Raw genomic sequence first — 57,671 nt, forward strand, 5'->3', positions numbered from 1 at the left:
CAACGCTGACGCCACCTTCCCGCTTACTTTCAATCCCACCAGAACCGCTTATGTTTTCTGGGAGTTGGAAGCTGATAGCAAACAGCAGATTGCCAGCGCCTATGCCTACGATCCTGAAGATTGGGACTACGATGAAGTGGTTGATACAGAAATCCCCGTCGCCGATCGCGAATACACCTTCCCCGCAAACATCGTCCAAGACCATGGTGCGGATTCTGAATTTGAACTGGAAATCACCCAAATGAACCACAAATATGTGGATAACGTTTTGGTTGCCACCACCCAATTCCAGTCCATGGCATACGGTGACAGCAAATTGAACCGCTACACCCCCCAACGTTTGGCAAAATATGCCCGCCGCATGTCAAGGATTGCCCTGAAATAAAAGCGGTTTAACGTTTTAAAGAAAAGCCGGAGTCCCTTGATTCCGGCTTTTTTTTGTCTGTAACGTTGCTTTATATTTTCGAAGCGTCTGGATAATCCGGTCGATCTAAGATTGGGCCTTAGCCCAAAAGGATTTTATCCTCGCTTCGGCTATTTCGAAATCTTCACGGCTCTTTACCCAAATTTCCTGTCCATAATTGGCTTTGAGCGTGGAAAAAGGTTTGGGAACGCGCAATCTATCCCAGGTGTTCAGTATCCACTGCTTTGTCGCGCAGGCTGATACAGGTATGATGGGAATTTTCGCCAGATACGCGAGCTGCAAAACTCCGGGGCTCACGCTTCCCGCCGGGCCTTTGGGACCGTCCGGAGTGATGGCGAGACTGTTTGTTTTGGCGAGTTTTATCAATTGTCGCAAAGCTTCGGCTCCACCGCTGGAAGAAGACCCACGCACCGTTAAAAAACCAAGCCGGGCCAGCGGACGCGCAATCAGCTCGCCGTCTTTGGATTTGGAGCTCATCACCGCGATTCCGGAATCCGTTCTTTGAATTGCCAAAAGCAGAAGATCCCTGTGCTGAAAAGCGTAAACGCAGGGATAGTGGTCTGGAGGTTGGGAAAAGGCTTCAATCCGCAAACTGCAGCGCAAAGCCCTCAAAAACCAAGCTCCCAGCAAGCCTTCCAATCGAAACAGGAATTCAGGCATAATGAGCTAAAAGTTGTTTGACCACGCGCAGCATTTCCTGGCTCGTCTTTGGCTCAGAAAGGCTTTCCCGCAAGGTCAAAAGATTTTCACGTATCATTTTCATGCGCTCAGGGTCGTCCAGCAGCGCCAATGCTTCCCGCGTGATGGTTTTTGCCTGGCAATCGTTTTGGACAAGCTCTGGAAGCAGGTCTTTCTCCAAAATGATGTTTGGCAATCCGATGCGCTCAATCCGCACAAAGTGACGTCCAATCCAATATGAAATTCTTGAAGTTTTATAGCAAATCAGAAGCGGTGTTCCAATAAAACCAGCCTCCAGGGTGGCGGTCCCGGAAGTGCAAACCAATAGTTCGCAATATTTCATCATTTCATGGCGGTAGCCATCGATAACCGCGAGCCCTTCAAAACCGTGTTTTTCCATGAGTTCCACAAAAAGCTGGTGTGAAACACTGTTGGCTTTTGAAATCAGGATTTGGAATCCCTGTGAAGCAAGTTCCCGCGCCGCGTCCAGATATATGGGCAACATTTTTTGAACCTCATTGTCGCGACTGCCGGGGAAAAATCCCAGCCAGCAAGATTTCGGTACCAGGTCAAAAAACCGCGCGAAACCTTCCCGGTCCAGTTCATAAGATATTTCTTCCGCGATGGGGTGTCCCACATAGCTGGAGGTGACATTATGGATGTCTAAAAGCTCTTTTTCGAAGGGAAGAATACAGGCCACATGGCGCACGCTTCCGCGCAATTTGCGCACCCGGCCATGTTTCCAAGCCCAAAATTGAGGACAGATGAAATATAAAACCGGAATCCGCAATTCATCGGCGATTTTGGCAATACGCAGATTGAATCCTGGATAGTCCACCAAAATGGCGAGGTCAGGCTTTTCCTTTTTCAAAAAAGATTTGATTTCCCTCTCCGCTTTCAGGAAAAACCCCAAATGCTCCGCCACTTCCAAAAAACCCATCACGTTAAAACGCGTGAACGGCATCAGAGGTTTCATTCCCAACGCCTGCATTCTGGCACCGCCAATCCCGCTGTGACGTAGGTTTGGCATATCCTTGTTCAAGGTTTCCATCACCAGACTGGCATGCAAATCGCCGGAGTTTTCCCCCGCCAGCCAAAAGATGTGGAAATCAGCCTTGGACATGATTAAAGACCAAACACCCAGGGCACAAAAAGGCAGATGAGAGTCACTGCCACCGCCGCCAAGAGCACTCCAATGAAGACGCAAAGCAGAGATTTCCAAAAGGAAAGCCCAAAAACCTTGGCTGCCAGCGAGCCTGTCCAGCCACCTGTTCCTGGAAGCGGAATTCCCACAAACACTATGAGTCCCAGCTCTTTATAGCGTTCCACAATCTTGCCTTTGTTGCGTCCACGCGTCCAAAGCCAATCGGTGAGTTTTTTTCCCCATTTGAACCGGGAAATGAGCTGCAGAAACCATTCCAAGAGCAACAGAATGAACGGAATGGGCAGCATATTTCCCAAGATGGACAACAAAGCTGCCTTTTGCCAGCTCATGCCCAAGGCAAAAATCGCCACAGGGATGGCGCCACGCAGTTCTACAACGGGCAACATTGAAATCAAAATCACAATCATCCAAGGGTTCACGCCTCTGGCTTCCAAGGCTTTGGCAGTGCGTTCTCCAAAAGATTCAGCCGCCAGTGGACTCAGGCAAAAAAGCAGAATGGCGATTAGCGCCAAAACAGAGATCTTAGGTTTCAAAATCTCTCCCAAACTTAATATATTTCATTGAAAAACCACTTTTTGAAACGCGGCACTTTTTGACAAGGGAAATCCTCAGTCTCGGCTCTCACAGAAATAATCTGCATTCTGTCGGTTCCGGGTTATAGTATCAGGAAAAGTAATTATAATTAAAGGATGTTAACAATGAAGACAGATATGCTCGAAGCGATTAGAAAAGCGATGCAAGGCGAAAAAGACAGCGTGACCCTGTATGAAAAAGCCGCCGCCCATGCCGACGAAACTGATGTCAAGGAGTTTTTCCTTTCCCGTGCCCAGGAAGAACGTGGCCACTTCAACTACCTTTTGAAATACCATCAGGAAATCTCCGCAAAACAGCCACTTTCTGATCCAGACCCGGAACTTGGCGAAGTGAGAGACGATGACTCCTTCTTTTCCGAAGATTTTGTGCGCCGCATTGGTGAAGACCAATTCTTGTTTTCAGCGATTTCCACCGCGTTGCTTTTGGAAAAAGACGCTTTCGACCACTACAATGAAAACGCCGCCAACGCTCAGGAACCACAGTTGAAAAAGTTCTTTGAACTCCTGGCAAAGTGGGAAATGCTTCATTACGATGAGCTTTTGCGTGTTCAGCAGGAAGCCGAACGCTTCTATTGGTCACTGAACGCCTTTGAACCTTTTTAAGGATTTGACAAAGTTTTGATTAACTGGCTCCTGCTTGCCGCCTTATGTATGCCTTAACTTTATTAAGCAACCCAATGCGACACAATGGATTACGAAACACAGGAATGAATAAGGTTATTAGGAAAGATATTTAAAGCATTACAAAATAAAGGGATGCCCAAATAGTCTGAAGCAGGTTTTCCCGGCTTCAGCCGTAAAATTGTTCCAAAACTCCCAGTGATTTCAGCCGCAAGTTTTTGTGGAAATGAGCCTGATAATGTTGGGAAAATATGCTGTTGAGCTGGGCAACGCTTTCCCCATCAGGTTTCAGCTCGTCCAAATGCAGGCCGATTCTGGGCAGAAGAGCCATTATTTGCGCTGCCTTGGGACTGAGTTTTTCATAACGGGCGGGATTTTGCGCGAAGCCCAAACATTCGCCACACAGAATTGAAGCGCTGGCTTTATCCCAAAACATCGTGTCTGAACCAACAGTTTGGCAAAGTGTGCAAACCCCAGGCTCCAGCGGCGTTCCCAACATTTTGAAAACCCTCAACAGAAAGCGCCACCAGATGAGGATTGCCCTGCCTCCGGTTTTTTCCAGATAATCAAGATATTCGCTCAAAAGCGAGAACCAGGCTGGGTTTTCGTCCATGGGCATGATTAACTGGGAATATAGCTCCGTGGCGCACAGAGCCGCCGTCCAAGCCTCAATTTTATGCGAAAGCTGGGTTTCCCTGAGCAGGGAAATATCCGTCAGCAGGCAGAGCTCAGATTCGCCGGGACCGTAAAAGTTAAATTCATAAATGTTTAGCGGGCTGAGAAGGCTGCCCTCTGCCTTTTTCCTGATACCCTTCGTTAAAAGTGAAATCAGCCCCTGCTGGCGCGCGAAAGCCTTTAGAATCAAGCTGTTATCGCTGTAGGGAATTATCCTCAAAAGGATGGCTTCGTCTTTCAGGCGTGCTTTCACAAATCCAACAGCTTCCGCGCCGAACGCAGATCCATGGGGTCGGAAAAAATCGTTTTGTGGTCAGTGTAAATCACATATCCAGGCGCGCTTTTGCGGGGTTTGCGCACAAAGCGAATCTGAGTGTAATCCACCGGCACATTTTGGGAAAAGCGGGCTTTGGAATACCATGCCGCCAAGGCACAACAAACTCTGATTAATTCTTCGTTTGGGCTTTTTTTTCGGAAACAGCGCAACAGGATGTGGGAACCGCGGTAAATCCGGGTGTGAAACCACCAATCATGAGGTCTACCCAGTTGGGTAGTGATAAAATCATTTTCGCTGGCTTTGCGCCCAATCACAATCTCAAAATCCTCATCGATGCGCAGACGCAAAAGTTTGTCCAACATATCCGGAACCCGCTCCGGGCGTGATTTTGCGCCTCGGGAGGGGAGAGGTATCTCCTCGCCAGAATCGATGCGGGAAATCACATTTTCCAGTCTTTCAATCTGGTTTTTGGTAGCGGCAATATTATTGGCGATTAACTGCCTGCCCCGCTTGGCTTTGCCATATTTTTTCAGATACCATTCCAGATTTTGCCGGGCTGAAAGTTCCGCTTGCAGTGGAATCTCAATCTCTGCCAGTTCTGGATCAAAATAATTGATGGCTCTCAGGCTCTTTTGCCCGCGGGAAATCTTATCCAGATTGCTTTTCAGGGTTTCCGCGCAGATTTTCCAGTGTTCAACCCGTTCGGCGTCTGCTGCTTCATTTTCCTGCCGTTTAAGCTTTGCCCGCACCTTTTTCAATTCCCTTTCCCATCCTGAACGCAGGGAGTTACGTCGTTGAGTATCTTCTTTAGCTTGAACAATATGTAGATAATAAGCAGCCAGATAATCGTTTACAGTGTCAAAAGACAGGGTTTCACCCGTTTGCAAAGATTTGAGTTCCAAAGGAAATGATAGCTCCTCAATCACTGGCTTGAAGGAGGTTTGGGGCGCTTGGTAGGGCAGTTTTGGCAAGATTTGACGTCGTGGATTGTCTGCGTAGCTGTATTTGCGCAGGGCATCAATGACCATGGTTTCCTGCGCGTCCCGGGCCAAAATGAGATTTGGCTTTGGCGGCGTGAATTCCGCGATGAGCAAAAGCGCGGTTTTTTCCTGATAGATATCCGTGACCTCAAAACGGAAGCGGATTACGCGGTCATTGGGGTCAATTTCAGTGCCAATCCACAGGGCTTTGGTCAAAATATCCCAGATTTTATGCTCCCCGTGTTCGGGCTGTAAGCTTTTGCTGTGAAAGGCGAAAGCCTCTCCGCCCGCGAGGAGGGTGAGCTGGCTTTTATCAGAAAACACCAGTCTGATTTGAGTTGAGCTCTGCCAGGCGCTCTCAACCTTCAGATTTGGAGCGTTGAATTCTTTGGTCCAAGCAGATAAAATGGAATAATTCATCGATATTTAAGCTTTGTGCTTGACAGCAAAACCGCCTTTCAAAATAATGTGCCAACATATTAAACAGCCATGAGGAGTCAAGCATGAAAGCGACATCTTGGATAATAGCGGCTATATTGGCCATTTTGGCCATCATCTTTGGAGTGATGTGGAATGGTGCAGCCAAAAAAACCAAAGGCTTGGAAGCGTCGCAAGCGGAATTGGAGAAACTGTATCAGGAATCCACTGCCGCTTATGACGATATTCGAAGCAGTTTGGATAAATTCGATCAAGAACTAATGGACGAAATCGGCACCCTGAGTGAAATCCCAGGAGCCACACCCGCGGAGAGGCTTGCAAACGCCCGCTCCAGAATTGAAGAATACAAGAGCAAAATCAGGGATTTGGAATCCAAATTGGCTTCCAGCAAAGGTCAGGTCGCCGGAATTCAGGCGATGGTTGACAGGCTCAAAAAATCTGTCGCAGACAAGGAAAAAATCGTTGCCGAACTCGAAAAGCGCGTTGGGAATCTTTCCAGCACCTTGGACGAAGAGCGTCTTACCGCCCAGGCTGAAATCAGCCAGCGAGACGCCAGCATCAAGGATAGAGAAGCCCAAATCGCCGAACAAAACATCGAAAGCAACCGCATGTATTTCGCCGTTGGAACCCGCAAACAACTGATGGAAAGTGGAATCATCAACCGTAAAGGTGGAATTTTGGGAATCGGAAAAGTGAGCACAGTGAAAGACGCTGACCTTTCCCGCTTCACCCAATTCAACCTGCTGGACACCCAGGAACTTAATTTCCCCGTCACCAAAAAAGGTTATTCCGTGCTCTCCAGCCACGTTGCTGCTTCCTATGAAGTTCAAAAAGCAGGTGACCAATACATCCTGCGCGTGACAGACCCCAATTCCTTCAGAAAACAAAAACTTCTGGTGATTGAACTGAAGTAAAACAACCCATTATAATGTCTTTTGGCCTTCCCCAGACGGGAGGGCCATTTTTTGTGCCAGAAACAGCAGCCAGTTTAGATCCCATCTTGCTTCGCTCTTGACTCCAGCTCAGGAGTAATACTGGATTATCCCGTTATCAACCCGATTCTTTTTCGGGATGGTCAGGAGGCATGGATGAGTTACTCTGGGGTCAGAGCCAAGAAGGAAGCAAGAGCGGATTAGATGTCCAGATATTTTGCCGCTTCAAAAAGGGCGCGGCCACCCACGAAACCAACAACACCCTGTACGATATTTACCCCGAGATCAGCAATGGCAACAGCTTTCCCCAGTTGGGGCAAAGCCCATTCTCCCAAAAAATATCCTCCCACCATGAGCGCGACGCCAGCCAAGGGAAAAAGGAAACGTCCGAGGCCGGAACTTTTGTGTCCCAAACCGCAGAGCAAGCCTTCCAAGCCTTTTACAATCAGTGTGATGGGCGCGAACAGGGGAAAAAGAAGCAAATCCGCGATGGCGCTGCCGATTCCTCCCGCCAAAGCGCCAGCTTTGCTGCCAGCATGCAGAGCGATGAAGACAATCATCACGTCCCCGAAATTAAAAAAACCGCCGCCTGGAATGGGAATCGGGATAATCATCGTCGCCACGGTAACCAATACGATAAAACCCAGATTCTGATACCATTGTCCAGTGCCAACACTTGTGCCACGATGGCAGGCAGTAATGCGATTATCAATTTGCGAGCCTTGAACCCGTGATTCCCGTGAAAGGGTGAGAAGCAACGCCAAAACCGCTGAGAGCCGGGCTTTGAAGCGCTGCGGGAAACTCTGTTTCAAGCGCTGTTGGCTGGGGATGAGGCTTTGGTGGAAAGTGATGTCCCCAAATGAATTGAAGGCGTTTGAAAAGAGGATTTTCCCCAGAATCACATATTTCATCAAGCCTATTTTGAGCGGCAGATTCAGAAGTTCATCAAAGCTGATGAGGCTGAAAAACAGTTGGAAAGCCAAAACTGAATTCACGAAAAGCAGGACGCGACCCAGTCCAAACTGAAGCCAGTAGGCTATGGAGCCGGGATTGCCATCCTGGGTGTTGATTCTCAGGATTCCAAAAAGCAGATAGACCAGGCTGAGGGAGATGAGAAAGGGCAAAATCAGACGGTGACTGGAAAGCCAGCGCTTGAAACCACGCAGCGCCAAAAGTGAAAGAGTCAGCGCTCCAAAAAATGCCAACTGTATGACCAATGAATCCATGAAGACCACCAAAGCCAGAGCCAATATGGTCAAAAGGAGCAGAAGCGAGAGAGAAAGTTTAATCTGTGACGACATCTACCAGACTCAAAGATGGTGAAATGGGTTTAAAAACAATGGCGTTCGCCTCAGGAAAAAGCTGGCTGTGAGCGGAAAAGACGAGACAGTAGTTGGGGATGTTTTTGTCCAAAAAATCCCTAACTCGTTCCGCGTGTAGCGATTCATCCATCAGGATAAAGCTGGGACGCGGTTCGGCGCTGTGGACGCGGAGCAAATCCTGCAAGAGATAATCAACCGCGTCGGCTTCGCTTTCGATGCGCATACGGGGTTTCATCAAACTGGCGTAAGCCTTGACGGCTGTGATTTGCAGTTGCATCTGCTGTTCAAAATAGAGGCTGTAAAAATCGGGATTGTTTTGGAGGCGGGGGAGAAGGATTTGGGTTAAAAAAGAGCTTTTTCCAGCGCCATTGGGACCTTTGAGGTGGATTAATCCTTCGCCGAAATTGAGATTGGACACGACCTGAAGCGAAAAATCCTGCCAGATTTTGTGGGTGCCGGCTTCAATTATCATGCTTATCCTCGCTGTAGGTTATCTGTCTCCCCGTTCCCAAACGGGAAATCAGGTTTTTAACCAAGTTTCGGTTTGTGGGGTCCAGCGAATGCCAGAGATTCACAAAATGGATGGCGGAAGCGGGAGAGAGCAGCGCGCAAAGACACATCACCAGTACCTTTTGGCCGCCTGAGAGGATGTCCAAATCGCTTTTGGGGTTCAGGGTTTTATCTGTGATGGAGGCAAATTCCTCAATAAAAACACTGCGCTGGGTGGAATCCAGATTGTAAAGGATGAATTCCTCAAGCAAGCTGCCGCCTCCGGTGATGGGCAGGGCTGAATCGCAAAAAAGGATTGGGTTTTTCATGAGACAATAAAATGGCGGAGAGTCAGGGATTCGAACCCTGGGTACCCGCAAGGATACAACGGTTTTCGAGACCGTCCCGTTCAACCGCTCCGGCAACTCTCCGCTTCATAATCTGCGCTTTTGAAAAAAACTTTTGAGCAGGCCGCCACATTCGGCTTCTAAAACGCCCCTCACAACGCTGGGGCGGTGGTTTAAGCTTTTGTCGGCCAACACGTTATAGATGGAGCCAACCGCTCCGGACTTGGGATCCGAGGCTCCAAACACAAGACAGCCCAAGCGGCTGAGGATAATGGTTCCAGCACACATCAGGCAGGGCTCCAAGGTCACGTATAATCTATAGTTCTGGAGATACTTGATTTTTGAACGCAGGATTTTGTCAATGAGCAATTTCTCTGCGTGAGCGAGGGGGTCAGAAAGCTGGCGCGTGCGGTTATGTTCCACAGCGATGAGTTCATCATCCTTCACCAAAACTGCTCCGACGGGAATTTCGTCTTCCTCGAAAGCTTTCCTGGCCTCATCCAGAGCCAGATTCATCCAATAAATATGGTTTTGAAGTTCCATCAGAAATGCGCTCCCAGGCTCACGGAACAGCGCCAATCCAAGTCGTTCAAATTGCTGCCAACCGGGTTTAGTGAAAATTCCAGTAGTGAACTTTCGTTGAACTGCCAAGCAAGCCCGAACAGGACGCCATATTCGGTCCAGGTTCCCCAACTGTAGCGAGGTTGAATGATGTAGTAGAGGCTGTTTATATCGTGTTTGAAGCTCAATCCGGCGGTGTAGCGGTCGTTTTTGAAATTGATTGCGTAGGCGTCTTGGTCAAAATCCGCATATTCATTGTGTTCGAAACCGAAGCTAAGGTCTGCCACGAACGCGGAGCCGTCACCGCTCCTGTAAGGCAATAGCAGCCAGCGTCTATCCTGAGAACGGGCTGCGTAAGGAAAGCTGTCGAAAACGAGTTTATATTCAACTTCAAGCTGGCGGTAAAAGGTTTGTGGTGCAGTTCCGAAGCGGTATTGGGTGTAATCCGCCCGAACCTGATAGTGTTGGTTGAAAAGCAGTCTGTCGCCCACCAATAGGGCAATTTCGGGGGTCAAAACATAAGTGGAGGTTTGTTTGCAGTTCGCGGAAAGAAGGCTGTCCAGATAAACATCGTCGGTGAGATTCCAAAAAGCGTGGACTCCCAGCTTGAGGCGGTCCTTCCAATAGTGGGCGTTTCCCAGGCTCAAACGTGTGTGCCGCAGGTCGTTGTCCCAGCGGTTTCCATCATCGGGGAAAGTGTTGCGCTGAAGGTCGAGATTGAAGCCAGCCGAGAGGGTGTCTCCATCGATGTATTCCCATTTCAAAATGGAATTTAAGGTTCGGTTTTCGGAGTGACGTGTGTTTTGACCGCTGCTGAAACGCTTTAATCCGTAATAATGGGCGAACGAATTCTCCCAGGCGAGGCTGTTAATAGGCTCCAGCTTCAGGGATAGCGAACTTTGGTTGTTGAGGTCGCTGCTGTTTCTCGCTGTGCTTTGGCTGAGTTCAACATTGCGTTTGCCAAAGCTTTCCTGAAGTTCCAGGGTCAGAAATGCCCAGGGAAGATATTCCAAGATTGCGTTGTAGGTGAGGTTTCCGCGTTTTTGGGAGTCCTTGAATTCGTAAAAACCCCTGCCGCCATCGCCGGATAAAAGTTCGTAAATATCATCTTCCTGGCTGCCCAGACTGAAGTTGTTGTTGATGACCAGCTTGGGGCTGTGATGGTTAAAAAAGAGGTTCAGACCGGCGTTTTGCTGGCTTTCCCAATCCATTTTTTTGCGTTCGTAGCTCAGATTCACTCCGGTCCAACTGTTCCACAATTCCATCGAAGCCTGAGCGCGCGCGTGTCCCTGCCAGCCATCGCTGTTAAGCTTGGCGTCCTGGATGTAGCGGTCTTCTTCAGAGCGGATTAAACCTTTGGCACCAAATTCGAAACTGAGGCTGTCCAAGGGTGAAAATTCCAGCCAGTAGCCCAAATATCCGGTTTTGCTGCGGTATGGGTTGAGGTCGGCTTCCAGTTGGCTGGAATCCTGTAGATAGTCAAAGCCAGAAGTCAAGCCGTGAAGCAGCCAGCCGCGTTGGAGGGCAAAATCCAAACCCAAGAGGGCTTGCCGGCTGTTTTGGGAAAAATTGAGCCGTTTTTCACTGTGGTTTTGCGCTTTGATTTGAAGCTGAGACTCCGCGAAGGGCTGCATTTGATACAAAAAATTGCTGTCCGTTTCGCGCGAACTTCTCCCGCTGGAAAGACCAAATTCCAGAAGATTGGTCTGCGCCATTAAAAGCCCGGGCAAAATGCTAAAGAAGATCAGCCAGAGCGATGAATTCTTCTTCATCAAGTGTCTCCGCGCGACGGGAAAGATTGATGCCGCTTTGAAGCTCCAGGTTTTGGACGGCTTCTTTGCCATGGATGGGTAACAGGTTGTTGCGCAAGGTTTTGCGACGGTGTGAAAAAGCTGCGTCGATGAGCCTGAGATACTTTTCCACATCCTTAATCTGCGGTTTTGAGGCTCTGGTTCGCAAATTGATGACGGCTGAATCGACCTTGGGGACGGGTTCGAAGTTCTCGCGTCCCAGTTCAAAAAGAAGTTCGGCATCGAAGATGCGTTTCAGGCGCAGGGTCATCACTCCGTAGGCTTTGCTTCCCGGCTTGGCACAGATGCGTTGTGCCAGCTCTTTTTGCAGCATGAGAGTGATGGAATCAAAAGCCTGGTGGTTTTCCTCCAGTTTCTTCAAGAGGGGAGAGCTGATGTGGTAGGGTATATTCGCCACCAGTTTGAGGGAAGCTCCGGCTTTCTCGATTTCCCGCTTCCAATCCAGCTTCAGGATATCCGCAAAAATAAAGCTGACCTTATCTCCGAATTCTTTTCGCAAAGGCTGCTCTAATCTGCTGTCAAGCTCGATGGCGCGAACGAAAACCCCGGTTTTTAAAAGCGCCCGGGTGAGAATGCCCTGTCCCGGTCCAATCTCCCAAACCAAGTCACCTGCCTGAACTCCAGACATTTCCACAATCTTTTCCGCGATGGTGGGTTCTATCAGGAAGTTTTGACCGAGTGCTTTTAGTGGTCTCATATTTTGGGATAAAAAAACAGATCACCCAAAGAACCATCCCAGGGCGATCTGAAGTGTTTTGAAAGGGCTGGAAGCCTTAGGCGCCCAGACGTGTGGCGGCAATGTGGCGACAGTTTTTGCAAACCTTCACGGTTTGTTCGCCCACTTTGACCTCGTTGAGCAGCTTAATCCCGCTGCGATTGCAAACCGGGCACTCACCGCGACCGCGGTTGGGAAGGTTTTTTACGCCTTTTCCACGACGGTTGTCTTTGGACATATCTATTCTCCTTGCTTCATTTTCATCGTAAAATTCAGTTGTTCAAACCATAAAAACACAGGCGGCTCTCGCGTCAACTTTTATTTGATAAAAAAGGCGGGTCCATCCGCAAAGACAGACCCGCTTCATCCAAAAAGGCTTAACAGTTGTCCGCGGATTCGTCCGCGAAGGGATTGGCAGATTTCTTTGGTGCCGACTGTTCGTGGGGTATAATGCAGAGGAATTTTAAGAGTTCGTCACCGGTGTTTTTGAAGGAATGACGCATGCCGGGATCCACAAAAATGGCGTCGCCTTCGGCAAAGGGCTTGTCTCCTTCATCTGTTTGCAGCGTGCCTTTTCCGCTGACCACGAAGGCTTCATGTTCCCAATCGTGGATGTGGAAAGGTGTGTGACCGTTGGGTTCGACCTCGAAGATGCGCAGGGCAAAATTAGGCGCGCCGTCTTTTTGGGCAATCAACCAACGCATTTTTGTGTTTCTGGCGCCTTCTGCGTTCACGGGCACCAAATCTTCCTGAGTGTAGTGGACAATCTTCATTGATGTCTCCTTATTTTCATTTAATCATTTTAAGATAATAATAATCGAAAAACAGCCTTGTCCAAAGGAAAAGGCCAGGTTTTATTCCCAAATAATATGCTCAAGAGAAATCAGGATAGGCGATGATTTCGATATCCTCACCGCTTTTTCGGGTGGAGAGCTTGCGCAAGGAAATGGCTTGGGAGATGTTCGGTAAATCCAGTTCGGAGAGTATGCCTCTTTCACCACCAATCAGCTTGGGCGCAAGAAAGATGTGGATTTTATCAACCAGACCCTGGGCGAAAAATGAGGACGCCAAATTGCTGCCGGATTCCAATAAAACCTGGCTGTGTCCGAGTTCGAAAAGCTGTTTTAAGACCTGGTTTAAATCCAAACCAACGTCTCCGACCGTGACAGGGAAGACTTTCAATCCCAGCTTTTTCAAGGTCAAGGCTTTTTCTGTGTTTTCCATCCCGTTTATACAGAAAACGGAAGTGGGGATATTCTGGGCAGTTTTTGCCAGTTTTGAATCCAGAGGCAATCTCAAACCCGGGTCCAGAACACAGCGCAGCGGCTGGTGGCGTGATTTTGGGAGGCGAACATTGAGCATCGGGTCATCCGCCAAAACGGTTCCAATCCCGGTTAGAACCACATCCGAAGCCTCTCTCAAACGATGGACTCTTTTGCGGGAAATCTCTCCGCTAATCCAGCGGGATGAGCCATCCTGAGCGGCGTATTTTCCATCCAGAGAAAGCGCCGCCTTCCAGATTACAAAAGGCCTTTTCTTTAAAACCCGACAAAGGTAGGATTCGAACTGAGTTTCGATTTTCGGCGCCATAAACCCTGTCACAACTTCGATTCCAGCCTCCCGGAGCCGCGAAACACCCCGTCCGTTGACAAGCGGATTGGGGTCCAAAATGCCGATGAAAACACGCTTGATTCCCGCCGCGATGATGGCTTTGGTGCAGGGTGGCGTTTTTCCCTGATGTGAACAGGGTTCCAGGGTGACATACATCTCGGCGCCACGGGCGTTTTTACCCGCCATTTTGAGAGCCTGAATTTCCGCGTGGTCGCTTCCATATTCCTGGGTCCAGCCTTCACCAATCACCTTGCCGTTTTTCACCAACACCGCGCCCACAAAAGGATTCGGCGAACAAAGCCCTCTGGCGTTTTCTGCCAGACGCAAGGCTCGTTTCATGAACCCCAAAGCTTCAGCCGGGATAGCGTTCAAGGTTTTTTTGGGCGGCTTCATAGGTTGGTGCCGTTTTCAGGATATCCAGCCAGATTTGACGGGCTTTTTCCACATTACCCAGTCCCGCTTCGCAGGCTGCCAGGTTGTTTTTCACATTCAGGTCGTTGGGGCGTTCTTCATGGAGCCAGGTGAGCAAATCCTTGGCTGGCTGAAGTTTGCGTTCGGTGAGATAGAGCGCGGAAAGCGACAGTCCCGCCGCGTAAAAATGGTTATCCAGCGCCAGGGCGTCTAAAAAATCTTCACGAGCTTTGTTGAAATCCTTTTCAAACTGCCAGGAAAGAGCGCGATAATAGTAAAGGTCTGCACAGTCGGGATATAAATCCATATTTTGCCTTAAAAGCTCCCTCGTCTGCTCAGTTTTGCCATTTGCCAAAAGCTCTGCCAGGTCTTGAAAAAGCTTGTTTTGCTCATAGAAAAGGTGGGGACCGCCGTTATAGCTCTGGCGGATTTTCCACTCTCCACTTGCGGCGGAAAGCAGGATAGCCCAGAGTTTTTTACGATTCAACTCCAAAACCACCATCGCGCTGATGCCATCGTCTGCCGCGCCGGCGTGTAAAACCTGATAACTGCGCAGTTTTTTGAGATCAGTTATTTTACTGATGATGGTTTGGTAACGCTTTGCCAGCTCCGGATTATCAACGTCATTATGCGTCATCGAGCGCAGTTTTTCCAAGTCATACGCGATGACCGCGTCCAAGAAATCAAAACTGACCGTTTCCGGGCTGGCCGGTTCATCAATAGGCTCGTGAGGCAAGCCAAGTTTTTCCAAAAGATAAGCCATGGGAAAGTTTGCCGGAAAGCTATATTTCGCCAGCCAAGCCATGACTCTATCTTTATCCTGAGCTGCGAGTTCCGCGGGGTTTTGGCCATCCAATTCCTCTTGGTTTTTATATATCCAAAGGTCGATGTATCTGGTGACAGTCTGCATGAATTCTGTGTTTGAATCCGCTCGAAAAGTGGGGAAGGGGCTGTCTCCATCCGCTTTTACGGCATAGGGACAATCTTGAGGACAGCGCGAATCCACCCTCAGTTCCAGACAGCATTTCCAGCCAATCACCTTGTTTTTAAACCGTGGACATTGGCGCACACCGCGCTCTGCCCGACATTTGAAGCAGCGTTGATGTCCCAAAAGCATTATTTCATCTCCAAGGAAGGTGGCAAAACGCGTTTGAACGCCGTGGCTTTCACCATTTTAGCCACAGTTTCATATATTTGGCGGGGAAACTTCAAGTTCTCATCAGGGGTATTTTCCAAAACTGAAGTCTCCAAAAAATCCAAAACCTCGTCCAAAACAGGATAAGTGAAACCCAGGTCTTCTTCGTCGGATTGACCTTCCCAGAGGTCTGCGCTGGGCGCTTTGTTAATAATTTGCTGCGGGATTCTCAAAAGCTCAGCAAGTTTCGCCACCTCTGTTTTATAAAGATGCGCGATGGGCTCGAAAGCACAGGCGGCGTCGCCAAACAAGGTGAAATAGCCAACCATGATTTCGCTGCGATTTCCCGTTCCCATCACCAGCGCCCGGTGTTTGGCGCTGAGGTCAAAAAGAACACACATCCTCATGCGTGCCAGCCAGTTACCCTTGCGAGCGCGGTCAGCCTGAGGCTCATGAAGCTCGAAATAGGCGTCTGTCATGGCGGTGAGGTCGATGTTATAGCTTTGAATGCCAAGTGTTTGCACCATCAGGTCTGCGTGTTCCAAGGAAGCCGAGGCGCTGTTTTTATAGGGTAAAATCGCCGCTATCACGTTCTCCGCGCCCAGGGCTTCAACCGCCAAAGCTCCAGCCACAGCGGAATCCAAGCCTCCGGAAAGCCCAAACACTATTTTGTTGAATCCAGCTTCTTTGAGGTAGGAGCGGATGAATTCAACGCTTCTTTTTCTTTCTATATTCAAATCCAATTTACGCATGTATGTCTCCTAAAATATTATCGTTTCCGGTGGCTGTGTCTGTCCATCAAACTAATCCAAAGGCAGCCAACGAAAGGCTAAACGCAAGCCAAGTCCAGACTCTGGAAGAACACCCGGGGCTGGGTATTTTGTGTCGAAAAGGTTTTCCAGACTCACGCTGAGGCGAAGGTCGGGAAGAAGTGGCCAGGTGAAGCCAAAACTGAGGTCAAACACATTGGGAAGTGACTGTCCGCTTTCGTCTTGGCTCAGCCAGCGCTGGTTCAAGGACGTCCAAATATCCAGCTCTTTCAGCGCATAGGAAGCCTGGGTTTTCGCTTTCAAGCGTGGAGAATATGGCCTGACACCCCAAGTATCGGTTTTGAGCCATTGAAGGTCAAGGGCTAAATCTTGGTCGAGACGACAGCCTTTAATGTTCAAACCTGCTTCACCGCTCAATTTCCAGCCAAAAACTCTGGCTTGGCGCAAAAAAGCCTGAGACTCGGAAGCGTAAACATCAGGCTGGTTATAGGAAAAACGAAGGTTTTGACCCAAACCAGCGTGGCGGAGTAAGGTTCCATTCCCGATTTTCCAAGCCTGCAGATACAAATCCAGAGGCTTCATTTCGAGCCGGGGTCGCGAAGGAAGATAGACCCAGGGCAAAGTTTCGGAAACTTCATGCCGGGAAAAGGCTTTAATCTCGGTTTTATTCCCCATTTCCAGATACTTGCCGCCGGGGAAAATCAACCTTTTGTGAACATCCAAAGCGGGTAGAATATGGTGAAAATCTGTCATCAAACCCAGGTCAAATCTGGGAAGCCAGTCTTGAAGCCAAGGCGCGCGATATTGAAGCGCCAATCCCAATTCCCTTTCCTGAAAAACAATACGATTGGCGAAGCTCTGTCCCTCAAAACGCTGAATGTGCGAATGATTTAAGCCGAGGTTAAAACTGGAAAAGCTTTCTTCATAAAGGTTTTGGGATGTTTTTTCCAAACTCAAACGGGAACGGACATCATTAAAATCCACAGTGCCCAAATCGATGGATTCGAAGTTCTTTTGGGTGGAATAGGAATATGTTTCCCCCGTGAAGGCAGCGGTTTGGCTCTTTTGAAAGCTAAATTGATGCTGGGAAGGCAGGATTTCACCGCTGCGGGTGTTGATGCCCAAAGCAAGCGCTGAACGATAATAATCTGTGGCGGGTACAGAAAAATCCCCATCCAGCCTCCAGAAGCTAAGGAAGTGATTTTTTGGACGCTGGCTGAAGCTAAGCGATGTCCGCACAGAGGTATCCATATCCAGTTCCAGACGGTAGGGATGCCGGGTTCCCGCTTGAGGTTTGGGTGGGTTGTGACGCAGGGAATAAACCGCCGGGATTTGGGGTAAAAGACTGTCTGGAACTGCTTTCTGGGGGAAAGACACGGGTTTTTTGGGAAATGGCGCCAAAAGCGAGCCTTCGGAGCGGATTTCCAAGGATGGCAAAACATAAGTCTGAGCCACAAGCGACAGGCAGGCAAACAAGAATAGCGGAAATAATAAAATCTTACGCATAATCTGCCTTTAGTTTTCCTGAAGCAGGGTTTCGAGATGCGAAAGCTGTTCGGAATCCAGCAGTGGACTGTATTCTGCCAAAGCCAGACGGGCTTCCTGGAGTTCATCCAAAGCGATGAGGCTCAAAACGCTGTAATAACAAGCCTGGGCGTGGACATCCGGAAATTCCTGCCAAAGCAGCCGGATTCTTTGAAAGGCTCTGCGAGCCGCGGCGGCTTCGCCTTTTTCCAAGAGAGCTTTACCCAGCCAGATTTCCGCGTGGGCGCGAATCCAGGGGTTGCTTTGGCTGTCCAAAAGTGAATCCGCCAAAGCGCTGGCTTCGTCCAGGTTTCCCGTTTCAAACAGATAACCCAACCGCTGAAGATGTGACTGAGGATGAAGCTCCTGCCATTCCGCTCCCAACTCCCACAGATTGGGGAAATCCAACCAATGGTTTTGGGCTGAAAGGTCAAGCAAACTAAGCCAGATACCAGCCTCAGGAGCCATCTGGAAGGCCTTCAAATAGCGTTCCTGCGCCAATTCGGTATCTCCAGCCATCTCTGCCAGTTCCGCCCATTGTATCATCAATTCCTGGCTGGGAGCGCGTTCATGGATTTCGATGGCCAGGCTGTCCGCTTCCTCAAGTCGGTTCAAACGCATGAGTGATTCCAAAAGCAGGCGGTCGAATTCATTTTGTCTTTGCGATGGCAGGTCCAAGCTTTGGCGGAATTGAGAAGCTTCCCGCAGAAGCTCCGCCCAAAGTTCGGCATTGGCATAAAGCTTCACCAGGATATATTCCAGCTCAAACTTGATATAATCGCTTTTGAAGCTGTCGATGAGTTGCGAGATTTCCTCGATGTGGTCATATCCCGTCAATTTGCGGGAACTGGTCTCGATTCCGGTGAAAACCTCAGCCAAGAGAGGCATATCTTCATCCGCCACAAAGGTGTTGGAAGTGAAGCGTCTGAGGATATTCAACCAGCCGGAAAGCGATTCGCCATAGCGCCCCAGGTTAAAATTCGTCACCGCGATATCCGCCAAAACATTCAGGAACAGCTCGGAATCCGGAAATTCATCCAGCCAACGGTCATAGATTTCCAAAGCGCGAAGCCACTGCTTCCCCTGAGCGGCGGATTTTGCTGCCTGATAGAGGTAGATATCGGCGTTCTCTCCGCTGTCTGCCAGTTCCAAAAACACCTGCGAGGCCTCACCGTGTCTGCCCATGTGATATAATGTATAGGCCTCATAAGACCTGGCCTCAGTATTTTGCTGCGGAGTTGATGAAATTGAGCGCGCCTCGGAAAAGAGTTTCAACGCCTGCTCGAAATCCTTTTTGGAAAAAGCTATTCCAGCCCTGAGGAGAGCCGTTTCAAAATCCTCATCAAGCTCCGGATTCTCTTCCAAAATCGCCTCAGCGCCAGCGATATCCCTGTCAAAATAATGCGCCTGAGCCAAGCGCAAGCTCAGAACAGCCTGATTCTCCTCGCTGGGAACCACATCCTGATAAAGCTCGATGGCCCTCTTGTATTCCGAGGCGTAAAAATGGATTTCCGCCAGGGCGAAGCGAGCCTGGTTTGCAAACGGCGAATCCGGATAATCCCTTAAAAGCCTTTGATAGTTCAGTTTGGCAAGCTCCGGCTCCTCAGGTGAGTTTTTCGCCAGATAATAAAAAGCTTGGTCACGGTAGATTCCCTGGGGATGGCTGTTCAGATAGCGGTTGGAGGTCTCAACGCAAAGCTTTGTTTGTCCCAAAGCGTCATAACAGCGGGCGCCAAGAATCTGGTTTTTCTCCGCAATGGCGACGGGTAAAATATGGTTTGACGCCTCGATAAAGGCTTTCAGCGCGCCCAGATAATCCCCAGCGTTAAAACGGAATTGCCCCAAAATATGCAGCGCTTCACCCCGTTTATCCTGTCTTTTATCCAGATAATCCTGAAGCTGATGGATGGCAGATTCCGGGTTTTTCTCATAGATGATTTTAAGCCGCTCAAAATAGGAAAGAACAGCCAAATCCGGGTCGGAAGAAATTTGGATAAAGCGGAAAATGGAATCCGCAGCGCCCAGATTTCCGTCCTGTTCCAAAAGCAAAGCGTGATAGAAAAGCCCGATTTCACCAGAGTCCTCCAGATTATCCATCACCAGCCTGGCGCTGTCATAATCATGGATTAAAAGCGCTTTACGCGTCCTCAACAAGCCAAAAACCGGGGTGTTTGTGAACAATGCATCCAAAGAATCCAGATGAGTTTCAAAATCCTCATAGCGACCCTCGGTAAGAAGCCGGTCCAGCCAGGCTCCGTGATAATCTTCCCAATCCGGGTCCCCGGTGGAAAGCGAATCCAGAATCGCCGTGGCGGTTTCATCCCGTCCCAAAGCCAAAAGAACCTTGTAATAATCGAACCTCGCTTCCTCCGCGTCGATGGCGAGGGCTTTTTGATATTCCTCAGCGGCGCTGAACCATAGTTCCTGCATGGCTTTCACGCGCCCACGCCACAGTTTTGCCTGATATTCATACCAAGGGTGGGGCGCCAAAGTCTCCAAATCGTCCAAAAGCTCCAACGCCGTGGGGAAGAGGCTTTGATGATATTTCACGATGGCGAAGTTTAACAAGATATCGGGCAAAATTGCGGGATGAACATCCCGGGAAAGCAATTCCTCATAAATCAGCCCACTTTGGTCGATATCGCCCTTGCGCAGAGCCATATTCGCTTTCATATAGCTGATAAACTCGTCATACGGCGAATCCGGCCAGCGGTTTGAAAAAGCCTCAATTTCCTCCCAAAGCTCCTCGGAATCCGCGTCGGGACTATAGAAAAGCTCCGTGATATAGTTAAATTCATCGGTTTCGCGAATGGACTGACCCCAAAGACCGCCAAAGATAAACAGCGCGAAAACCAGCGTCAAAACAGCGGGGAACAGATTCCCCAGCCTGCGGTGGGGTTTGTGGGTGAAAAACTTCGAACTGCCCAAGCCTCATCCTCCTTTTTTGTTTGGCAAAATCATGAACACAGATGTGCCCTCATTTTCCTTGCTTTGAATCTCAATGCGACCACCATGGAGCTCGGCGATGCGTTTGGAAACCGCCAATCCCAATCCCAGTCCGCTGCTGCGATAGGACACCAGGCCGCTTTTGTGGGCGTAAATATCCCCAAGTTCATAGTATTTTTGAAAAACCTCACGGATACGGCGTTGTGAAATGCCGATGCCGTTGTCTTTCACAAAGATAACCAGGGTCTCCTGGCCATCAATCGTTTCCTGTGGTAAGGCCGAGCGGCGCGCGCCAATCGTGATAATCCCGTTGTCGTTTGTAAAGCGGACAGCGTTGAGAACGATGTTGTAAATCATCAGATGCAGGTCAGACCAACTGGACCAAAGCAGAGGCAAATCCTTTTCCAGTTCCACCCGGATGTGAAGCCTGCGCTCGCGGGTGAGGATTTCAATCTGTTGGTGAACCTGTCTCAAAATCTCTTCCAGGTCAATCTGCTTTTTGGGCAGCTTTTCCGTGAGGTTATAGCGGTTCATGGTTTGGATGTCCGCCACCGTGATGGAAAGCTTTCTAACCGCGTCCTCAAGCTGTGTCCAGGGTTTTCCCTTGGCTTCCGGTTCCTGTTGTTTCAGGCGGTTGAGCGCCGCTTGCAACATAAAGAGCGGGGTGTTGAATTCATGGCTCACGATATGGGTAAAATAATCCTTGGCTTGTTCCAGATTGCTCAATTCCGCGCTTTTTTGGATGAGTTCAGAATATTGCAGGGAATTTTGGATGGCGTTTTGGAAAAGCCGGATGAAAAGCCGTGTGAATTCCTCGTTCAAATACATCTCGCGATTGCTTTCCCCGGCGTTGTCCAGATAGAGATAGCCGCTGTAATCCTGCTCAAGAATGGGCGTGCAAAAGATGGTTTGAATCCCATAATCCTGAACGCTGAAGGAATCCTCAAACCGTTTATCCATGGGCGCGTTGGTGGATTTCAGCTCACTTTGCGTGCTCTGACAGATTCCCAACGCGGTTTTGCTGACCCCAAACGCGGTGCTCATAATCTGGCCATTCATATCCAGTTGAACCTGGAAAAAGTTGTTTCCCTCGGCGTCTTTTTTAATCAGGAAGCCTCTGGTGGCGCCGGTGAGTTCAATGGCGGCGGAAACCATGCCCTGTTCCAGTTCACTCAAATTTTTGGTGTTCACCAGCTCGTTTGAAAGCTCGATGAGCCGGTTCATCTTTTCCATGCGCAGATAAAGCTCGGAATAGTCCCAGGCTCTCACCAACATGGCGGTCAGCGGCGCTCTCATGTTGTCCAAAAGCTCCAATTCACCCGGAGTGTATTCCAGTTCGCCGCCGTCGCTCAAAACCAGATGGCCAACCCTGCGGCTGGATGTGCCCAAAGGCAGGACAACAATATGTTTCCCTTGATGTTCAAAACTTTGCAGGCTCTGAGTTTGGAACGCTTCCTCGATATGCTCGCCAAATTCTCCGGGAAGCGGAAGCTGGGCGTTTTGGCTGAGGAAATCCTGGTAGGCGCCCAGTTTTTCCGACCACGCCATCAGGACAAAGCTCCAAGGCCCAATGAGCTGGCTGATTCCCTTGCCGATGAGGAATTTAACCCTCTGGAGGCTGTTCACATTCGAGGTGTCGAACAATATCTCATTCAGTCTCAGCCTGTTGCTGCTTTGGCGGGAAGCCATGGGCATTGTTTTGAAAAGAGCGGGGTCTGCGCAGTGATATTGGCTCACCTCCAAAAAGTTCAGTCGGTCCTGAGGGTCGATGTCCCGCGTGATGGTTTCCAGGTGTTGGCGATACTGGCGAAATTCCTCCCGCGCCGCCTGGCTCGCTCCGATTTTGGAAAGAAGCTGGATTTTCATCTGTCTAAGCTGAACTTCCAATTGGTAATACTTCAAGCTCTGACAGCGTGCCAGACAATCGTTTAGCTGGCGTAAAAGCTCCCGCAAGCCCTGGGAAGGGTCAGTCAGCTTCAGTTTCAATTCCAAAATCTGGAGGCTCAACTGCCAATACAGATAGTTCCGCTGCTCGATTTCCGGCTTGGCTTTGCGCAGAATCTCCGCGGCGCGGTCAAGCTGTCCCAAGCCATAGTGACAGGTCGCCTGTAACACGCTCAAAACCGCCATGGCATAATGATTGTTAATCTGTCCGGCAAAGCGCAGCGCCAATTTAAGCTGTTTCAGCGCGGTGTCGTGGTCGCCCTCCGACATCGCCAAAAGGCTCAGCGCGTTGTGATAAAACTCCTGTTCATGGATTTGGACATAATCAATCTGCGTGTTTCCCAAAATCAGGTTGCTCAGCTTCTTGGGGTTATTGATTTCGTTCAAATAGTAAAAATAAGTTTTCACCAGGGGGTTGATTTGGGAAATATTGCCTTGAACCAGCTTCGGTTCACGCTGCGCGATGAAGTTATAATAATGTCCGAAACCGATAATTTTGCTCTTGGCCAGCGCCAGGTTGCGTTCGATGGAAACGAGATATTTTTCCGCTTTCAGCTCTTTGATAAGCTCCTGGGCTTCCAAGAGGAGGGTTTCCGCTTCCTCAAACGCGCCCATCTTGATTTTCGCCTCACCCTGGTTCAAAAGCGCTCTGCCCATCGCCAGGCGGTTTCCACGGTCTTTGGCGTAGGCGAAGGCTTTCTCAGCGTGAGCCAGTCCAGTGGCGGTGAAGCCCTGTTTGAGGTCCAAATCCGCCAGATTATTATGAATCCAAGCCAGATGGCGCCGGATATTATAGCTGTTCCAGATATTCAGCGCGATGCCAAAGTGTTCACCCGCCTCAGCCAAATCCTTTTGAATGCTGTAAATTTCGCCCAGAGCGTTATGTAGCGAAGCCAGCTCAATCATGGCGTCCGTTTCCTGGCTGGGGCTTTGCTGAGCCAGAAATTCCTCGAGCCTTTTTGCGGCGAGGTCGTGGCCATCTTCATACACATCATAGGCAGACATCAGCGTTGCCACCTTGATCTGACAGGCAAAGGAAACGCTTTCCAGCTCCAAACCGGCGAGGCTTTTTTTCAATCTCGGAGGGTTCAGCCGGGCGTGGATTTGTCCCTGCCAGAGCCGCGCCCGTGCCTTTTGACCCGGGGTTGCCGCCAGTTTCTCCGCTCTCTCATAATGTTTCAAAGCCGTTTTCGTGTCCCCTTGAAACAAGACCAGGGTTCCCAAAAGCCCAAATTTCTCAAAGCAGTTGGGCAGTTTATCCTGGTTATGCAAAAGCAAATCCGTCTCCGTCAGGCTGGCGGTGAATTCCAACATCCGGTGGAATTTGCCCAAATCGCTCGCCAATTCTGCGGGGGAAAGCTCCAACCCTCGATCCAGATGGAGCCTCAAAACCTCCGCGATGGAATTGAAAGCTTCCTGTTGCAGATGGTCCTGACAGAAAAGCTCGTAAAGCCTCAAGAGCCAGCGTCTTTCGCTTGCCATATCCTCGGCGATTCTGGCTCCCTCAATCAAGCCCCGACAGGTGGCAAGGTCTTCCACCTTGGTGGCTTCAAAATATTGTAACACCCTCAGTGAAACCAACTTCCGCATCCGGGGCAAACACTGTTCAAAGAATTTTTCCTTGGTTTCCACAAAGGTGAAATAGTGTTGTTTTCCTTCCTTTTGGAGAATCTCGTTGAATTTCGCTTCGCTGAGAAGCCCGTAAAGCTCACTGTCGCCAAGCTTACAGATATGGCGAATCAGTCCGCTGGAAATGGGTGTCTGCACGATGGACAGTTTTTGAAGGTTCAGATATGCCCCCGGGCTCAAGCGGCTCATGCTGGCGTAGATGGATTCCAGCGGTTCAGCGGGCAGTTCAAAGCCTTCCAGCGCCTGGGCTGCGGGGCTTTTACCGGGGCTGAAATCTCCCTTTTCCGCCAAAGAAGCCAAAATTTCCCGAATCATCCAGGGGTTTCCGCCCGAACGCCGGTGTAGCCATTGCGAAAAACCCTCCTCCAGTTCCCAGCCCGCCAGGCTTTTGGCATACGCCGCGCTTTGGGAAACGCTGAACATGTGAAGCTGGATTAACACCGGATGGCGGATAAGCTTCACCTGTCTCAAATCGCTGCTGCTCATCAGGATTAAAATGGGCTGTTGAGCCACCCAGGGCGCAAGGAAGTTGATGAAATCTATACTGTGGGGGTGGAGGTGTTCGATGTCTCGAATAACGAAAACAACGGGTTTAATCCGCGCCAATTCACCAATCATCCTCTTGGCAAAATCAAAATCCGCCATCAAGGGTGGATGGGCTTCGACGGAAAGTTTGCTCACTTTCGCTGGAGACAAGCTCTGAAAATCGTCATCCGGGAATCCAGGCTCCATCCCACCTTTTTCCTGCTCATTTTCGGCAAAGAGATAGGCACGCATCCGGGGCGAAATCCCCTCGGTCTTTTGATATTTCTCCAGCTCTTCCGCCGACAGCGACCCCAGATATTCCTTAATCAGCGCGAAAAAGGCGTCACGTTGGCTGGGACTGCAATGGTAGTCGAAAATATGTTGTTCCCCGCCCAAAATCTCATAACGGAACAGGCTGAGCAATTCGCTGGCGCCCATTCCCTCCCCGCCCAGGATACACACGGTTTTTCCCGCGCCCACATCCTGTCTGGGAAGCTGGTCCATAAGCCTGCCCAGCTCGTCGCCACGGGTCACGCTGCCTCCATGGCGGATGGAATTTGCCAAGCCTCCTCCCGCTGAAGGAGAAAACTCTCGTCCGCTGGCGCGCTCGATTTGGGAAAGAACCTCCGCCGCGCTTTGGACGTGGTTTTCAGCCTCCGGCGCCAAAAGCCTGAGACATAGATTTTGCAAAGCCATGGGAATCCCCGGGTCCAATTCCCTGGGATAAAGCGGCGAAAACCAGCGCCGACCCTGTCCTCGCATCGCTTCAATCTGGCGTGAACTGAAAGGGTCCCTACCCGTGAGCATGCGATAGATTACCGCGCCCAGGGAAAACAGGTCGTCCTGCGGGGAAAAGCTTCCGGAACGCAGGCTAAGATTCCCGCTCTCATCGCCTTGACGGAGGGGCAGATTCCAGGGCGCCGTGCTGGGAGCGCCAAAACCGTGGTCAGCCAGCTTTACTTCGAGGCCTTGCCTCGTTTTCAGAAAAAGGATATTTTCCGCTTTCAGGGCGCCATGCGTCATTCCCTGGCGGTGAAGTGCGTCCAAACCCAGACAAACCCGCGCCAAAAGCTCCCAAACCTCCGCCTCACGTCCCGCCGCGAAGCCTCCTTCGCTCAGGGTTAATGCGTTCTGAAAATATTCCCCCACCATGTAGAGGCCGTCGTCCTGCCGTCCAAAATCGTAAACACTCAGCAGGTTCGGATGGCGCAAACAGCGGCGACGCCACATTCCAAAGGCGCTGAAAATCCCGCTGGATTCCTCTCCCCAAAGGTCTTGGAACAGCTTCAAACGCAAAATGGCTCCGCTTCGAAGGTCCATGGCGCGCCAAACGCTGCCAAGCGGTCCGGAGCCCATGTTTTCCAAAAGGCGGTAGCGGCGGTCTATTATCATTTTCATCTCCCTTGTATTTGGGTGCAAAATAAAAAAGTAAAGCTGCTTGTCAAGCCGGGAATGAAAGAAAATCGCCAAAAACGCGGAAAATATTTCAAAACACACCCTTCCAAAGAGTTCTGACAAAGATTTGACGCCCCTGTGTGTGGGCGTTATTCCGGCTTTGTCCCTGAATGTTCCTTATTTTTGTCTTCATTTTACTCCTCCCTGTTTTTTTCTTGTCTCGAGAAAAGGATTTCACCTAAACATCGGTTCCCATCCCATTAAGCTCCCTTGATTCCAGCTCCGAAGTAACCCGATACTATCCCGGGAACATCCTTTGTGCCGTTAAGGATGTTTCCGGGGCATGTATGAGGCATTCATGAGCCACGCTAAAGAGCCCCTCTATATATAGTGGGTAACAAAATGGGGGTTCTCGCGGATTTTTTTTGATAGATTAGGGATACACAGGATGATGAGGATGAAAAGGGGATTTGGGTTCATGCAGATTTCGCCTATAACGCTAATTTATATATAGTTTACGAAAGCGCCGGAACACCGGATTCATCCAGCTGTTGGTGCCAGATTCATCTGGCACAATGGGGAAAACCCGCCGCCTTTTTCCACCGGATAAATCCGGCGGCTCCTACCGGTTGAAACCGGTGTTCCAACAGTCTCCACTTCACCACTCAAACCAGCGCCAGACCGTCATTCCGAACGCACGTGAGGAATCCAGTCCTTGTGGGAGCACCGGATTCATCCGGTCGTTGGTGCCAGATTCATCTGGCACAATAAACAAACCGCCACACTTTTCCACCAGATTCATCTGGGACAATGAGGTGACCACGCTTCCCTTTTCCACCGGATAAATCCGGCGGTACGACCGGTTGAAACCGGTGTTCCAACAGTCGCCACTTCACCCCCCAAACCCGTGCCAGACCGTCATTCCGACCGCAGGGAGGAATCCAGGATTCGGCAATAAAGAATGTGCCTCCGACCACCCAACTCCGCCCACTACCACCCAAACCCTGCAAACCACCACCCAGCCCGAATTTCAAAATCCACGTCCCAAAGCCTCACCCTTCAAAAACCCCCGGATTTACAAAAAAACAAGGCTAATCAGTTATAAGACTGATTTTTGGTTGACAGATTAGCTCAATGCAGATTTATGAAATTATTAAAATATCAATAAATTTGGAGCCTCTAATGATAGACTTGAAAGAGCCAAGCCAAGACATATTTATTTCGCTATATTCAAGAACGGGCTGGCAATAATGGCGGTCCAATCTCATTCCCAAATCGCGTCTTTCATCTGGAGCATCTGCAATCTTCTGCGCGGTCCCTACAAGCGCAATGAATACCGCAAGGTAATCCTCCCCTTTACGGTGCTCCGGCGCTTTGATTGCGTTCTTGCGCCCACCAAGGACAAGGTTCTGGAAGAGCTGCCGCACCTTTATGGCAAATCCGACAGCATCATCTACGAAAGCCTAAAAAAGATTACAGGCGTTCCCTTTTACAACAAATCCAGGCTGGACATGAAGAAACTCCTGGATGACCCCGAAAACATCGCCATCAACCTGCAATCCTACATCAACGACTTTTCCCCCAATGTGCGCAAGATTATTGAAAACTTCGCCTTTTCTGTGCAAATAGAGCGCCTGCATGAGGCAAACCTGCTCTATCTCGTGCTGCAGCGCTTTGTAAATGATGAACTTGACCTCAGCCCCGAGGCTGTGGATAATATGCAGATGGGCCTTGTGTTTGAAGAGCTCATCCGCGTGGGCGCCGAGCAATCCAATGAAGAAGCCGGAGAGCATTTCACACCCCGCGAAGTCATCAAACTGATGGTGAATTTGCTCCTCAGTCCGGAAGCAGACCTGGCAAAAAGCCATGTGGTGAAAACCATCTTTGACCCCGCCTGCGGAACCGGAGGCATGCTCACTGCCGCGGAAACCCACATCAAAGAGCTTAACCGCGATGCCCAGCCCCACCTCTTTGGTCAGGACTGGAACAAGGAATCCTATGCCGTCTGCCGTTCAGACATGCTCATCAAAGACGAAAAAGGGGATATCCGTTTTGGCTGCTCCTTCGAGCAGGATGGCTTTCCCGCCCACAAATTCGACTATATGCTTGCCAATCCGCCCTTCGGCGTGGAATGGAAAAAACAGCAGCTTTCCATCACCAAAGAACATGAAAACATGGGCTACGATGGCAGGTTTGGAGCCGGGCTTCCCCGCATCAATGACGGCTCCCTGCTTTTTTTGATGCACATGATTTCCAAAATGCGCGCTGTGGAGGATGGCGGCAGCAGGATAGGCATCGTTTTCAATGGCTCCCCGCTTTTCACAGGCGACGCCGGCAGCGGTGAGAGCAATATCCGCAGATGGATAATCGAAAACGACTGGCTGGAAGCCATCATCGCCCTGCCCGACCAGCTTTTCTACAACACCGGCATCAGCACCTACATCTGGATTATAACAAACAAAAAAGAAGCGCACCGCCAAGGCAAAATCCAGCTTATCGACGCCCGCCAATTCTATCACAAAATGCGCAAAAGCCTGGGTAACAAACGCAACATCATCGGTGACGGCGAAGATGGCCGCTTCGACCACATCAGCCTGATAACCCGCATCCACAGCGATTTCATCCCCAACCAGAAGCTTGAATCCCCCGGCAATGGGGAGCCTCAAACGCTTATCGTCAGCAAAATCTTTGACAACGCGGATTTCGGCTACCAAAAAATCACCGTGGAACGCCCCCTGCGCCTGAATTTCCAAGCCTCTGCCCAGCGCATAGCCAAGCTGGACGACATTTCCGCCTTTGCCAAACTTGCCCAAAGCAAAAAGAAGGACCCATTCGAGCGCCAGCTTGAAATCGAAGCCGGCAAAGCCATGCAGGAGCAGATAAAATCAGTACTGAGCGCCATGGATGTGGAAGCCGTTCACAAAAACCGGGAGCAATTTCTAAAAACGCTCAAGCAAACCCTTTCCCAACACAATTTGTCTTTGCCCGCTCCCCTGCTCAAAGCCATTCTGGATGCGCTTTCCGAGCGCGACGAAACCGCAGACATCTGCCACGACAGCAAAGGCAGACCGGAACCTGACCCCGAATTGCGGGACACGGAAAGCGTCCCCCTCAAAGAGGATATCGCTTCATACTTCCAAAGGGAAGTGCTGCCCCATGTATCCGATGCCTGGATAGACCACTCCAAAACCAAAACAGGCTATGAAATCCCACTCAACCGTCATTTCTATGTATATCAGCCGCCCCGCCCGCTGGCAGAAATTGAAGCGGAAATGATGGCGTTGGAAGATGAGATAGCCAAGATGCTCAGCAGCAATAAAATATAAGTATAGGGATTGATGGATATGAAAAAACAAACAACAAAAGAAAACCCCGTTGAGATTGCATTTTACTCTGACCCGGAAGGAACCCAGCGTATCGAGGTATTTTATGAGGACGAATCTCTTTGGTTGAGCCAAAAAAGGATGGCAGAATTATACGGCGTGGAGGTTAATACCATAAACTACCATCTCAAGGAAATTTTCCTAAGTGGTGAACTGGATGAGACTTCAGTTATTCGAAAAATTCGAATAACTGCAGATGACGGCAAAAAATACCTTACAGGATTATATAGCTTGGATGCCATCATCGCCGTGGGTTATAGAGTAAATTCCTACCAAGCCACCAGATTCAGGATTTGGGCAACAAAAGTCGTCAAAGAATATATGATAAAAGGCTTTGCCTTGGATGACAAAAGATTGAAACAGGGTTTGAATTGGGGTAAGGACTATTTTGAAGAACTGCTGGAACGGATAAGAGAAATTCGTGCCTCAGAACGCAGGTTCTATCAAAAAATAACTGATATCTACGCTCAATGTTCAATTGATTACGACCCAAAATCTCCAGTTACTCAAGGGTTTTATGCCTCGGTGCAAAATAAACTGCATTGGGCGATAGCCAAAAAGACGGCAGCGGAAATTATTGCTGAAAGAGCAGACAGCACAAAACCAAACATGGGTTTGAGCACCTGGAATAATGCACCACATGGAAAAATACTGAAATCCGATGTTTTGGTTGCAAAAAATTACCTAAGCGAAGAAGAGATCAGGGAACTTAACAGGCTAGTATCCATGTATCTTGATTTGGCAGAATTGCAAGCGGAAAGACGCATCACCATGACCATGAAGGATTGGGCTGAGCGGCTGAACAAATTTCTTGAATTCAATGAATATGATATCCTTGAAGGAGCTGGAAAAATATCGGCGCAAATCTCAAAAGAAATTGCGGGAAAAGAATATCAGAAATTTCGTATCATACAAGACAAGAAATATGTGAGCGACTTTGATAAAAGAATCAAAACACTAAAAAAGAAAAAGGATTGAGTCCACTTGAATCACGGAGATGCTTTGGAAGTAGCAACCATGAAAGAAAATAACTACACTTATAAAGACAGCGGAATTGAGTGGCTGGGAGAGGTGCCGGAGCATTGGGATATTGTGAGGATAGATTCTATTAGCAAATATGAAAAAACCCAGATAAATCCTGAAGACATAGAAACAGATATAGTTTTTCATTATTCAATACCAGCTGTTCAAGAGACAGGTGGTGGTATTTATGAACAAACAGACACGCTAAATAGTGCCAAACAAGTAGTCACCAAAAAGATAATATTGATATCTAAATTAAACCCCCGCAAAGCAACTATCTGCATTGCTGAGCCACAAGACATAATAACTGTATGTTCAACTGAATTTATAGCTCTTGAACCAGTGAACTGCGATATGAGATTCCTGTATTACTTGCTAAACAGTGAAATGAACAGGCAAAGGCTTGATGCAAGAGTCCAATCCGTTACGAGAAGCCATCAACGAGTTAATCCTTCTGATATACATAAGTTTTGGGTTAACCTACCATCAAAGTCAGAACAACAATCCATCGCTGCTTTCCTTGACCATGAAACAGCCCGAATAGATGCTTTAATCCAAAAGCAAGAGCGGATGATTGAACTGCTGAAAGAAAAGCGCACCGCTCTCATCACCCAAGCTGTCACCAAGGGTTTGGACCCCACTGTAAAGATGAAAGACTCCGGGATTGAGTGGTTGGGAGAGGTGCCAGAACATTGGGAAGTAATGAAAATAAAACACGTGGCTTTATTTTTGGTAAGCAATGTAGATAAAAAAACCAAAGATGGGGAAGCAGTAGTTCGCTTAATCAACTACACTGATGTATATAATAACGAGTTTCTCACAAATAAAATGAACTTAATGCAATCAACTGCTCCTGAATATCAAATAGATAAATTCGGTGTTTTAAAAGACGATATCATAATTACGAAAGATTCTGAAGACTGGACAGACATTGCAAAACCAGCATTAGTTAAATCGACAGCATCAGATATTGTGTGCGGTTATCACCTTGCAATAATAAGATCTCAAAAGAGTAAAGCTTATGGTTGTTATGTGTTTAGAGCACTGCAATCTACTGTAATAAACCACCAATTTCAAATAAAATCAAATGGAATTACGAGATTTGGATTACCCAAATCTGGAATTGGAGACTCAATAATCTTAATTCCTTCACTTGTGGAACAACAAACCATTGCTTCCTTCCTTGACCGTGAAACTGCAAACATAGACTCGCTCATCCAAAAACAAGAGAGGGCGATTGAACTCCTCCGCGAATACCGCGCATCCCTCATCCACCATGCCGTCACCGGTAAAATAGATTTGCGAGATTACGATGTCCAAACACAATGAACAGGCTTTTGAAGCCTATATCGAATCCGTTATGCAGGCTGGCTGGACCAGCGTTGCCAATGAGGATTTTGACGCCGTCAACGCCATTTTTGCCCAACACGTCATAGCTTTTTTGAGGCACAGCCAAGCCGCTCTCTGGGCGGAACTCAGCAAGCTTAACGGTGAGCTTTTGCCCGCTGAAATAATCAAGGCTGTGGTGAAGGAACGCAAAAGCAAGGGCACGCTCCACATTCTGCGGCACGGCTTCAAGTTTCAGGGCAAAACCCTCAGGCTGGCATATTTCAAGCCTGCCCACAGCATGAGCTCTGAGGCGGAGGCTCTTTACCAGAGCAACAGCTTTCAGCTCTGCCGGCAAGTGTTTTTTAATCCGGATAAACAGCAGTCTCTGGATATGGTTCTGGCAATCAATGGCATTCCGGTGGCAAGCATCGAGCTCAAAAACCCCGGCACCGGCCAGAATGTGCGTGATGCCGTCAGGCAATACCGGGAAGACAGAGACCCCGCCGCGCCGCTGCTGAGCTTCAAAACAGGCGCCCTGGTGCATTTTGCCGTGGATACCGATGAAGTGTATATGAGCACGCGCCTTCAAAAGAGCAAAACCTTCTTTTTGCCCTTCAATCGGGGCTCCAATCCGCAGGAGATTGATTGCGGCAAAGGCAACCCACCCCACCCTTCGGGACATAGAACCGCCTACCTGTGGGAAGAGATTTTACAGCCGGACAGCCTGCTGGAGATTGTGGGCAGCTTCATCTTTATCGAAAATGAGCGCCAGAAAAATGAAACCCTCATCTTTCCCCGCTATCACCAGTTGGATTGTGTGCGCAGGCTGCTTGGCCAGGTGAAGCCGGATTTGGCTGGGAATAACTATCTGATTCAACACAGCGCGGGCAGCGGCAAAACCAACAGCATCGCCTGGCTGGCGCATCGTTTGGCAAATCTGCACACCTCCACAGATAAATTGATTTTCGATTGCGTGATTGTGATTACGGATAGAGTCGTTTTGGATAGGCAGCTTCAGGACGCGGTTTATCAGATTGAGCATGCTTCGGGAGTGGTTCTCCCCATCACCCAAGGCAGCAAACAGCTCGCCAATGCTTTGGTGGATGGCACCAAGATTGTCATCACCACCCTGCAAAAATTTCCCTTCATCCTCAAAGGGCTTTTGCGCATTGCCGGAGCCAGGGACACCGACGAGCCGGATGAAGCGGCGCTGCTGAAATCCAAAGCCTGGCAAAAAAAGATTGCGGACCGGCGCTATGCCATCATCGTGGATGAAGCCCACAGCAGCCAAACCGGCGAAGCGGCACGGGGCATGAAAGAGATTTTGGGCGATAAATCCATCCACGCCGAAGATATTGAGGATTGGCAGGATGAACTGAATCTGGTGATGGAATCCCGCGGAAAGCAGCCCAATCTCAGCTTCTTTGCCTTCACTGCCACTCCCAAGGGCAAAACCATCGAACTTTTTGGCACTCAGGGCAGGGCTTTTCACAATTACAGCATGCGCCAGGCCATTGAAGAGGGTTTTATCCTGGATGTTTTGCAGCGCTACACCACCTACAGCAGCTATTTCAAGATTATCAAAAAAACCGAAAATGACCCCAGTATGCCTGCCAAAAAAGCCGCCAAAAAGCTCTGCAAATTCATGCGCCTGCATCCCCGCAATGTGAGCCAGAAAACCGAGATAATCGTTGAACATTTCAGAAGCTGCATCATGCCTCTCATTGAGGGCAGAGCCAAGGCGATGGTGGTCACAGACAGCCGCCTCCAGGCTGTGCGTTATATGCTGGCATTCCAGCGCTATATCAGCGAACATCACTACACCGATGTGCATCCCCTGGTTGCGTTCAGCGGCACCGTGATTGACCCCGAAACCGAGCTTGAATACACCGAGCCGGGCATGAATATCGACTATAAAAGCGGTAAACACATCTCCGAAACCCAGCTTAAAGACCGCTTTGGCAGCGATGATTACCAGATTCTGCTGGTGGCAAACAAATATCAGACCGGCTATGACCAGCCTCTGCTCTGCGCGATGTATGTGGATAAACGCTTGGATGGAGTGCAGGCGGTGCAGACCCTTTCCCGCCTGAACAGAATCTTTCCCGGCAAGGAACCGCCCTTCGTGCTGGATTTTGTGAACAAGGCGGAGGATATCCTGGCAGCCTTCAAACCCTATTACACCGTAACGGAACTGGAATCCGAATCCGACCCCGCGCACCTGGAAGAGCTGAAACACGAGCTGAACCAAATGCGGATTTACGATTGGACGGAAGTGGAGGGCTTTGCCAAAATCTTTTACAAACCCAAGGACCAGCAGAGAAAAAGCGACCATGCCGCCATGCAGAAAGCCCTGCAAAACGCTGTGGAAAGATACAGGCAGCTTGCCAACGACGAGGACAGGGATAAATTCCGGGATAAGCTCAAGGCCTATGTGCGCCTCTATGCCTTTGTGACCCAGATTATCAGATACACCGATAGAGAGCAGGAAATGCTCTACAGTTTTGGCAGATTTCTGCTGCCGCACATCCATCCCAGCGACAGCCGCGATGCCTACCCGGAAAAAGAAGTGGAATTGCAATACTACCGCCTGCAAAAAGTGATGGAAGGCTCCATCGATTTATCTGAGGGCGAGGATGTTAAGGTGAAATCTCCCACCCAAACGGGCACGGGCAAAAGCAAGGAAGAAGACAAACCCCTCTCCGAAATCATCGAAACCCTCAACGAACGCTTTGGCACGGATTTCAGCGAAGCGGACCGCCTCTTTTTCGAGCAAATCAAAGAAACGGCGATGCGGGATGAGGGAGTCCTCAAAACAGCCGCAGCCAATCCCCTGGATAAATTTGAACTGGGCATCCAGCAAACCATAAAAGACCTGATGATGAAACGCCTGCAGGAAAATGATAAGATTGTCAGCCGCTATATGGATGATGAGAAGTTTCAGAAGGTGATTTTTAAGCTGCTTTCCAAGGAATTATATCAATCCTTGAAAGCTGACAGCCTGGATTCTTCACTTCGTTCAGAATGACGCATGGGCGTGGGTTTTCTGCCTAAAGGGCGAAGTGGGGGATTGTCCTTTGAAGACTTTTACCTTCCTTTGGCTAGATTCTTCGCTAACGCTCAGAATGACGCGTCGGGACTGGGTTGTGGTGGGCGGATTTGGGTGGTCGGAAGAACATTGTGCCAGATGAATCTGGCACCAACGACCGGTTGAAACCGGTGTTCCGACCTGTCCTTCGCTGGCACTCAGAATGACGCGTCGGGACAGGGTTTTCAGCCTAAAGGACGAAGTGGGGGATTGTTCTTTAAAGACTTTTACCTTCCTTGGCCTCGATTCTTCGCTGACGCTCAGAATGACGCGTCGGGACGGGGTTTTATCCTCATCATCCTGTGTGTCCCTAATCTATAAAAAATGGTTCTATTTTCCCAATTCCTATCCTATGAAAAGCGCCGGTATAAGAGGAATTGATGAATTGATGGAATTGATGCCCCGCCCAAAACCTCTTTTTCATCCCCAATCCATAGCAAGAAAAAACCCCGGAACTTCGCAGTGCCGGGGTTGATTATATTGTGAGAGATTTTTTATTTCATGAGGACGATGCGTCCGTTTTTCATTCTGCCGGAGCTGGACATGCGGAAATAATAAACTCCGCTTTGCGCTTTGCTGCCGTTGTTGTCGGTGCCATCCCAATTGAGATGAGCCTGTCCGGCGGCGTCGGCAGTGGTTACAAAGCTACGAACCAACTGACCACGGGCGTTGTAGATGGAGAATTCAACCGGGGCGCCGGCTTTGCTTTGGATGCCGATTTCAGCGTTGCCACGGAAGGGGTTGGGATGCACGCTTACGGCAAATTCGGCGGAAGCGACTTCATCATCATTTGCCACGCCCACATTGATGGTGACCACGTTTGAAGGATCAGACAGCATCATGGGATTGTTGAAAAGGGTGCAAATCCAATATTCATGGATGCCGGTGGGCACGTAGGTATCTGAAAAAGTGAGTGTGTTCGGGTTTGTGATGGTGGAGATGGTGAGGCCGTTGCGATAGAGGCGATAGCCAACCATTCCTTTGCCTTCGTAGTGAGCAGGACGTTCCCAAGTGAGCACAACAGTGTTGGGAGGCGTGAAGGTTCCCTGAAGATTGCGGGGAGCAGGTAAAACCTCGATGGGAAGGGTGTGGGCGCTCAGCACAGGGTCTCCGGGCATGCCGTGTTGGTCAACTGGGGTAACCTGGAAGGCAAGAGGGAAATCCAAATCTTCTTCGACAGGGCTGTAGCCAAGCTCGTTGGCGCCGTCAATGGCCTGGGGCACATTGTTAACGATACGATACCACTGGTAGATGGATTCGCCTTCAGGGTCACCGTCCGGGTCGGAGAATTGGTATTCGGCTGTGAGTTCCTGATTTATCACGGGAGCCCCGGTCACAAGGACGTCTTGCGCGATGGGCGGGTCGTTCAGGAAGCCGGTTCCGGAAAGCGGAACTTCGATGTTGGGATGGTTGTAAAGGTTTCCGGTGAGGGTCATGGTGCCGGTGTAAGTTTGAGCTGCGGTGGGTGTGAAACTCACATTCACTGTGGTGGATGAAGCTGCGGGGATATTGAAAGTGGTTGCGCTGCTGGAGAAAGCAGGGTTGTCGATGCTGATGGTGCCGGTGGCGGGGCTGCCTTGGAAATTCACGATGGTGACGGGAATCACGGAGCTTCCGCCCACATACATATTGGGAAAATCAAGCTGTTCGTGGGAAAGCGGATAGGCGCCGACCAAAGCCGCCAGGGAATATTTCACACCCTGCAGAATTTCTTTGCTGGAGTAGTTTTGCAGGAAGAAAACAATTTCGCAGTTTGCGACGTTCCAAGTCGCGGTTGGAGTCATGGTGAGAGTGACAGTGGTGGTTTCGCCGGTGTCCAGGCTGATGATTGTTCCGTTTTGGTCGGGAGCCATGAGGCGGTTCACGTTATCCACGGTGGTTTGGTTTCCCCAGTTGAAGGGGATGTCCGATTCAGTGAGGACGGCATGCAGCCTGACGTCTGTGTTTGTATCAGCTTCGGGTTTGCTGACGGTCACCGCAATCTGATATTCGCTGCCCACCTGGTTTCCCAGCGCGCTAATCGAATAGTGGGAAGGAACCGCGAGACGGGCGTTAACCTTGGGCAGGTAGTTTGAATACATGGAATTGGTGGCGCTGCCTCCAGCCGTCTGATTCAATCCATCAAAATAAGCTGTGGGGAAGCCGCTGGGGTTATAATAATTGTTGCGGGCATTGGAATATGTGTTTGCAAAGCTATCGCCATTATGGTTTTTAATGACGGCGACAGCGTGGCCATTTTCAAGCAGGTCGTGGCAACCCATTGCCGCGCCTGGACAATAGCCACACCAAGTTCCGGTTGCCACTTCCACAACAACCAGTTCTCTGGGTACGGCTGTGAGGGCCGCAAAGAGGCCCAAAAGTGCGAGTATCACGAGAAAGCTTTTCTTCATCTCATTCTCCTTATGATGCGTTATAATTATTTTTGCTAATTGCGTCCAATATCTGGCGGATGTGGGTTTATGTCAAGTTTTAATCTTGGCAACAGCTTTGAATTGCGTAAAGCTTGGATTGTGAGCCGTTTTCAGGAATTCCGTTTCAAAATGTTGAGGGAAAATCCAAGTGGTTGGATTAGCGAATTTGGGCTTGAGGCAGGATTTTGGGAATCAAATCCAAAAGTTCTTCCGGGTGGTCGATTAGCCAGTCCGGTTTGTGTTTTTGCAGATTTTGGCGCGAGTGCAATCCCCAGGTGACGCTGATGACCTTGATTCCACTGCGGCGGGCTGCTTTAATGTCGCGAACTTCGTCTCCGATGTAAAGCGTGTTTTCCTTTTTCAGACCGTGTTTTTTGATTTGATCCTTGATGCTGCGATGTTTGCGCAGGATGCCGTGAGTGCCTTCCACCCAATCGAAACAGCCGATGTTGTGATGGCTCAAAAAGCTGTGAAGATTGTCGGTGTTATTTGAACTCACCAAACCCAGGCCAATGCCACCAGAGCTGAGCTCTTTGAGGGCGGACACGATGCCCGGATAGGGTTTCAGGGAATGGATGATGTGGCGATATTCCTGCAAAACCAAGGTGATGGCCTGTCCAAGTTTCCAGATTGGGAAATCCACTTCGCGCGCGGCTTTGCGAAAAGGAAGGTCGCGAAGCTTTTCAAAATGTTCGTGATCCAAACCGCGGAAACCATAGCGCGGGGCAAGGTTGTTGATGATATCCAGGATGGCGGAAATTGAATCGGCAAGGGTGCCGTCAAAATCGCAGATGAGGGTGGGTTTCATCCTGTTTTTTCCCGTGCTTTCAAGGCAAGCCGATAGGCGCGGTTGGGACTGATTTCGAAACGTTCTTCCAGAATCTGGGCGAGGTTTTTGGCGCTCTGCGCCCGCTCTGCCTGAGCTTCGATGAAAGCGATGATTTCCTCATCTGAAGCGGTTTGTGGGGCGGGAGCGGCTTCAATCAGGATGACAAATTCGCCCTTTTCGGTGACAGCGTAATCCGCCAAAATATCCTCAAGGCTGGCGCGGACGAACTCTTCATGCAGTTTGCTGATTTCACGTGCCAGACAAATTTGGCGGTTTCCACAGACGCGCAGGATGTCTTCCAAACTTTGCCTGAGGCGGTGGGGCGCTTCGTAGAGCGCGACGGTGTGGGGTGAGGTTTTTATCTGTTCCAGCCTTGCCAGGCGGTCTTTTTGTTTGAGGGGTAGAAAGCCCAAAAACAGGAAGCCGGAGCAATCCAAACCGGAGGCGGTGAGCGCTGGAATGAGGGCTGTGGCTCCGGGCAGAGGGACAACCTGGAAGCCTTGTTGGATGGCGGCTTGAACCAGAATGGTGGCTGGGTCGGAGATCCCCGGGCTGCCGGCATCGGAAACAACAGCGACGTTTTTTCCTGCGCGGAGCAGAGCGAGGATCTCACCCAAGCGCTTCTTTTCGTTATATTTGTGCAGGCTGAGCAGCCTGGCTGGTTTTATCTCATAATGTTGGAGCAGGAAGCTGGTCTTGCGCGTATCTTCGCAGGCGATGAGATCAGCGTTTCTCAGTGTTTCGAGGGCTCTGAGGCTGATGTCGCCCAGGTTTCCAATCGGAACCGGAACCAGGAAGAGGCAAGCCGGCGCCAAATGTTTTCCTTTAGATGAGATTCAGCTCTTTGCCGACCTTGATGAAGGCGGCGATGGCTTTATCCAGGTCTTCGCGGGTGTGGGCGGCGGAAAGCTGGACGCGGATGCGGGCTCTTCCTTTGGGAACGACGGGATAGACGAAGCCAATCACGTAGATTCCTTCTTCCAAAAGCATGTCAGCCACTTTCATCGCCAAAGGTTCGTCGTGAAGCATCACGGGCACGATGGCGGTGTTTCCTTCCACGATTTCGAAGCCGGCTTTAATCATTTCCTCGCGGAAATAGCGGGCATTTTCCCAAACACGGTCGCGCAGTTCCGAGGAGCCGGAAAGCAGTTCGATGACTTTGAGGCTGGCTCCCACAACGGAGGGGGCAACACTGTTTGAAAAGAGGTAGGGACGGCTGCGTTGGCGCAGGAGTTCGATGATTTCACGGCGTCCGGAAGTGAAACCGCCGTTGGCTCCGCCCATGGCTTTGCCCAGGGTGCTGGTGACGAGATCAACACGATCCTGCACACCAAATTCCTCCGGGGTGCCGCGTCCGTTGGGTCCGATGTAGCCTGTGGCGTGGGAATCGTCAACCAGGACGAGCGCGTCATATTTATCTGCCAAGTCGCAGATTTCGGGAAGTTTTGCCATGTCGCCATCCATGGAAAAAACTCCATCGGTGCAGATGAGGCGATATTTCGCGTCTTGGGAGGCGATGAGATGCTGTTCCAATTCTTCCATATTGGAATGTTTGTAGCGATAGCGCTGCGCCTTGCAAAGACGGACGCCATCGATGATGGAAGCGTGGTTCAGCTCGTCGGAAATGATGGCGGAATCTTCTCCCAAAAGAGGTTCGAACACACCGCCATTGGCATCAAAACATGCCACGTAGAGGATGGTGTCTTCGGTTCCCAGGAATTCGGAAATCTTTTGCTCCAAATCCTTGTGAATCTGTTGGGTTCCGCAGATGAAACGAACGGAGGCGAGACCATAGCCCCAGTCGTTCATGATATCCTGGGCGGCTTTGACCACTTCGGGGTGGTTTCCCAAGCCTAGATAGTTGTTCGCGCAAAAGTTCATCACGGTTTGTCCCGTGCTGACGCCGATATTGGCGCCTTGGGGAGTGGTGATGACGCGCTCTTTTTTGTACAGTCCCTGTTGTTTCAGCTCTTCGAACAGGTTTTGCAGGTCGGTTTTCATTTTGCCATACATGGCAAACCTCCATGTGTTTTTTTCTATTACCGTCATTATTTGGGAGGCACTGAAACAGTCAACAAAAAAAGCTCCCGGTGAGGGGAGCCATTTAATGGTGCAGAAGGCGGGACTCGAACCCGCACACCCGTTACAGGCACAAGATCCTTAGTCTTGCGTGTCTGCCAAATTCCACCACTTCTGCATGATAAAAATTTTGTTATTCGCCATTGGGCGCCGGAGCGGGAGTTGTTTTCTCGGCTGGGGCGGGTTTCGCGGCTTCGGTCTGTTTTCCTTCGTCAAACTTCATCTTTTGGGCAGCGCCGGTGGGTTTATTGGGCGCTTTGCTAACCTGAAAAGCCAAAAAGAGGCAGGAAACGACGAAGATTACGCCGAGGATTTGGGTCCATTTGCGCAGAAATTTGGAGGCGCCACTGCCGCCAAAAACGTTCACAGCGGCTCCGCCAAGATTGGCATCCAAACCACCTTTTGAGGTTTGGGCCAAAATGACCAGAACCAGCGCGACGCTAATCAATATGTGGATTACCAAGGCAATCGTATAAATCATGTTAAAATCCTTTGAAAGTTCAAAAAAAGCTTTGTTCTTGCACTAAAATTCTGATGGCGTTTTTTTGTCAATCAGAAAATCCAACCGGGACGCAAAAATGCTGAGTAACATCGCTGCTAAAATAAGCGCGGCGCCAAACAGGGAGCCGATTTCCAGCTTTTCCCGCAAAAGTAGCCAGCCTCCAAACATGGCAAATACGGCTTCGGAACAAAGAATCACACTGGCGGCTTGGGGAGGCACCTTTTTTTGGGCGTGAAGCTGCAGAGTGAAGGCAAGACCCACAGACATCAAACCAGCGTAGAGCAAAGCCGGTACCGCTGATTTCAGGGAAAGGAAAAAGTCAGGCAAGGAAAATGGTTTTGGGGCAAACAGGTTGTAGATGAAGCCGGCTACCAGGCTCAACAGACTGGAAAGCAGATATTGGCTTTTGGCGAGGCTGAGACTGGAATGCAGCTTTGTGAGGCGGTCGATTGTCTGCACATGGAAAGCCCAAAACACGGCTCCCACCAACACGAAAAGATTGCCCAGGGAAGCCTGAAAACTTGGCCTGCCATTGATTAAAAGAAGTCCAAGCACGCTCAAAGCCATAACCAACACCGTTTTTAAGCCGATTTTTTGCCCTCTTCCCAAACCAATCAGAGGCACGAAAACCACGTATAGACCTGTGATGAAACCAGCGCTTCCCGCGGTGGTCCAAAGCAGACCAAGCTGTTGGAAGCTGGAGGCAATAAAAAGCAGCAAGCCCAATAACAGCGGTCCTTTTCGGTCATGTTGCTTTTTTGGATCTGGTTCTTCAGTTTTTTTGGAAAACAAGCCCAGGATTTGCACAAAAAGGGCTCCCAAAGCAAACCGCAGAGCGTTAAAGGTGAATGGATCAAGATATTCCATTCCCTTGCGCTGCGCCACGAAGGCGAAACCCCAGATGGCGGCGGCGAGCAGTAAAAGCAAATGAGCAAGCACGTTGGGGCGCCTCAATCCCTCTTGCAACTGCGTCTGCGCGTGAAAGACACACTTCCAAACCCGCCTGCCACGCCTAGGTAATAGCCCAAATCGTAGAGCCAGCCGGTATTAAAATATTCGTAGATGCGAACCTCGCGGTTGAAAAACTGCCAGATGAGCGTGATGGGCGCAATCCAGCCATGCCAGATGCCCATGAAAAACCCAGCGCGGTTTTCAGCGGAGCGGTCGCTCACACCCGGGGCGCAGGAAAAAAGCAGAAAGCAGAGTAATCCTAAAAAAACAAGGGTTTTGATTTTCATATTGAACTCCCGCTCACAGAAAAATGTTGCAAGCCAAAAAGGTCAAGAATAATCTTTATACGCGGCTTTTAAATGTTGCGCGCTGGCCAGAAAAGACTATCTTGTTGATGGATGTCCGCCATTCAGATTAATTTGATGTTTGCCGCAATAAGATGGATTGCCAAAAAACAGCACAAGACCGAATGAATAGACGAGGTATAAAGAATGAAATACACTTTGCCGGATGGTCGCAGCTTCATGCTGGACAAGGTCTTACGGGTCTCGAAGATCCGGGACGCAGGCGTGACAGGCGATTTGGTGGAATACGGCAGGCTTTCCTTCAACATCACCGTGGCAGACAGTGAGACGATTGAAGTGTCTTTCCAATACCTCTATTCAGACTGGCCGGAACAGAAGAAAAGGCTTTCTCAAATTCGTGAAAAATTGCTGGAGGCGATTCGAGAAATGGGTTTGGAGGTGGACGACAGTTGAGCCTGGTCAGCGCCAATTGTCGCCAGAATTCCCCAAAAATCCTTCAATAATAATGAACGAGTCTGTTGTTTTTGGGTCATAAAGCCCTAAACCTATGTGTCGCTTAACTTTGCTTTTGAAACATAAGGGAGACATAAGGCGGCTACCAAGAACCAGCCAATTCTTTCAAACAAGACGGCAGTTTTTTCCGATATAAAAACCGCTATTTTATCAGTTTCAGAATCTCATCGGTGATGCTGATGGTCATAAAATCCCGATAGGCATAGGGTTTCTGAAATTCCACCCCGTAGGCTTTGATTTTTACCTCACCATCCACCCGGTAATTAACTTCACCGTTTATAGCGCCTTTGGCAAGGTTGTAGATGGCTTTGAGGTTGTTGACTTTAAAAATCATCGTTCCCTCGCGGGAATAGACTTTTTCATCGAAATGGAGGGCTTTATCCAGGTTTCCAACCCCGGATTCCGCGTTTCCGATGGTGATGGTGGCGGGAAAATCTTCCAGGGAAAATTTGAAGCCGTAGGGGTTTAGAATGAAAAAATCCACCAGAATTTGGGATTCCGTTAATCCAATTTTGCCCATATAGCTGCGTTTGATTTTGAAGATGTCTTCGCCGCTCACCTGGAAGCTGCCGATGGAATTTTGCAGCTCTTCCTTGATGTCAATTTCGAAGGGTTCTTCAAAGGTGAATCTTTGTTTGCTGCAGCCAACCTTGCCCTGTCCCATGCCGGCGATATAAACGAAAACCTTTTGCTGGGAATGGTTAACCAGCTTCACGGTGGAGCGGGTGTCCAGGGTCAGGTCAAAATCCAGGGCGTTGGATTTTTTGGATGGAATTTCCACGGAACGGCTCAGCTTGGCGGTGCCGATTTTCTCCCGGTTTTTGCTCAGGAGATCCACACCCAGGTCGGTCAGTGTGAGTTTGTAGCGGTTTGGGTTCAGAACCCGCAAGGAAAGCTCCACCTTGATTTTATCCGGGTCGATGGAAGCCACCTTGAGTTCGTGAACTTTTTCCACCTTGGGGCTTCTGTAGAGGAATTTGCAGGACGACAGTCCCAGCAGCGCAATTAGGCTTAAAATCAGAACCAGTGTCTTTTTCATGGGTTACCTCTGTATTTTTATTAACATTGAATATCCAGGTCCAGCCAAGGCTCAAAGCGTCGGAACCAATTTTCCAGGGCGAAAACGCCAAAGATGGTTTCGGCTTGGGAGGCTTGGCCGCTGAGAAAGTTTTGCCATTGGGTGTGGATTTGGGGAAGGTTCCAGATGCCCCGGCGGCGAAATTGTTGGGAGTAAAAAAGGTCGTTGACGGCGTCTTTCAGCTCGCGCCGAAGCCAAAGCTGTGCGAAGGGCGAACCGAACACGGCTTTGTCCTGGCGCGTGTAAATCGATGGGGGAACCAGGTCGCGCACAGCTTCTCGGTGAACGCGTTTTCCGCGGGCGTTTTGGATTTTGAAATCATTGGGAAGCGAAAAAGCGAACTCCACCAATTCATGATCCAAAAAAGGGAGCCTGTTTTCGAGGGAAGCTGCCATCGCCACGCGGTCTTCACTGTGTAAAAGACCAGGCAGGGAGGTGGTGAAAATTCCGTTGTGGAGGAAGACGTCGAGTTTTTTCCCCTTCGGGCTGATGAAGCGGCTTAGAATGGGCGAACCCAGGGAAAGCTTTGTCTGGCGGTGAAATTCAGGGTTGAAGGGGTCAAAACGCAGGAATCTGAATTCCAAGTCGTAGAGCCGTTTTTCATTCAAGGCTGTTGTAAGCAGGCTTTTGGCGAGTCCCATCATGTTTTTGGGAAAGCTCTGCCGGGACATGAAAGCCGCCACTTCCTTGCCCAGAGCGGGGTCGCGGCTCAAGAGCAGGTCTGCCAGCCAGCGATAAAGCGCGTGAGCGTAGCCCGCGGAAAGTTCATCGCTGCCCTGGCCGCCCAAGAGGATTTTAGTTCCCTGGCTGGCGGCGAGACGGGTCACGGCAAATTGGGCGGCAAAGCCTGAATTCAGCGGGGTTTCGCTGTGCCAGGTGGCTTCTCCGAACCAGTCCAAAGCCTCAAACGCGTTTGGGGAAACCAGGTGGGAAGCGCAGCCGCAGGCGGATGCCACTTCCGCAATCCAGCGGCGTTCATCAAGTTGGGGCAGGTCTTCAAAATAGGCGGAAAAAGCCTGTGGAGGTTCGGCGCAATGCTTTCCAACGAGGCAGGCGATGGCGGATGAATCCAAGCCTCCGCTCAGGCCGATGCCGGTATTCGCGTCCAGCGGGGTTTGGCGTTTCACGGCCTGGGTCAAAAGTTCGCGCCAGGTTTGGGTGGCTGCAGTGAAAGAAAGCCGGCTGGTTCCGAATTTGGCAGGATCAAGCCGATACCATTGACACAGGGACAGATGTCCTTTTCTGACCCACAACGATTGTCCCGGTTCCAGAGCGTGGACACATTTCCAAAAGGTCTGACCGCCATAAACTGACAGGGAGGGTATTTTCATCCACCTCAGTATCATCGGCCGGTTCAGGGTTTTATTCACCGGGCTCAAAAGCAGGGGTTTGATTTCACTGCCAAAATAGAGGATGCCAGCGTGGATGCAGAAATAAAGCGGTCTGACGCCAAACCTGTCTCTGGCGCAGAAAAGCCGGTTTTTGGCTTCATCCCAAATCGCCAGCGCCCAAAAGCCGTTCAAGCGCTTTAGACACTCTTCACCCCAGGCTTGGAAGGCTCTGAGAACCAGTTCGGCGTCGCTGTCACCTTCCAAGGTGAAGCCCAGTTTTTCCAGCTCCTTTTTCAGTTCCATCCGGTTGAAAATGCTGCCATCCATCACGATGCAAAGTTTTGCCTGGGGGTCGTAAAAAGGTTGGACATCGGGTTTTTGGTTTTCATGAACCAACATTTGCCGAAAGCCGAAACCGAGACGGGCAGGAAAAGCCTTGTCCAGAGAGGGGTTAGCGGATTTAAACCCAGCGGAGGAATCCTCTCCCGCAAAAAGCGCCGCGTCTTCAATAGCCTGCCCGGAAAGGAAATAGCCTTCCCCATCCGGTCCACGGTGCGTGAGCAGGTTGTTCATTTCCCGCAGTAGCCGGATGTCGACGCCTTTGTTTTTTTCCAGGCAAAAGATACCGCTGATTCCACTCATAATAAAAAACAGATATCTGAACCGCAGTTTGAGGTCAAGTGATTTTTTGTGCAATATGGGGCAAAATCCAGAAAATGATTGACAATAAAGCAGCCCGAGATAGTTTCGCCAAGGTTCGGGCGCGGCGGCTGTCTTCTGCCACGAAGCCCGAAAAAGCCTTTCAAAATGAGGTGAAAAAATGAAACGCGTTTCTTTGTTTATAATTTTGGCGCTGTGCGCTCTGGGAAGCTTGGGCGCTCTGCATTTTGCCCAATGGGAAACTTCCCTGGGAAACTTTGTGGCGGAGATTTATGATCAATGGGTGCCCATCACCGCGAACAACTTCATTTCGCTGACGAACAGCGGTTTTTACAACGACCTGATTTTCCATCGCGTGGTGGCGGGTTTTGTGATTCAGGATGGATGTCCGCAGGGAACTGGCTACGGTGGTCCGGGCTACACCATCCCGGATGAATTTCACCCCAATCTCTTTCACAATCAAGCTGGAATTCTGGCAATGGCGCGCACTTCGGCGCCAAACTCGGCTGGTTCGCAATATTACATCACGCTGGCTCCAACCCCGAATTTGAATGGGAATTATGCCGTTTTTGGCAAGGTGATTGAAGGTTTGGACACGGTTTTGGCGATTGGACAGGTGCCCGTGGACGCGAACGACCGTCCTCTCACGCCGGTTAACATCCACACTTTGCGGATGCTTGATCTCGCCATTTTCGACGTCACTCCATCAGATTCAACTGCATTTCACATCGGCGTGGATGAAGAGCTGATGTTTGTAATCGAGATGGGAAGCGGCTTGCTGACGGATTTCGTTTGGAAAGTGGATGGAGTGGAAAGCCCCGGCATGGATTTCATCTTTGAAACCTCATTTCCCAACCCCGGAACCCACAGCGTTTCCTGCCTCATTTCCAATGCCGACATCAGCCACGAAATCGTCTGGGAAATCATTGTGGAAGGAAGCTCCAGCGGGGAAAACCTGATTCCGGTGAGCGATTTGCGGATTTGGCCACAGCCTCTGCGGGAGGGGGTGAAAATCGGGCTCGGCTCCGCTGACGCGGATGAATATCGCGTGGCGGTTCACGACCTCAAGGGCAGGCTGCTGTTTCAGCTTCCCGGCAGCCTGAAACATGGCTCACATATATATTGGGATGGTCGCGACCCTCAGGGAAAACGCCTGCCAGCGGGTCTATATTTCATCCGTGCCGCTTCTGGAAGGCAAAGCCAGGTCAAGCGCTGCCTCATCTTGTGAGCGCGATGGCGTTTTAAAGCCCCAAGTCTTTATGCGCGACCAGTTTCAGGAGCCTGCCTTCTCCGGCGGGAAGCAGAATCTGAACCTGGTTGTTTTGGATGGGGTAGAGGGTTTGCTCGTAAATGTCGTAAAGCGCTTGGTTTTTTCCCCAGTTCGCCAGTTTTTTCTTATCGAAATTGATGACCAGGATTTGCGGTTCCGCCTCAGGAAAGCAGAGCTCAAAATCTGAAGGCGGAACAAAACGCGGTTCATTGGCAACAAGCGGCTTAAAATAATTAGCCCGCCGGTTCACCAACATGAACCAGGGAGTTCCGCCCCCGTCCTGATACCAGGCGCACTGAACGTAGCCTTCATAATCCCCATTGCCGCGTTTTTGCACCTGTGCGCTTTTGGTCAAACTCTGTTTGTGCCACTTTTTCCCCTGTGATTTCGCGGTGCCAATCACCTCGGTGCCCAGCCAGGAGAGGTTTTTCAAAGCTTTGCCATATTCCAAAACCCGAGGATTGCTTTCAAACACGGCAGGCCATGAGATTGGGTCTTCAACCGGGTCCGGATAACTTTTAGCGCCCACTTGGGAGAAGGTGGCAGCCCGGTTTCCATGGCCCTGCTCGTTTTGAAATTCACGCAGACGGTAATGGAAAATTCCATCCGGCGCGAAACAGAGGGGCAGATACAGCAACACTTTTTGGGTGGCTGTGGGCGGCTGAATCCAGCTTTGCCATTGGTCTCCCTCCGCGTTTTGCGTCCAGGAGCCCAAAACCTGAACGATGGGGATGAAGCCGCGTCCCTGCGCGCCATCCCGGTATTCCATGCTTTTTCGGTAGATGGTAATCAATTTTTCATCGAGCAGATTTTGGATGAAAGGTCCGGGATTGCCATCACGCGGGCTCCATTTCAGGTTGGGCGAAAGCGGATAGATGTTCGGCGTGATGATTTCCGGCTCGGCGTTTTTATAGAAAGCCTCCACATTATCATAGTAAACCCCGCTTTTTTCGTTGATGGGATATTGCTGGTAAAGATAATCGTAAACCGCTGCGATAACGGGGATTCCCTGCTTTTTTGCCTCCTGTTGAACCAGATTGCGTCCCGCGAATTGACCCGCCCGGGGTTCATCCATCAGATAAAATCCGCTCAAATTCCCCGGGGCGCGTTTCTGAAGTTCATTCATTCTTTTACCCAAAGCTGCGCTCAAGCCGGAAGCGGTTTCAGGGCGCAAATCGTGATGAATTTGGTCTTCAACGCTCACCCAATCCACCTCCACGTCACAATTTCCATACCACCAAATTCTTGGGTTCAGGTTCACCAGGCGCGCCATTCCCTTGGGGTCGTTGGAAACCCCTGTTTTCAGCAAATTCGCTTCCAGAAGCGCTGCATAGGGAACCTGCAGCTCCAGCTCGATAAAATCCCCGCTTTTGGAAAGCAGATGGTCGTTCAGGTTAAAATATGTGACAGTTTGCCTGCGTCCCTGGAAAAGGTGGGTCAAAACCCTCACCTGAGAGGAATGGCCATTAGCGCTGTATTCATATCCGCAGAGGCTGAAATTCAAGAGTGGCGCGTCAGCGGACAGGTTTTTTTGAGTGTCGAGGATTCTGAGGCGAAATTTAATATAAAGCTGGCCATCGGGGTTTTGCGAATCATGAATCAGAAATTCCTTGCCCAGCCGAACGTAGGCGCCGCCTTGATTTGGCCAGCGATAACGGAGGTCGGTGAAAATCCAGCCCTGGCTGTCACGTCCCTTGTTTGCCTGCCAAACCCAGCCGTTCGAGGCTTCCAACAATCTTTTTGGCCTTCCCACGCGTGCCATATTTTTGTCGGAACGGGAGGCATACCAAAAGCCGCTGTCCCAGCCGTCACCGGGGTTCAATTCACTCTCACCGGCATATTCGGCTTCAAAGCGGATATGATTGGCGGTGGAAAGCGCGTAGCTGGCGTTGCGGGTGGCGGAATCCCAGGTTTTATCGCTAATCCAGACATCCAGACCCCAGGCGTCCATTTCCTGCATCAACGTGTCGAAATCTGCATTGTCCACGTGGGTTTCCGCGATATTGGAATTATAGCCCAACTCCCTCATTTTATGATACATGGCTTCCCGTTCCCAGGGCTTTCCGCTGTTCGAAATATAGGAATAGGTGCCCAGGATAAAATCGTCGGAATGTTTGGCGAAAACCGGCGCCCAAATCAGCATCGCCGTCACAATCATCAAGAAAATGGCTGTCTTTTTCATGATATTCTCCTTGGAAAAACTGGATTGAAATCAGTTTGGCGGGGCTTGTTTTGGCGTCAAGTAGTTTGTGGTTTCGGGAGGCGAACAATCGCTTGATTAACGCCTCCATCCAAGAGCCGGGAAATCAAGGCTGGGCTTTCATCTGAAAAAACCGAAAATATATCTTGACAATTTGGCACTGTTCACCAAACATATATTCACAAATAAAATTTTGGCGGCGTTTCGCGCTCAAGGAGGCGTCGTCATGTGTTTAGGGAGTGAAAAATGAAACGCTTGGCATTATTTTCAATCCTTCTACTGACCGCGCTCACGGCTGGGGCGGGGATTTCAGATTATCTTTTGCAAACAGGGATGAAAGCGGCGCTTTACACCAGTGCGATTTGTGAATTTGGCTGGGAATTTGATGGCAGTGCCAGTTTTTATGGCGCTCTTTTGGAAGAAGGGGAATCCGTTTCCAGCAGCCGTTGGTTCGAACGCGGAACAAAATATAACATCTGGGCATATGGGGATGACGACGCCATCGATTTGGACATCCGGGTGGTGGATGAAGACGGAAAAGTGGTTGCCAAAGACTTGGAAAGCGACGCGGCCCCAAATTGCGATTTCCGCCCCAAAAGCTCAGGTTCTTACACGGTAACCATCACGAATCATAGCTCTTACAACGACGTTTTCGTGTTTTGGGGAGTGATGAACGATGCCTCCAGTCCCTACATCAGCAGCGGAGAAAAATGTGTGGACGCGCTGGACAAAATGGTGGAATTTTTCAGCGTTTTAGACGATAATGACGGTGAATATCGGTTTTTCCCGAATCAAACCTTCCTCATTGGCGGAATCATGGAAGAAGATGAAAGCCAGTGCTTTTTCAATTACAGAGCGCCCATCGATACCTATTGCTATTTTATTGGCTTCGGAAGCGACGAGGTAAAAGATTTTGACATCAAGCTCACCGAACAGTGGGATGTGGATTTGGTTGATCCCGATTATGAGGCGGACGACTATCAAATGATTGGAGAAGACAGCGATTATGGCGCCGTTGCCACCATGAACTGCTACCTGGAAGCCTCGGAGTATTACGCCCTCAAATATATGGTTTACAGCTCCCAGGGCAGCGGATTCGTCTTTACGCTCATCCTGGCGGAATAACTGGAACAACTATTGCAGAAAGATTATCGCCTCTTAAAACGCGTCTGAGACGCCTTAAAAGGGAAACCCGGAGGTCGTCACCACCCATACCCAGACCTGCCCGTCATTCCGAGCGGAACGAGGAATCCAGCCCTTGGAGGAACACCGGAGTCATCCGGTCGGGGGTGCCAGATTCATCTGGCACAGTGTTCTTCCACCCAGACTCCGCCCACTACCACCCAAACCCTGAGCTTGGAGGAACACCGGATTCATCTGGCACAATGAATTAAACGATGTTTTTGTCGTTCATTCTTCACCGGATAAATCCGGCAGTCCAAACCGGTTAAAACCGGTGTTCCGACGAGTTGGGATGACGCGTCGGGTTCGGGGATTTCAGCTTGAAGGGCTTTGTAAGGTTGTATTGTTTTAAGGTTTTGAGTCATCGTGTTCCGCGCTGAATTGCTTAAATCCCTAAAGATTGTTGGCGGGAATGTTATTTGGATATATAATATTGTTTTGTGAGCGCGAATCGTGTTAGGGGCGTTTCGGGTTTTGGCTCAGGAAAAATACTTGACGCCAGAGCGACATTCAAAAGAAGCGTATACTGTATGATTTTAATTTAAAAATTAGAGGTTAGTAATGAAATACGATGTGATGATAATTGGCGGAGGACCCGCTGGATTGAGCGCTGCGATTTACGCCGCACGTGGCGGTCTTAAAACTGGTTTGTTTGAAAAAGGTATCATTGGCGGGCAAATCACAGTCACAAATGAAGTGGAAAACTATCCCGGTTTTCCCCAACCTCTTTCGGGGTTTGAGCTTACCGAAATGATGAGGCAACAGGCTGAAATATACAAGGCCCAATTCATCGATGAGGAAGTGACCGCCATCGGAATGGAAGGGATGTGTAAAGTGATTGAAACACCGGAAAACACCTACCGCGCCAAAAGCTTAATCATCTGCACGGGAGCGCATCCACGCCTGTTGAATGTCCCTGGTGAAGAGCGTTTCACCGGAAGGGGCGTATCCTATTGCGCCACATGTGACGGAGCGCTTTATCGCAACAAGGTCGTGGCAGTGGTTGGTGGGGGTGATTCCGCTGTGGAAGAAGCCCTGTTTCTGACCCGTTTTGCCAAAAAAGTGTATATCATTCATCGCCGAGACGAGCTTCGCGCTCAAAAAATCATCCAGGAACGCGCCATCAAAAATCCAAAGATAGAGATTGTTTGGGATACTGTGGTTCAAAAAATTCACGGTGACGAACTGATGGAAAAACTGGAGGTTTATAACCGCCGCACCGAAAAGGTTTCTTTCATCGAGGTGGACGGGGTTTTCATCTATGTGGGAATCCTGCCGAACAACGAGCTCCTGGAATCCAGACTGGAACTGGATAGCGGTGGTTTTGTTCTGACCAACGAAAATATGCACACCAACGTTCCGGGAATTTACGCCGCGGGCGACATTCGCCACACACCTCTGCGCCAGGTTATTACAGCCGCCAGCGATGGAGCCGTGGCTGCCTACAGCGCCGAGAAATGGATTTTGGAAAATTATGATGAAGTGGAAGGGATTGGAGACGACGAAAGTGCTGAGTAGTAACCAAATCCGCAGCGCTTTCATCGATTTTTTCCGCGAGCGAGGACATCAGTTCGTCCCATCCTCACCGGTGATTCCAGAAGACGACCCCACCCTGCTTTTTGCCAACGCGGGGATGAACCAATTCAAGAATATCTTTCTGGGCTTGAAAGAGGCGCCGGTTCGCAGAGCGGTCAACAGCCAAAAATGTATCCGGGCGGGTGGAAAACACAACGACCTGGAAGTGGTTGGCAAAGACGGCTATCACCACACCTTTTTCGAGATGTTGGGAAGCTGGTCTTTTGGTGATTACTACAAAAAAGACGCCATCATCTGGGCCTGGGAGCTGTTGACGGAGGTCTTTAAACTCCCCAAAGACAAGCTTTTCGCCACTGTCCACGACAGCGACCAGGAAGCTTTTGAATTTTGGCGGGATGATACCGATATTGATGAATCCCACATTTTCTATCAGGGAGATGCGGATAATTTTTGGGAAATGGGCGACACCGGCCCCTGCGGACCCTGCAGTGAGATTCATATCGACCTGGGCGAGGCGCAATGCGAGCTGGAAGGTGTGGAACGGCACGTTTGCGGCGTGAATGGAGATTGTGGACGCTTTATCGAGCTTTGGAACCTGGTTTTCATCCAGTATAACCGTGAGGCGGATAAATCCTTGGTTCCGCTGAAGCAAAAATATGTGGATACGGGAGCCGGCTTTGAGAGGCTGGTTCAGGTTTTGCAAAAGGTTCCCAGCAACTATGAAACCGACCTTTTCATGCCCATCATCAATCGAATCGCGGAATTGAGCGGGGTGGAATATTCGCCCGAAACTGGGGTTTCCCACCGTGTGATTGCGGACCACGTCCGCTGTCTCTGTTTCGCGCTCGCCGATGGCGGTTTTCCTTCCAATGAAGGCAGAGGCTATGTTTTGCGGCGTATTCTGCGCCGGGCTTCACGTCATGGACGCCTGCTTGGTTTCGCCGAGCCTTTCATGTTCCATTTGGTGGATTTGGTGAGCTCAATGATGGGGGGACATTTCCCCGAATTGAAGGGCAGGGAAGCCTATATCCGCATGGTGATCAAGGCGGAGGAGGAGCGCTTCAATAACGCTCTGGACAAGGGTTTGGAACATTTTGACGAGATTTTACAGCGCCTGGAGGGAGATGTCATTTCCGGAAAAGACGCCTTCAAGCTTTACGACACCTTCGGTTTTCCTCTGGATTTGACCCTGACCATGGCGGAGGAAAAAGGTTTGAGCGTGGATACCAAAGGCTTTGAAGCGGAAATGGAAGCCCAGCGGGAGAGAGCGAGACAAAGCTCAAAATTCGCCTGGGAGGCTTCGGATGAAGAATGGACGGAGCTTTCAACCCCAAGCCCCACAAAGTTTTTGGGCTATGAACAGAGCTGCGCTATCGCCAAAATCCAGCGCTATCGGCTTTCCCCGGACGGACTTTTGCATTTGCAACTGGACCAAAGCCCCTTCTATGCCGAAAGCGGGGGACAGCTTGCCGATACCGGCTGTATCTTCAACGATGACTTTGAGATGCGGGTCACGCAGGTGAGCAAAAACGATGATTATTTTGTCCATAGCGGTGAACTGGTTCGAGGCGCGGTTTCCGAAAAGCCGGTGACAGCCAAAATCGACCTAAAGCGACGCCACGACATCATGCGCAACCATACCGCCACCCACCTTCTGCACAAGGCTTTACGCGATATTTTGGGAGACCACGTCCAGCAAAAAGGCTCGCTGGTGAGCCCGGATTATCTGCGGTTCGACTTTACCCACATGCGGGCTTTGACCCCGGACGAGATTAGAGAAGTGGAAAAAAAGGTGAACGAAGCCATCCGGGATGACTTGCCTGTGAGCGCGGTTATCAAAGGAATGGAGGAAGCACGTGAAGCGGGAGCCATCGCCCTGTTTGGAGAAAAATACAGCGAAAAGGTGAGAGTGGTGAGCGTTGACGATTTTTCCATGGAGCTTTGCGGCGGAACACACGTTGAATCCAGCGGGCGGATTGGCTTTTTCAAGATTAGCTCGGAAAGCTCGATTGCAGCCGGAATCAGGCGCATTGAAGCCCTCACTGGGCGTGGCGCCGAGGAATTTGTGCAAACCCTGCAAAACCGGATAAAAGGCATGGCTCAGAATCTACAAGTTCCCGAAAAAGCTTTGGAACAAAAGCTGGAGGGGCTTCAGAACAGGGTTTCGGAATTGGAACAGCATTTGAAAAAACTGGAAGCCGGGCAAAGTGGTGCGGAAGCGCAGAAGCTTTTGGGACAGATTAAGGATATGGGCGATTTTCGGCTCTTGAGCGCGGTGGTGGAAGCCGACCCTGCCAAATTGCGTGAACTGGGCGACATTTTGAAAGACAGAGCCAAGGACGCCGTTTCCGTTCTGTTCGTTCGCAATGGAGACAAGGTTTCCATACTCAGCGTGGTGGGAGCGGGATTGAAAGAAAAATTCCACGCCGGGAACATCGTGAAAACGGTTTCCCAGCTTATGGGTGGCAAAGGTGGCGGCAGAGCGGATTCCGCGATGGGCGGAGGAAGCAATCCGGAAAAGATTGCGGAGATACGTGAAAAACTCCCGGAAATCATTCGGGAGATATTAAAACAGGCTAAATAGGAATAGCTTCGGAGGGTTTAAGGCTGTTGAGGCTCACCAGCTCAGGTTCAACATCACCATGGGGGCGTGGTCTTTCATGCCCAGATACACCTGGGCTTGTTTGTCCCGGGCGTTGTAGCGCAAGACGTCCAAGCCGCTGATGAGGTGGTTCACAATCATCACACCCACGGCAACCTTGCCATAATCACGCATATTTTGAGCCTGAGTGCGGATTTGCACGAAGGAGGCACGGTCGTCTTTGCTGTCCCAGTTCCATGAAAGCTCGTCTGGATATATGTTTTCCTCGATGTAAATCTGCTGTTGGTCTGGGTCGTGGGGAAAGAGGTTAATCGCTTCTTCGCGAATCATGGCATTGTATCCACCGGCTTCAAACCCGCTGCTGTTGTAGCGGCTGAGGTCACGCAAATAGGCGTCGCTGTGGTCGCCGGGAAGGATGTGGGCAAATTTCAGGGCGTATTCATAGGATTCGCGTTTTTTGAGGGTGGCTTCCTGGTTGAAATAGAACATACCGGAAATGATGGCGGTTTCAGCCGCCAACATGGCGTAACCGTGGGTTTTACCATGACGAACCTGGGCAAGACCAGGCAGGACAAGCGATTGAGCCATTTGCAGGGCAGTACTTTCAGCGACCAGGGTGGTGCCCAAGACAAGCAGCAGCACCAGCGAAACCAAGTGTTTTATCTGGAAAGGCATTAAAACTCCAATGTATAGTTCAGCATGAGCCCGCCGTTTTCCAAGGGAGAAAAATATACAGGGGTGGGTTTTTGAGAGTCCCTGGAAATGAGGGCGACATCTATCAGGCTGACGAAACGGTTCAACAACATCACACCCAAGCTCAGATTTTGATACATTTTGGTGCTTTGAGTGCGATAACGCAAAGAGCGGTAATGCGCCTGATGTTCGGGGCTTTGCCAAGCCCAGGCTTCATCTTCAGAATAGGTGTTTTCCGCCACATAATCGGCGTAGGCTTGGGGGTCATAACCATATATCAGATAATAGTTTCTGGCGCCCAATATCTGATTGTTGTTGAAGTCGTCACTGCTAAGATATTGTTGTATATGCTGATAGTATTTGTCCGACATTTCATCCGGAATACCGGCGTATGTTTTTGCGTATTGTTGGTAGGAGGAGGTGAGGTTGTTGATTTCCCTGCCCGTTGCCAGCCAGGCTGTGAGAGCCACCAGATCTGCGGCAACCATAATTCCGCCCCGGGTGGTTTTTCCCAAAATGATTTCTCCGCTGCCCGGCATCAAAGCTGACATACTCAGAGGCAGCGCTTTGGATTGCGCGTTTAGCGGGACCGCGAATAAGAGCGATAGCAGGATTATGACTAAGAGAGTGTAACGCATTTAAAACCTGTAGCTTAGGCCCAAGCTGGGGGTGAGGTGATTGTTGCCGCTCAACCCGGTGTAATATTGGAATTCAAGCTTGTTTTGAGCCAGGGAACTGCGGTTGACCTGTCGGGTGAGTCTGGCGGCGTCGATTGCTGCCGCGATATGGTTCACGGCAAGTCCCAAGCCCACATAATTGGCGTAGGCATATTGCTTGTTCGTGTCTCTGCGCATTTGCAGATATTCCTGACGCCACGGGGATGCTGCCAACTCTCCGGGTCCCACAGCATGGGAGGGGTCGAGGTCTCCACCGCTGTTCAGATAGTAGGCGATGTCATAATTCTTGATCCAGCGATTGTGGTGAATCAATGAAGGCTCGCTGTGATGGGGGTTCCAGACCCAGGTGGCATCGCCTGGAATCTGATTCAGATAAAAGCTGCCGGTTCTGGGGTCTGAGGCAAATTGATGATACCAGTCCGCCCAGCCAAACACGTATTTGTTATATTTTCCAATGTCTTCGTAAAAGTGTTGGGTATTTTCATGATCCAGCCGGAAGAAGGTGCCGTCATAGATATCAAGCGTGCCGGGATTGATGTTCATCAACACGGTTTGCACAGCATCCTGGTAGGCTCGACTGTAGCGAGGTCCTTCATAGGTGAAACTATATTCTTCCCCATGCACCGTGTAGTTGAAGGTATGAGTGACGGTTTCCCCGTTGGCGAAATATTCAAACTCATCGGTCATTTTATCGCCCTGAGATTTGAAATATACAATCCCACCGATGAGGCCAAGCTCGATAACCGGGAAAAGGTAGGCGCTGATGGCGCTTGGTTTGGCATAAAACTGTCCGGCTCCAGGTACCAGGGCTGAAAAAATCATCGCCAGGCGGGCGTCTTTCTTCTCAAATTTAACACTGATGATGTCTTGAGCAAGCGCGTCATCGGATTCCTGGAAGATGAGGTCGTCGATATTTTGGGCAAAAGCCGCGCTCAACAGCGCCATACCCAATAAGATTAAAATGGTTTTTTTCACTTCAAAGCCCTTTTGGTCATTTTTCCACGGCGAATTTTATCCGCTTCATATCCTCGCCTTTTTGCAAAACCACGATGTAAACACCGGAAGCAAGGCCGCCGCTATCGAGGGATATATCTCTGCGGAGAATTCCGTTGGAGGGAATGTGATGATTTTGGATCAGCGAACCTTTGATATCGAAGATCCGCAGTTTGATATCTTGATTAAAGTTATCCACGCGCACCCTGAAGCTGTTTTCCCGCACGGGATTGGGGAACACAAAGGCGGTGAAATCCTGGGTTGGAGAAGGCTCATCATCAGGCAAGCTCGCCCAAAAACTTCCGTCCCCCTGGTTTCTGAATCCATTCCAAAGGATGCTAAATTCAAGCACACTTTGAGCTTGAGTGTGAATGAGCGCTTGACCTGATGAATCCACATAGTACCAAACCAAGCTTCTCATTTCGGGTATAACGGAGGTGGGCAAAAGATCCAGCCTGGGTGCGAGGCCAGAGCTTGACGGAAGTGAGCATTGCCACTGGATACCCTCGCCGGGCTGGAACGCAATATGACCTCCGTCTGAAAGGGGAAAATACATCCATCTTTGCGAGAGATGAGCTTGGGAAAAAACGTGTTCACCGGGGCTAAACTCCAGTGGGTAAGCATTGTAGGGAAAATCCTGAAGGAGGGTACCGTCGTGTCTCATGGCGTAGATTCTGTTTCCCGCACCCCAGAAAACGGCTGGAACAACAGTATCTGAGGTGCCTGGAAGCCGGGTAATCCCCATTTGAGTGGGTTTCTGTTCCAAAATGTGGCTGAATATCTTTTGCAGCGTTTCATCTTCGTATTTGTAGATATTGCCGCTGTTTGCCATCAGGAAAAGAATTCTTTGGCTTAGGTCCTGGTTTTGGAGGCAAATCGGTTCGTAATCCCCAAAAGGTTCAGGCAGTTCCATTTCAAATAATACAAGAAGCGTTTCTGGCTCCAGGATAAAGAGAAGGTCCCGGCTGAGCGCCAGCAATTCGTTGCCAAATCTTGCCAAACCATCAACCCTGCCGATATTCACATATTCCTGCCCCACGTTATTCGCAACCAGTCCCAAGCCTTCATCGGTGGCAACATAGACTTTATCGTTCCAAAAAAGTGGAGCTGAGGTGATG

45 protein-coding genes and 2 tRNA genes (1 of these 47 running past the window's edge) are annotated in these 57,671 nt (G+C 50.0%); 12 read left to right on the top strand and 35 right to left on the bottom strand.

Annotated features, from left to right (window positions below):
• Positions 1-385: hypothetical protein (locus tag GX135_00700; GenBank protein ID NLN84607.1), on the top strand; the 385-nt coding region annotated here is incomplete at its 5' end.
• Between the two features lie 105 nt (positions 386-490).
• On the opposite strand, the gene GX135_00705 is transcribed toward GX135_00700, so the two are convergent.
• The 3 genes from GX135_00705 to GX135_00715 are packed head-to-tail and all read right to left on the bottom strand — an operon-like array spanning position 491 to position 2,674.
• Positions 491-1,084 carry a lysophospholipid acyltransferase family protein gene (locus GX135_00705; GenBank protein ID NLN84608.1) on the bottom strand — a complete coding sequence of 198 codons (594 nt, stop codon included), beginning with the start codon at positions 1,082-1,084 and terminating at the stop codon, positions 491-493.
• Positions 1,077-2,228 (bottom strand): lipid-A-disaccharide synthase, encoded by a 1,152-nt coding sequence (lpxB, locus tag GX135_00710; GenBank protein ID NLN84609.1) that lies wholly within the window; start codon positions 2,226-2,228, stop codon positions 1,077-1,079. The genes GX135_00705 and lpxB overlap by 8 nt, the downstream gene beginning before the upstream one ends.
• Positions 2,228-2,674, bottom strand: coding sequence for a small multi-drug export protein (locus GX135_00715; protein NLN84610.1), 447 nt, complete (start codon positions 2,672-2,674; stop codon positions 2,228-2,230). Before GX135_00715 ends, lpxB begins: the two co-directional genes overlap by 1 nt.
• A 291-nt stretch (positions 2,675-2,965) precedes the next feature.
• Here GX135_00715 and GX135_00720 point away from each other — a divergent pair, with 291 nt between their 5' ends.
• A complete protein-coding gene (locus tag GX135_00720; protein ID NLN84611.1) occupies positions 2,966-3,463 on the top strand; it encodes a ferritin family protein in 498 nt (165 codons plus the stop codon).
• A 187-nt stretch (positions 3,464-3,650) separates the two neighbouring features.
• Here GX135_00720 and recO read toward each other — a convergent pair whose 3' ends face one another.
• Together recO and GX135_00730 are read right to left on the bottom strand one after the other, a co-directional pair.
• The gene (gene recO, locus GX135_00725; GenBank protein ID NLN84612.1) at positions 3,651-4,409 is read right to left on the bottom strand and encodes a DNA repair protein RecO; all 759 of its coding nucleotides are present in this window, start codon (positions 4,407-4,409) and stop codon (positions 3,651-3,653) included.
• Positions 4,406-5,833: a DUF814 domain-containing protein gene (locus GX135_00730; GenBank protein ID NLN84613.1), complete on the bottom strand. Its 1,428-nt coding sequence runs from the start codon at positions 5,831-5,833 to the stop codon at positions 4,406-4,408. Before GX135_00730 ends, recO begins: the two co-directional genes overlap by 4 nt.
• An 83-nt stretch (positions 5,834-5,916) precedes the next feature.
• On the opposite strand from GX135_00730, the gene GX135_00735 reads away from it, so the two are divergent.
• Positions 5,917-6,765, top strand: coding sequence for a hypothetical protein (locus GX135_00735; protein ID NLN84614.1), 849 nt, complete (start codon positions 5,917-5,919; stop codon positions 6,763-6,765).
• Between the two features lie 218 nt (positions 6,766-6,983).
• On the opposite strand, the gene GX135_00740 is transcribed toward GX135_00735, so the two are convergent.
• The 15 genes from GX135_00740 to GX135_00810 form a co-directional block, all read right to left on the bottom strand.
• Entirely contained in the window at positions 6,984-7,694 is a 711-nt protein-coding gene (locus GX135_00740; GenBank protein ID NLN84615.1) for an ECF transporter S component, read from the bottom strand.
• A 373-nt stretch (positions 7,695-8,067) separates the two neighbouring features.
• Positions 8,068-8,577: a hypothetical protein gene (locus GX135_00745; protein NLN84616.1), complete on the bottom strand. Its 510-nt coding sequence runs from the start codon at positions 8,575-8,577 to the stop codon at positions 8,068-8,070.
• A complete protein-coding gene (locus GX135_00750; GenBank protein ID NLN84617.1) occupies positions 8,567-8,923 on the bottom strand; it encodes a hypothetical protein in 357 nt (118 codons plus the stop codon). The genes GX135_00745 and GX135_00750 overlap by 11 nt, the downstream gene beginning before the upstream one ends.
• 12 nt (positions 8,924-8,935) lie before the next feature.
• Positions 8,936-9,025: transfer RNA gene (locus tag GX135_00755), tRNA-Ser, on the bottom strand.
• A 3-nt stretch (positions 9,026-9,028) separates the two neighbouring features.
• Positions 9,029-9,484, bottom strand: coding sequence for a nucleoside deaminase (locus GX135_00760; GenBank protein ID NLN84618.1), 456 nt, complete (start codon positions 9,482-9,484; stop codon positions 9,029-9,031).
• A complete protein-coding gene (locus GX135_00765; GenBank protein NLN84619.1) occupies positions 9,484-11,274 on the bottom strand; it encodes a hypothetical protein in 1,791 nt (596 codons plus the stop codon). The genes GX135_00760 and GX135_00765 overlap by 1 nt, the downstream gene beginning before the upstream one ends.
• The gene (gene rsmA / locus GX135_00770; protein NLN84620.1) at positions 11,237-12,010 is read right to left on the bottom strand and encodes a ribosomal RNA small subunit methyltransferase A; all 774 of its coding nucleotides are present in this window, start codon (positions 12,008-12,010) and stop codon (positions 11,237-11,239) included. Before rsmA ends, GX135_00765 begins: the two co-directional genes overlap by 38 nt.
• Positions 12,011-12,086: 76 nt before the next feature.
• Complete coding sequence (locus GX135_00775) at positions 12,087-12,266, bottom strand: hypothetical protein (GenBank protein ID NLN84621.1); 180 nt, start codon at positions 12,264-12,266, stop codon at positions 12,087-12,089.
• Between the two features lie 139 nt (positions 12,267-12,405).
• Entirely contained in the window at positions 12,406-12,801 is a 396-nt protein-coding gene (locus tag GX135_00780) for a cupin domain-containing protein (GenBank protein ID NLN84622.1), read from the bottom strand.
• A 100-nt stretch (positions 12,802-12,901) separates the two neighbouring features.
• Entirely contained in the window at positions 12,902-14,032 is a 1,131-nt protein-coding gene (ribD, locus tag GX135_00785) for a bifunctional diaminohydroxyphosphoribosylaminopyrimidine deaminase/5-amino-6-(5-phosphoribosylamino)uracil reductase RibD (protein NLN84623.1), read from the bottom strand.
• Positions 13,992-15,167, bottom strand: coding sequence for a hypothetical protein (locus GX135_00790; GenBank protein NLN84624.1), 1,176 nt, complete (start codon positions 15,165-15,167; stop codon positions 13,992-13,994). Before GX135_00790 ends, ribD begins: the two co-directional genes overlap by 41 nt.
• Positions 15,167-15,937 carry an NAD+ synthase gene (locus tag GX135_00795; protein NLN84625.1) on the bottom strand — a complete coding sequence of 257 codons (771 nt, stop codon included), beginning with the start codon at positions 15,935-15,937 and terminating at the stop codon, positions 15,167-15,169. Before GX135_00795 ends, GX135_00790 begins: the two co-directional genes overlap by 1 nt.
• Positions 15,938-15,988: 51 nt before the next feature.
• Positions 15,989-17,461: a hypothetical protein gene (locus GX135_00800; GenBank protein ID NLN84626.1), complete on the bottom strand. Its 1,473-nt coding sequence runs from the start codon at positions 17,459-17,461 to the stop codon at positions 15,989-15,991.
• A gap of 9 nt (positions 17,462-17,470) precedes the next feature.
• On the bottom strand, positions 17,471-20,407 hold the full coding sequence (locus GX135_00805; protein NLN84627.1) for a tetratricopeptide repeat protein: 2,937 nt from the start codon (positions 20,405-20,407) through the stop codon (positions 17,471-17,473).
• Positions 20,408-20,410: 3 nt separating this feature from the next.
• Complete coding sequence (locus GX135_00810; GenBank protein NLN84628.1) at positions 20,411-25,915, bottom strand: protein kinase; 5,505 nt, start codon at positions 25,913-25,915, stop codon at positions 20,411-20,413.
• Positions 25,916-27,168: 1,253 nt separating this feature from the next.
• Between GX135_00810 and GX135_00815 the strand changes: the two genes are divergently transcribed.
• From GX135_00815 to GX135_00830, 4 genes are read left to right on the top strand one after another with little or no spacing between them, the layout of a single operon-like run.
• Positions 27,169-29,244: an N-6 DNA methylase gene (locus GX135_00815; GenBank protein NLN84629.1), complete on the top strand. Its 2,076-nt coding sequence runs from the start codon at positions 27,169-27,171 to the stop codon at positions 29,242-29,244.
• 12 nt (positions 29,245-29,256) lie between these two features.
• Positions 29,257-30,279 carry a virulence RhuM family protein gene (locus GX135_00820; GenBank protein ID NLN84630.1) on the top strand — a complete coding sequence of 341 codons (1,023 nt, stop codon included), beginning with the start codon at positions 29,257-29,259 and terminating at the stop codon, positions 30,277-30,279.
• Between the two features lie 24 nt (positions 30,280-30,303).
• Positions 30,304-31,653 carry a restriction endonuclease subunit S gene (locus tag GX135_00825; protein ID NLN84631.1) on the top strand — a complete coding sequence of 450 codons (1,350 nt, stop codon included), beginning with the start codon at positions 30,304-30,306 and terminating at the stop codon, positions 31,651-31,653.
• Positions 31,637-34,681: a type I restriction endonuclease subunit R gene (locus GX135_00830; GenBank protein ID NLN84632.1), complete on the top strand. Its 3,045-nt coding sequence runs from the start codon at positions 31,637-31,639 to the stop codon at positions 34,679-34,681. Before GX135_00825 ends, GX135_00830 begins: the two co-directional genes overlap by 17 nt.
• A gap of 554 nt (positions 34,682-35,235) precedes the next feature.
• Here the strand turns inward: GX135_00830 and GX135_00835 are convergent.
• From GX135_00835 to GX135_00870, 8 genes are all read right to left on the bottom strand, one after another.
• On the bottom strand, positions 35,236-37,131 hold the full coding sequence (locus GX135_00835) for an Omp28-related outer membrane protein (protein ID NLN84633.1): 1,896 nt from the start codon (positions 37,129-37,131) through the stop codon (positions 35,236-35,238).
• A 178-nt stretch (positions 37,132-37,309) separates the two neighbouring features.
• On the bottom strand, positions 37,310-37,960 hold the full coding sequence (locus tag GX135_00840) for an HAD-IA family hydrolase (protein ID NLN84634.1): 651 nt from the start codon (positions 37,958-37,960) through the stop codon (positions 37,310-37,312).
• Positions 37,957-38,796 (bottom strand): 16S rRNA (cytidine(1402)-2'-O)-methyltransferase, encoded by an 840-nt coding sequence (gene rsmI, locus GX135_00845; GenBank protein ID NLN84635.1) that lies wholly within the window; start codon positions 38,794-38,796, stop codon positions 37,957-37,959. The genes GX135_00840 and rsmI overlap by 4 nt, the downstream gene beginning before the upstream one ends.
• A gap of 10 nt (positions 38,797-38,806) precedes the next feature.
• Positions 38,807-39,994 carry a glycine C-acetyltransferase gene (gene kbl / locus GX135_00850; protein NLN84636.1) on the bottom strand — a complete coding sequence of 396 codons (1,188 nt, stop codon included), beginning with the start codon at positions 39,992-39,994 and terminating at the stop codon, positions 38,807-38,809.
• A 95-nt stretch (positions 39,995-40,089) separates the two neighbouring features.
• Positions 40,090-40,178: transfer RNA gene (locus tag GX135_00855), tRNA-Leu, on the bottom strand.
• 15 nt (positions 40,179-40,193) lie between these two features.
• Positions 40,194-40,541 (bottom strand): preprotein translocase subunit SecG, encoded by a 348-nt coding sequence (gene secG, locus GX135_00860; protein ID NLN84637.1) that lies wholly within the window; start codon positions 40,539-40,541, stop codon positions 40,194-40,196.
• A 42-nt stretch (positions 40,542-40,583) separates the two neighbouring features.
• Positions 40,584-41,501 carry a DMT family transporter gene (locus GX135_00865; protein ID NLN84638.1) on the bottom strand — a complete coding sequence of 306 codons (918 nt, stop codon included), beginning with the start codon at positions 41,499-41,501 and terminating at the stop codon, positions 40,584-40,586.
• An 11-nt stretch (positions 41,502-41,512) separates the two neighbouring features.
• Positions 41,513-41,800, bottom strand: a complete 288-nt coding sequence (locus tag GX135_00870; GenBank protein NLN84639.1) for a hypothetical protein — start codon at positions 41,798-41,800, stop codon at positions 41,513-41,515.
• A 204-nt stretch (positions 41,801-42,004) separates the two neighbouring features.
• On the opposite strand from GX135_00870, the gene GX135_00875 reads away from it, so the two are divergent.
• Entirely contained in the window at positions 42,005-42,271 is a 267-nt protein-coding gene (locus GX135_00875; protein NLN84640.1) for a hypothetical protein, read from the top strand.
• Between the two features lie 202 nt (positions 42,272-42,473).
• Here GX135_00875 and GX135_00880 read toward each other — a convergent pair whose 3' ends face one another.
• Positions 42,474-43,370, bottom strand: a complete 897-nt coding sequence (locus tag GX135_00880; protein NLN84641.1) for a hypothetical protein — start codon at positions 43,368-43,370, stop codon at positions 42,474-42,476.
• Positions 43,371-43,390: 20 nt separating this feature from the next.
• Entirely contained in the window at positions 43,391-45,436 is a 2,046-nt protein-coding gene (gene asnB / locus GX135_00885) for an asparagine synthase (glutamine-hydrolyzing) (protein NLN84642.1), read from the bottom strand.
• A 124-nt stretch (positions 45,437-45,560) separates the two neighbouring features.
• Between asnB and GX135_00890 the strand changes: the two genes are divergently transcribed.
• On the top strand, positions 45,561-46,628 hold the full coding sequence (locus GX135_00890) for a hypothetical protein (GenBank protein NLN84643.1): 1,068 nt from the start codon (positions 45,561-45,563) through the stop codon (positions 46,626-46,628).
• Between the two features lie 13 nt (positions 46,629-46,641).
• Here GX135_00890 and GX135_00895 read toward each other — a convergent pair whose 3' ends face one another.
• The gene (locus GX135_00895) at positions 46,642-48,852 is read right to left on the bottom strand and encodes a hypothetical protein (GenBank protein NLN84644.1); all 2,211 of its coding nucleotides are present in this window, start codon (positions 48,850-48,852) and stop codon (positions 46,642-46,644) included.
• A 264-nt stretch (positions 48,853-49,116) separates the two neighbouring features.
• On the opposite strand from GX135_00895, the gene GX135_00900 reads away from it, so the two are divergent.
• The 3 genes from GX135_00900 (at position 49,117) to alaS (ending at position 54,172) form a co-directional block, all read left to right on the top strand.
• Positions 49,117-49,995 carry a hypothetical protein gene (locus GX135_00900; GenBank protein NLN84645.1) on the top strand — a complete coding sequence of 293 codons (879 nt, stop codon included), beginning with the start codon at positions 49,117-49,119 and terminating at the stop codon, positions 49,993-49,995.
• Positions 49,996-50,613: 618 nt separating this feature from the next.
• Positions 50,614-51,570, top strand: a complete 957-nt coding sequence (gene trxB / locus GX135_00905) for a thioredoxin-disulfide reductase (GenBank protein ID NLN84646.1) — start codon at positions 50,614-50,616, stop codon at positions 51,568-51,570.
• The gene (gene alaS, locus GX135_00910; protein NLN84647.1) at positions 51,560-54,172 is read left to right on the top strand and encodes an alanine--tRNA ligase; all 2,613 of its coding nucleotides are present in this window, start codon (positions 51,560-51,562) and stop codon (positions 54,170-54,172) included. The genes trxB and alaS overlap by 11 nt, the downstream gene beginning before the upstream one ends.
• 33 nt (positions 54,173-54,205) lie before the next feature.
• Here the strand turns inward: alaS and GX135_00915 are convergent, their stop codons facing one another.
• The 4 genes in view from GX135_00915 to GX135_00930 are tightly spaced (at most 16 nt apart) and all read right to left on the bottom strand, a layout consistent with a single transcriptional unit that may run on beyond the window.
• The gene (locus tag GX135_00915) at positions 54,206-54,865 is read right to left on the bottom strand and encodes a hypothetical protein (protein ID NLN84648.1); all 660 of its coding nucleotides are present in this window, start codon (positions 54,863-54,865) and stop codon (positions 54,206-54,208) included.
• The gene (locus GX135_00920; protein ID NLN84649.1) at positions 54,865-55,521 is read right to left on the bottom strand and encodes a hypothetical protein; all 657 of its coding nucleotides are present in this window, start codon (positions 55,519-55,521) and stop codon (positions 54,865-54,867) included. Before GX135_00920 ends, GX135_00915 begins: the two co-directional genes overlap by 1 nt.
• Positions 55,522-56,535, bottom strand: coding sequence for a hypothetical protein (locus GX135_00925; GenBank protein ID NLN84650.1), 1,014 nt, complete (start codon positions 56,533-56,535; stop codon positions 55,522-55,524).
• A gap of 16 nt (positions 56,536-56,551) precedes the next feature.
• Positions 56,552-57,671, bottom strand: the 3' end of a protein-coding gene (locus tag GX135_00930; protein ID NLN84651.1) for a T9SS type A sorting domain-containing protein. It continues 1,988 nt past the right edge of the window; 1,120 of the gene's 3,108 nt are visible here — the last part of the coding sequence; its start codon lies off the right edge, out of view; the stop codon is at positions 56,552-56,554.

The sequence above is a fragment of the Candidatus Cloacimonadota bacterium genome (assembly GCA_012522635.1).
Lineage (GTDB): Bacteria > Cloacimonadota > Cloacimonadia > Cloacimonadales > Cloacimonadaceae > Syntrophosphaera.

Excerpts from the sequence above, each read along its gene's own strand:
- GX135_00705 (NLN84608.1), bottom strand. The coding sequence starts at position 1,084 with ATGCCTGAATTCCTGTTTCGATTGGAAGGCTTGCTGGGAGCTTGGTTT.
- GX135_00715 (NLN84610.1), bottom strand. The coding sequence starts at position 2,674 with ATGATTGTGATTTTGATTTCAATGTTGCCCGTTGTAGAACTGCGTGGC.
- GX135_00720 (NLN84611.1), top strand. The coding sequence starts at position 2,966 with ATGAAGACAGATATGCTCGAAGCGATTAGAAAAGCGATGCAAGGCGAA.
- GX135_00730 (NLN84613.1), bottom strand. The coding sequence starts at position 5,833 with ATGAATTATTCCATTTTATCTGCTTGGACCAAAGAATTCAACGCTCCA.
- GX135_00735 (NLN84614.1), top strand. The coding sequence starts at position 5,917 with ATGAAAGCGACATCTTGGATAATAGCGGCTATATTGGCCATTTTGGCC.
- GX135_00740 (NLN84615.1), bottom strand. The coding sequence starts at position 7,694 with ATGAAATATGTGATTCTGGGGAAAATCCTCTTTTCAAACGCCTTCAAT.
- GX135_00745 (NLN84616.1), bottom strand. The coding sequence starts at position 8,577 with ATGATAATTGAAGCCGGCACCCACAAAATCTGGCAGGATTTTTCGCTT.
- GX135_00750 (NLN84617.1), bottom strand. The coding sequence starts at position 8,923 with ATGAAAAACCCAATCCTTTTTTGCGATTCAGCCCTGCCCATCACCGGA.
- GX135_00760 (NLN84618.1), bottom strand. The coding sequence starts at position 9,484 with ATGGAACTTCAAAACCATATTTATTGGATGAATCTGGCTCTGGATGAG.
- GX135_00765 (NLN84619.1), bottom strand. The coding sequence starts at position 11,274 with ATGAAGAAGAATTCATCGCTCTGGCTGATCTTCTTTAGCATTTTGCCC.
- rsmA (NLN84620.1), bottom strand. The coding sequence starts at position 12,010 with ATGAGACCACTAAAAGCACTCGGTCAAAACTTCCTGATAGAACCCACC.
- GX135_00775 (NLN84621.1), bottom strand. The coding sequence starts at position 12,266 with ATGTCCAAAGACAACCGTCGTGGAAAAGGCGTAAAAAACCTTCCCAAC.
- GX135_00780 (NLN84622.1), bottom strand. The coding sequence starts at position 12,801 with ATGAAGATTGTCCACTACACTCAGGAAGATTTGGTGCCCGTGAACGCA.
- ribD (NLN84623.1), bottom strand. The coding sequence starts at position 14,032 with ATGAAGCCGCCCAAAAAAACCTTGAACGCTATCCCGGCTGAAGCTTTG.
- GX135_00790 (NLN84624.1), bottom strand. The coding sequence starts at position 15,167 with ATGCTTTTGGGACATCAACGCTGCTTCAAATGTCGGGCAGAGCGCGGT.
- GX135_00795 (NLN84625.1), bottom strand. The coding sequence starts at position 15,937 with ATGCGTAAATTGGATTTGAATATAGAAAGAAAAAGAAGCGTTGAATTC.
- GX135_00800 (NLN84626.1), bottom strand. The coding sequence starts at position 17,461 with ATGCGTAAGATTTTATTATTTCCGCTATTCTTGTTTGCCTGCCTGTCG.
- GX135_00810 (NLN84628.1), bottom strand. The coding sequence starts at position 25,915 with ATGATAATAGACCGCCGCTACCGCCTTTTGGAAAACATGGGCTCCGGA.
- GX135_00815 (NLN84629.1), top strand. The coding sequence starts at position 27,169 with ATGGCGGTCCAATCTCATTCCCAAATCGCGTCTTTCATCTGGAGCATC.
- GX135_00820 (NLN84630.1), top strand. The coding sequence starts at position 29,257 with ATGGATATGAAAAAACAAACAACAAAAGAAAACCCCGTTGAGATTGCA.
- GX135_00830 (NLN84632.1), top strand. The coding sequence starts at position 31,637 with ATGTCCAAACACAATGAACAGGCTTTTGAAGCCTATATCGAATCCGTT.
- GX135_00835 (NLN84633.1), bottom strand. The coding sequence starts at position 37,131 with ATGAAGAAAAGCTTTCTCGTGATACTCGCACTTTTGGGCCTCTTTGCG.
- GX135_00840 (NLN84634.1), bottom strand. The coding sequence starts at position 37,960 with ATGAAACCCACCCTCATCTGCGATTTTGACGGCACCCTTGCCGATTCA.
- kbl (NLN84636.1), bottom strand. The coding sequence starts at position 39,994 with ATGTATGGCAAAATGAAAACCGACCTGCAAAACCTGTTCGAAGAGCTG.
- secG (NLN84637.1), bottom strand. The coding sequence starts at position 40,541 with ATGATTTATACGATTGCCTTGGTAATCCACATATTGATTAGCGTCGCG.
- GX135_00870 (NLN84639.1), bottom strand. The coding sequence starts at position 41,800 with ATGAAAATCAAAACCCTTGTTTTTTTAGGATTACTCTGCTTTCTGCTT.
- GX135_00875 (NLN84640.1), top strand. The coding sequence starts at position 42,005 with ATGAAATACACTTTGCCGGATGGTCGCAGCTTCATGCTGGACAAGGTC.
- GX135_00880 (NLN84641.1), bottom strand. The coding sequence starts at position 43,370 with ATGAAAAAGACACTGGTTCTGATTTTAAGCCTAATTGCGCTGCTGGGA.
- GX135_00890 (NLN84643.1), top strand. The coding sequence starts at position 45,561 with ATGAAACGCGTTTCTTTGTTTATAATTTTGGCGCTGTGCGCTCTGGGA.
- GX135_00895 (NLN84644.1), bottom strand. The coding sequence starts at position 48,852 with ATGAAAAAGACAGCCATTTTCTTGATGATTGTGACGGCGATGCTGATT.
- GX135_00900 (NLN84645.1), top strand. The coding sequence starts at position 49,117 with ATGAAACGCTTGGCATTATTTTCAATCCTTCTACTGACCGCGCTCACG.
- trxB (NLN84646.1), top strand. The coding sequence starts at position 50,614 with ATGAAATACGATGTGATGATAATTGGCGGAGGACCCGCTGGATTGAGC.
- GX135_00915 (NLN84648.1), bottom strand. The coding sequence starts at position 54,865 with ATGCCTTTCCAGATAAAACACTTGGTTTCGCTGGTGCTGCTGCTTGTC.
- GX135_00920 (NLN84649.1), bottom strand. The coding sequence starts at position 55,521 with ATGCGTTACACTCTCTTAGTCATAATCCTGCTATCGCTCTTATTCGCG.